Source organism: Clostridium sp. CTA-5 (assembly GCF_054768135.1).
This window is the reverse complement of the sequence record NZ_BAAAAT010000007.1, coordinates 1-57671: the sequence shown is the minus strand read 5'-3', so window position 1 is coordinate 57671 and position 57671 is coordinate 1. Positions and strand designations below refer to the sequence as shown.

Here is a 57671-nt window from a genome sequence, read left to right as displayed (position 1 = left end):
ATGGTCTTGAGGACGTAAAAGATAGAATAATAGAATATTTAGCTGTAAAACAACTTAGTAAAACTCAAAAAGGCCCTATCATTTGTTTAGTAGGCCCTCCAGGAGTAGGTAAAACATCAATAGCAAGATCAATAGCACATGCAACTAATAGAAAATATTCTAGAATATCACTTGGTGGTATGAGTGATGAAGCAGAAATTAGGGGACATAGGAAAACTTATGTTGGAGCAATACCAGGTAGAATTGCTTATGCACTTAAACAAGCAAAAACAATAAATCCATTAATACTATTTGATGAAATAGATAAAATTAATTCAGATTATAAAGGGGATCCAGCTGATGCTTTACTAGAAGTATTAGATAGTGAACAAAATAAAACATTTAGAGATAATTACTTAGAATTAGATATTGACTTATCAAAAGTAATGTTTATAGCTACGGCAAATAGTTTAGATACTATACCAAGGCCACTTTTAGATAGAATGGAAATTATTGAAGTATCAGGGTATACCTATGAAGAAAAATTCAATATAGCTAAGGAACATTTAATTCCTAAAATATTTAAAGATATGGATATTGATAGCGTTAATGTTAGTATTCAAGATGATGCTATTAAAGAGGTTATTGAAGGCTATACTCGTGAATCAGGTGTTCGTGGACTTGAAAGAAAATTAAGTACTCTTATAAGAAAATCTTTAGCAAAAATTTTAAGTCAAAATAAAGAAAATATAATAATTAATAAAGATGATGTAGAAAAATTCTTAGGGAAAAAATCATTTGAATTTGACAAGATTGATAAAGAAGATAAAATAGGGGTTGTAACAGGTATGGCATGGACAGCCTATGGTGGAGATACATTGCCAGTTGAAGTTATGGTTATGAATGGAAGTGGAAAACTAGAACTTACAGGAAAATTAGGAGATGTAATGCAGGAATCTGCTAAAGCAGCTTATAGTTATGTAAGAGCTAATGCGGATAAGTATGGCATCAAGGAGAATTTCTATAAAGAAAAAGATATTCATATTCATGCACCAGAAGGGGCTGTACCCAAAGATGGCCCATCAGCAGGGGTTACTATGGTTACTGCTCTTGTATCTGCATTATCAGGAAGAAAAGTCAAACATAATGTTGCTATGACTGGTGAAGTGACTTTAACTGGACGAGTTTTACCTATAGGTGGTTTAAAAGAAAAGTCTTTAGCAGCTTTTAGAGCAGGTATAGATACAATAATAATTCCAAAAGAAAATGAGAAAGATATAGAAAAGATACCTAATTCAATAAGAAATAAACTAAATGTTATTTCTGCAAGTAAAGTGAATGAAGTATTAAAAAATGCGTTGATTGGAGAGAAAATTGATGAGAATTAAACAGTCAGAATTCATTACTTCAGCAGTGAAAAGAAATCAATATCCTATAGATGATAAAAATGAAGTTGCTTTTGTAGGTAGGTCTAATGTAGGAAAAAGTTCATTAATAAATTCTTTAACTAATAGAAGAAAATTAGCTAAGGTAAGTGGTACACCAGGAAAAACAAGACTTGTGAATTTCTTTTTAATAAATAATGATTTTTATTTAGTTGATTTACCTGGATATGGTTATGCTAAGGTATCTAAGAAAGAGAAGGAGAGTTGGGGAGCAACTATAGAGATGTACCTAACTGATAGACATCAATTAAAAAGAATTGTATTACTTGTAGATTCAAGACATAAACCAACAGAAGACGATATAATGATGTATCAATGGGCAAAGCATTTTGGATATAATGTAGTTGTTGTTGCAACTAAAAGTGATAAACTTAAAAATTCTGAAATTAAAAAGAGTGAGAATCTAATAAAAAGTACTTTAAAATTAAGCGCAGATGATAATTTCTATTTCTATTCATCTTTAAATAAGAAGGGTACAGAACAACTTATAGATAATTTATTTTTAGAATTTGCAACAGATATTGATTAATAAAAAGCAAATATGTCTGATATTATATTTTCAAAAGTTTATCGTATTATTTTAAATATTATAAATTTCAAAGACTCTATCAAAATTAATTTTGATAGAGTTTTTTTATTACAAAAATTGTGTCAAATTATTTGTGGAGGAATAGTATATAGTATCAAGAAGAAAAAAATTTTTTCCAAGGAGGAGTAAATATGGAGATGAATGATATCCTAAATGGTTTAAATTCATGTGGAGATAGCTGTTGCGATCAAGACACAGATTGCGGAGGCTTTAATAATGATACTTCTGGCATGAATTTTGGAAATGGTTGTGGATTTGGACCAGGCTGCGGAGCAGGACCAGGTTTTGGAGTTTCACCAGCTTTTGGTGGATGTGGATTTGGCAGCTGGATTTGGATTCTATTAATACTATTTTATGGAGGATGCGGAAGAAATAGCTTTTTAGGAACAGGCGGATACAATAATGGATACAATAATTCTTATTCATGCTGTTGTAAAAAGAAAGATGATTGTTGCTGCTGTTCAAGAAATAATAATGGAACAGGCGGATGCTCATCATACTTGTTCTTGTTAGTAATTTTATTCCTTTGCAATGGTAACTTCCCAAACAACGGTATTTCACCATTTAATAATGCTGGCAATACTGCTTGTGGATTTGGTTGCTAATTCTAATTTTTTAGAAAGGAGAGAATGATATGTCTAAAAAGAAGGATAAATGTTGTTGTAAAATGATGGAGAATAATTGTTGCTGCTGCAGAAATGATTGTGGTGGAGGATTCAATGGATGTACACCAATTATTTTCTTATTAATTGCATGTGGTTCAGGATTGTTGAATTGTGGTAAATCATATTTAATTATCTTACTATGCCTATTATGTGGCGGAAACTTTTCTAGTTTATTAGGAGGCTGTTCAGGACAATCTAATAATCAATGCTGCTGTTGCTAGTATAGTGGATGGAGGGTACAAAAGTACCCTCCAAAAAAAATTAAAAGTATAATCACATTCACTATATAATACATATATTAAAATTAGGAGAATTATAATTGGAGGATTTTTAATGGCTAAACGTAAACATAGGGAACGTGAACCTCTAGAGAATAATGTGGGAAGCAACAATGCTGGAAATGCAGGAAATCCATTTGGCATAGATCCAGCTCAATTGATGGGAATGTTAGGCGGAAATTTTGATATAAACAGTCTTTTATCCTCAATGAATATAGATGGATTAAATTTAAGTAATTTAGCTCCTTTAGCTAATATGGCAGGGTTAAATTTAGGAAACCTAGGAAACATGGGCAATTTTAATCAGCCTAATAGAAACTCTATGAATCATATGGGGAACAATCAGGGGAACGTAAATAATATTAATAACGATAATATAAATAATAAAAAAATAAATAATATTAAAAATCAAACTACTAATGATAGTAATTTAGATATGCTTATATCTTTAAGAGGTTTTGTTCATCCAAGTAAAATAAGTTTTATAGATAAAATGATAGAGTTATATAAAAGTGGTGCATTTAAAGATATTTAAAATAAAATGTATAATAATAAAAAAAGTTGTTAATAATACTACTGTAACGGAGAAAGTATTCTCCTATAGCTTAATAAAAGGAAATATTAATTTTATTAAGCCCCCCCATCCCCCTTTTAGGCCGCATTTGCGGCCTTTTTATTTGTATTTTAATTTATAGTTTTAAGAAAAAATTAGAATTATATTTTTAAATTTATGATTTTTATTAATAATTGTTATTATAAGTTAAAAGTTTATAATTAAATTTTTTAATATATTATTTTAATTTTTCAATTGATGTTATATTGTAATTAGAATCATTAAGGTGACAATCTAATGATAAAACTAGTTCATTTTTATCATTTTCAGAACCTTTTAGTTTACTCTTTTCAAATGTCAATCTCCACTTTAAAGATGTAGGGTCTCCAGAAGAATCCCATTCATAATCATAAAAAAAAGCATCTTGAAAAGAATAAGAATAATTTTCCTTGTCTAAATTCCATAAAACTGATAATTCGTCATTAGCAATAGAAGAAGAGAATATATTTGGTAAACTATCTAATTCGTATGGAGCTTCAATTAGGTTTATAAAACTTACAGCATTGTTAAAAGAAGGAATATTTTTAGCATCTTTTGTAGTGTCTAATAATTTATTATTAATTAACATGAAGCTATTTAGAGACGAAATCCCTTTAGAAGATAATAGTGAATAGCATTGAGGTGTTTTAGTATTATTTGAATCTAATATACCAAAAATATTTTTATCACTTGAGTATAAATCATAAAATTCTCCTTCATTGAAATTAAAAACATAACACATACTTTTATTATTTTTTGTACCTTGTAAAATTATCTCAGGTCTTAAATCTCTAGAAATATCATATAAATAAATTTTAATTGGCCAAGAATTAGAGATATTAAATAAAATATTATCTTTAATTTTACTTGAAAGAAAAATATTTGTATTATGATAATCAATATTTATATCAAAGGTATTATCTCTTTTTATAAGTTTTACAGTATCATTTTTACCATCGCCAGTTAAATCAAAATCAATATTTTTTGACGAAGTTAATGGAGAGATAGTTTGTAAACATTTATTTTTGTTTATTGATAAAGTAAATATTATTGATCCTACAATTACTAATGTTAAAATCGAAAGATAAATAATATATTTTTTTTCTTTTAAAATTAATTTCATCATAATCACCTCAATTAAATTATATGTACATAATTATAATTAATTCGAATTTTAAATAAATAAAACATCCCTAGTTTTAAATAAATAAAACTAGGGATGTTTATAATTGATCTAATTAGTTTTTAGATGATTTTTGACATTCTTTACAGTATCCATAGAAATAAACTTTATTAAAAGATACTTTAAAATCAGAACTATTTTCTGCTAGATTGTTAAGATGATCTAAATTTAAATTTTCAAAATCGCATATTTTTCCACAAGTCAAGCATTGGATATGAGGATGAGATAATGCATTTCTATCATAACGGAAATTACCTTCTCCTACATTTATTTCTTGAATAAGCCCAACTTCAACTAGCGTTTTTAATGTTTTATATACAGTAGCTAAACTCATAGTTGGATATTGTTCATGAATAGCATTATATATAACTTCAGCTGATGGATGGCATGAAGTACTTAGTAAATAGTTATAAACTGCAAGTCTTTGTGGTGTTAATTTAAGCTTTTTCTCTTTGAAAATTATAGCAATATCATTGATAATAAACACCTCCCAAGATAATATAATATAGTATATTATATTATAATGATAATTAAAAGTCAATAATTATTACTTAATAATATATTATATAATAATTATTATTGATTAAATTAAATAATATATTATAATAGTGCATTATTATATAATAAAATAAAAAAAACATTGTATAGTTAATAAAAATTTGATAGAATATAAATAGGACAAGTTGTTAATTAATTAACAAACTATAATGAAGAAGTAATATAAGATTATGACTAATGGAAAGTATATAATCTATTATAGTTAAGGAGGCGTATTTTATGGGTAAATATAAAGTTGGAGATGAACTAGTAATAGTTAATGATCCAAATAAGGAAATGAAGAAATTGAAGGATTTAACTTGTCTAAAAGTTGAAGGGGATTTTGCTAAAATATCATGGGGGATTAGAATAGTAGATGTAGAATATGACAAACCGAATGTAACTTTAACTTATATAAATTTTAAAGGCGAAAAAAATAAAGTATTTTCAGTTTGTAAAGATATAGAAAATTTTGATAAGCAAAAAGTGTTAGAAAAAGCATTATTAAAAGCATTCCAAAATGAAATAATAAATATATCAGTTGATAAAAACAGCTAAATAAAGTATATGGTATTTAAGGAGGTGAGTTAAATAAACTAACCTCTTTTTTGCTATAAATAATTTAAATATTATGATATAATACTATAGTAGAGTAAATGATATCTCTATAATAAACTAAACATAATTAATCTCGTTGTTAATTAATTAACGAGAAATTATGGTAATGATAAAATACGTAATATTTAAATACTTAAGGAGGCATATTTATGGATAAATATAAAGTTGGGGATGAATTAATAACTATTAATAATCCAAGTAAAGAAAGCCAAAAATTAAAAGATTTAACTTGTTTAAAGGTAGATGGAGAATTTGCTCAAATATCTTGGGGAATAAGAATTGTAGATATAGAATATGATAAGCCAAATGTAACTTTAACTTATATAAATTTTAAAGGTGAAAAAAATAAAGTATTTTCAGTATGTAAAGATATAAAAAACTTTGATCAACAAAAAGTACTAGAAAAAGCATTATTAAGAGCATTTCAAAATGAAGTAATTAATATATCTGTTAATAAGAATAGTTAAAAAGTAATACAGAGAAAGAGTTTAGTATTTAAATATTAAACTCTTTCTTTGTATTTATAAATAAAATTATAATTTTAAAATTTTTATAATGGAGAATAGAAATATAAAACATGGTTTATATTTCTAGGTTTTAAGGAATAAATTTAAGATTATTTGGAAAATGGCTTTATTTTCCTGTATTTTTATAATATAATAAATTCGAGAGGAACAATTTTTTACAAAAAAAGGGTGGGTTTTTATGAGTAAATGTCCGTTTTGGTCAACAAGGAAAGAATATCATGAGTGCTATGATTCGTGTCCAATGTTAAAAAACGATTTAGGTATGGAAGAACAATGTGTATTTAAGGAGTATTTGTTATTAAATAGAATTAATTTTAAAGATGTGGTAAAGGAAGACTATAATTTTTTAAAAAAGTCTATTTATGATAATAGTGGTATTGAATATTAAAATATATAATAATATTTTAATTAATCCTATAACTAATAAAATATTTAGTTATAGGATTAATTAATTTAAAAATAAATTCTTTTGGTCTAATCTGATAATTCATATGAATTTGTATATTTATGAAGTAAAGATTGTTTTAATGACCATAAGTTATTAGATAAATCTACATAATAATTATGAGGATTTTCAAATCTCAATACTTCAGACCATAATTTATTTGTTTCCTTCTCAGAAAACTCTTTTATTTCTAGAACAGTAGGAGATGTATAAACACATTTTCCTTTATCAAAAATTTGAACTTGAAGTTCTTTAGTATAGTAATTAGTAAGTTTTTTTCTTTTCCAAGTATGAATTGGATCGAAAATAGTTAATGGTTGACTTTCATCTATAAGTTCATGTTTTAGTGCTATTAAATCAGCTAATGCTTTATGAGAATTTTTATCAAATATTCTTATTATTTTCTTAAAACCAGGATTAGTTATTTTTTCATCGTTTTCACTTATTTTAATTTTTGGAACTAGTTCATTATTATTTTCTATTGCAACCAATTTATAAACTCCACCAAAAACAGGTTCGGATTTTGCAGTTATTAATCTTTCACCAACACCGAATGAATCAATACAAGCACCTTGGTCTAAAACATCTTTTATTATGTGTTCATCAAGAGAATTAGATATAACTATTTTACAATCCTCATATCCAGCTTCATCTAACATTTTTCTACAACGTTTTGTAAGATAAGTTATATCTCCTGAATCTATTCTAATACCAGTAGGTCTCTTACCAAGTGGTTTTAAGATTTCATCAAAAACTTTAATTGCATTAGGTATTCCAGATTTTATAACATTATAAGTATCAATTAATAATAAGCAATTATCAGGATAAAGTTCAGCCCAAGATTTAAATGCCTCATATTCTGTGTCAAATAATTGTACCCAACTATGAGCCATTGTACCTACAGCAGGTATGTTAAACATTTTATCTGATATAGTACATGCAGTTGAATCACACCCACCGATTATAGCAGCTCTAGCTCCATAAATAGCTCCATCGTATCCTTGAGCTCTTCTTGAACCGAATTCCATTACAGGACGTTCTCCAGCAGCTCTACAAATCCTGTTAGCTTTTGTTGCTATTAGAGTTTGATGATTTATAGTTAAAAGTATCATTGTTTCTATGAATTGTGATTGTATAACAGGTCCTCTAACTGTGACTAAAGGTTCATTTGGAAATACAGGATTTCCTTCTGGTACTGCCCAAACATCACATGTAAATTTAAAGTCTTTTAAAAATTGTAAAAATTCTTCTGAAAAAGTGTTTTTACTTTTTAAATATTCGATATCTTCATTTGTAAATTTTAAATTATTTAAATAATGTATAAGTTGGTCAACACCAGCCATTATACAATATCCTCCACCATCAGGAACCCTTCTAAAAAACATATCAAAATAAGCAATTTTATCTTTAAGTCCTTTTTCAAAATATCCATTTCCCATAGTTAATTCATAAAAATCAACTAACATTGTTAGATTTCTTTCATCTCTAACATCAAAATTAAATTTAGTATTCATTAGTAGTCTCCTTTAAAACAAACTTCTATTTAGACACATTCAAAAAATAATAGACAGTATGTTTGAATATTTTGTTTTATACTTAGTATTTTTTAATGTGTTCTAGTAATTATATATTCATAGTTTGTGCAATTTTTTATAAATGTAATATAATAAAATTATTGTACCTCGATAACATAATTATTACAATATGCTTATTATATAGCAATATTATAGTAAGCTAATATTACTATTAAGAATAAAGGGGAAGTTTAATGAAATATAATCTAGATAAGTTTCAGAATGAAGCAGTGGTTACAAAGGATAAAAATGCTTTAGTAGTTGCAGCACCAGGTTCAGGAAAAACTACAGTTATAATTAATAGAGTAAATCATCTAGTAATTAATAAAAAGATTAATAATGGAAATATTATAGTAATTACATTTACAAAAGCAGCTGCAAAAAATATGAAAAATAGATATGAAAGTACTTTTAATAGAGATAGTTCTCCTTTCTTTGGAACATTTCATGGATTGTTTTATAAAATACTTTTAAGAATAGGAAGAAAAATAGAAATATTAGAAAGCAAGATAGCACATAAATTAATAAAACATGTGTTAACAAAATATTTTGATGATATTAATGAAGATAAGATTAAAGAAGTTATAAATAATATTTCATTATATAAAACATCTAGGGCTACAATAAATGAATTTAAACCTTCGATATCAAGAGAAATATTTGAAGATGCATTAGAAATATATGAAACCTATAAAAAAGAGAATGGTAAAATGGATTTTGATGATTTAGCTATTGAAACATTGAATTTATTAGAACAAAATAAAAATGCCATCTTATATTATAGAAAATTATTTAAATATATATTAGTAGATGAATTTCAAGACTGTGATGAATTGCAAATTAATTTTTTAAAGTTAATAAATGAAGGGGAAGAAAATTCACTTTTTGCAGTTGGAGATGAAGATCAATGTATATATTCATTTAGAGGATCAAAACCAATGTATATGGTGACTTTTGATAAAATGTTTAAGGAAGGGAAAAAACATTACTTATCAATTAACTATAGAAGCAAAAAGAATATAGTTGATAAGTCAAAGGAATTAATAAAATTTAATAAGGAAAGAAACAATAAAGAAATTTTATTTAATAAGAAAGATGAAGGAATAATTAAATTTTTTACGCCGTATAATGAAAAATTTCAGGGAGATATATTGGCTGAACTAATTAAAAATGAAAAAAAATATAATATAGATTATGAAGAAAATGCTGTTTTATACAGAACTAATATGGAATCTATGAGCATAATAGATGCACTTACTAAGAATCATATTCCATTTAGACTATTAGATAGGCAATATAATTTTTTTGAACACTTTATATGTAAGGATTTAATAGCATATTTAAAATTATCAATGAATCAATTTGATAGAGAAAGTTTTTTAAAAGTTATAAATAAACCATTTAGATATATAAGCAAAAGTAATTTAGATTATATAAGACAATATAAATTTGAAGAAAATCCATTTGATATATTAATAAATAAAGATGATACTCCACCTTTTCAAAAAAAGAAGCTTGATGATTTAAAGAAGGAGTTTAATTATTTAAATAAGGTATCTCTAGGATCTGCTATTTCATATATAGTAACAGATTTAGAATATATAGATTATTTAAAAAACTATAGTGAGAAGTTTAGTCAAAGTTTAGATGATTTAGAGGATGTAGTTGAAGAATTTAAATTATCTGCGGAAGGTTTTAAAAATATATTTGAGTTTTTAATGCATATTGAAGAAGTCAAGGAAGAAATAGAATCAAGTAAAAATAAACATGAACAAGATGGGGTAATCCTTAGTACTATACACGGTGTAAAGGGAATGGAATTTAAAAATGTTTATATAATAAATTGTAATGAAGATACTTTGCCACATTCTTCAAGTAAAAATGAAAATATAGAAGAAGAAAGAAGATTATTCTATGTTGGAATAACAAGAGCAATAGATAATCTATGTTTATTTTCGCCAAGAAATAGAAGAGGTAATTTAAAAGATGTTTCAAGATTTATAAGTGAAGCAGGATTTGATAGATTACCTAAGGATACTTATGGATATGAAACTGGAAATGAAATAATTCATAAAACTTATGGAAAAGGTAAAATAGATGAGATTAATGATGATAAAATAACTATAAAATTTAATGATGGACTTGATAGAAGTTTTTCTTTAAAAGTATTAGTTGAAAATAATTTGATACAAAAGCAATAAGGAATAATAAAATAAAGATGTTTTTTATAGATAGAAATTTTCTATATTATTACTTAAAAGGTTTTTATTCGATTTTTATAGAATTATTAATATGGACTCTATATTCTATAGAAAGAAGGGATATACTTTGAAAACAATAATAATTGTATTGTTAATAGCTATGGTTATGCTATATGGTGTTGGAAAAATTATAAATCCTAAAGATAAAAATAAAAGATTTAAATAAGACATATTAAGGCATAATCAAAAAATAACAAGTCCATTTTCCAAGCTTGTTTTCCATTATACTGCGTCAGCAGATTTGCTTAATAGACTCACTATGAGACTAACCTACTACCTTGCCTAATTAAAAATAATCAGGACATTTTGGGCTTGCTATTTTGGTTCATATTCCTAAAGAAAATAATAGATGAAAGATGTGATATATTTTGTTTTATATGAAAAGCACAAATATATAATCATAATGGTTTATTATTTCTTAAATGTGTCTAAAATAAAGAACTATCTCAAATTTATAAAATGTTTTTTGAGATAGTTCATTTTTGTTTTTCAAAGTTTTAAAAATATATATTAGTATAATTATGTATAATAAAGTAAAAAGATAAAATATCACTGATTGAATGTAGAGAAATTATAATATATAATTTAGAGTAGATTTGTATAATTATTAGAAAATATAAGATAAAACATAAAGGTTGTGTTTAGATGGAGTTAAGAAATTTTAATCCTAAAGATATAATTTTTTCATTAGATATAGGAACTAGGTCTATAATAGGAACTGTTGGATTAATAAGAGATAAAAAATTTGAAGTTGTATGTGAAGAGTATATGGAACATGAAGAAAGAGCTATGGTAGATGGACAGATTCATGATATAAACTTAGTAGCATCTGTTGTTGAAAAGATTAAAAGAAAAATTGAAGAAAAAATAGAAATTACTTTAAAAGAAGTTTCAATAGCAGCAGCAGGAAGATTTTTAAGAACTGTAAATTCCAAAGCAGAAATTGAAATAGATGAAGAACAAGAAATAGATAATGAAATTGTAAGAAGTCTTGAATTAAGTGCAGTTAAAAATGCTGAAGAAGAAATAAATAATTCAACAGAAGGCAAATTATATTGTGTTGGGTATTCAGTTAAAAGTTATTATTTAAATGGTTTTATTATATCAAATTTAATAGGTCATAAGGGACAAAAACTTCAAGCAGATGTAATTGCGACATTTTTACCAAGATCTGTTGTAGATTCACTTTATGCGGTAATGAATAAGGTTAATTTAAAAGTTACCAATTTAACTTTAGAACCTATTGCTGCAATAGAGGCAGCAATTCCTAAGAATTTAAGATTGTTAAATATAGCTTTAGTGGATATCGGTGCAGGAACTTCAGATATAGCAATAAGTTATAAGGAAACAATATCTGCATATGGAATGGTTCCTATGGCTGGTGATGAAGTTACTGAGGTTATTGCACAAGAGTATTTAGTAGATTTTAATACAGCAGAATCTATAAAAAGAGCAATAAATGAATCAGAAGAAATCAAATATGTAGATGTATTAGGACTTGAAAATGTAGTATTATCAGAAAGCGTAACTAAATTAGTTAAACCTATAGTAAAAAAAATATCAGAAGAAATTTCAAGTAAGATATTAGAACTTAATGGTAATAAACCACCAAGTGCAGTATTTTTGGTTGGCGGAGGAGCACATACTCCTGAACTTTTAAATAGTATTTCTACTAATTTAAACTTACCGTCTCAAAGAATAGCAATTAAAGATAGAAAATCTATTCCAGAGTGTGTAGCTGATAATAATTTAGGTTCAGCGGGAGTTACGGTAATTGGAATAGGATTAATAGCTTTAAGAAATTTAGGTACAGATTTTATAGATGTTATATTAAATGATACTCCTATTAGTTTATTCAATTCACATAAACATACTGTTATGGATGCATTACTTCAAGCGAGGATAGATCCAAGTTTGCTTATAGCTAGAAATGGTAAGAGTATAAGATTTAAATATAATGGACGAAAGAGAATAGTTTTTGGAGAATATGGAACTAATGCAAAAATCTTTATAAATGAAGAAGAAGCTACTTTAGAAACAGAAGTTAAAGTTAATGATAATATAGTTATTGAGTATGCTAAAAATGGAAATGATGCAAAACCAAAAATATCAGAACATATTAATAATATAAATTCAATTTCAATTTATATTGATGATGAGCTTATAAATCTTGATCCAATAATCTTAGTCAATGGTGAAGAAAAAGATATAGATGATTTTTTAAATAATAATGATGAACTTAATGTATTTATACCTAATAAAGTTAAAGATATTAAAAAATATATATTAAATGAAATGGATATAGATGTATTAAAAGATAATATAGTATTAGATGATGACTATGAAGTTCAAGAAGGAGATTGCCTTAATAAGTTAAAAAATTCTGATTTGAAAGATAACATAGATAATAATATTGATGAAGCTGATAATCTAAAAGAAAAAGAATTAGATAATAAAGATATTAATGAGGATATTATTCCATCAGAAGAATTAGAAGATACAGAAAGACTTAAAAGTAATGATAATGAATTCGAGGTTGAATTTGATAGAGATAAAGAAATAAATTCTGAAAAAATTGAAAAACCTCATTTTAAAGAGGAATTTAATGAGGTTAAGGTTATTGTTAATAATCAAGAAATAGTATTAAAAGGTAAGAATGAATATATATTTGTAGATATATTTGATTATATTGATTTTGATTTAACAGTTTCAAAAGGAAATATAAATGCAAAATTAAATGGTGAAAATTCATCTTATACAGCGAGATTAAAAGAAGGCGATGTTGTAGAACTATTTTGGTCAAAATAATTGTGGAGGACGATATTAATGATAGATTTTAATAAAGAAGCTAATGAAATAAAAGAAGAATTAATATCTATAAGAAGAGATTTACATGAACATCCAGAAGTGGGTTTTGAAGAGATTAGAACTTCAGGAATTATTAAAGATTTTTTAACTAAGGAAGGGATTCCATATATAGAATTATCTAAAACAGGTGTTTGTGGAATTATAACTGGAGAAAAAGATGGAAGCAAAAAAACAATAGCATTAAGAGCAGATATGGATGCACTTCCTATTCAAGATATGAAATCATGTTCATATAGTTCAAAAGTTAAAGGTAAAATGCATGCTTGTGGTCATGATTCACATACAACAATACTTCTTGGGGTAGCTAAAATATTAAATAAACATAAAAATTTATTTAGTGGAAATATAAAATTAATATTTGAACCTGCTGAAGAAACAGTTGGTGGGGCTAGATATATGATAAAAGAGAATGTTTTAGAAAATCCTAAAGTAGATTGTATATTAGGTCTTCATGTTGATGAAAATGTAAAAATAGGAAATATAGAGATAAAAAAAGGTGTTGTTAATGCTGCATCAAATCCATTTAATATAACCATAATAGGGCAAGGAGGACATGGAGCAGCACCACATACAACAGTTGATCCAGTTGTTGTAGCAAGTCATATTGTTGTAGCACTTCAAAGTATTGTGAGTAGGGAGATATCACCTGTAAATCCGGCTGTTATTACAATTGGAACTATTCATGGAGGGACAGCACAAAATATTATTCCAGGAGAAGTTAAATTAAGTGGAATAATAAGAACAATGACTAAAGAAGATAGAGAATTTGTAATAAAGAGATTAAAAGAGATTGTAAATGGAATTGCTTTATCATCAAGAGCTAAAGCAGAGATAGAGATAGAAGAAAGTTATCCTTGTCTTTATAATGATGATGATATGGTTGATTTAATAAGAAATTCTTCAAGTAGTATTCTAGGAGTAGAAAATGTAGTAGAACAAAAAGCTCCTCATATGGGAGTAGAAAGTTTTGCATATTTTGCTATGGAAAAACCAGCAGCATTTTACTTTTTAGGCTCAGGAAATAAGGAGAAAAAAACTACAGAACCTGCACATAGTGATTTATTTGATATAGATGAAGATTGTATTCCAATTGGAGTAGCAATTCAAAGCTTGTCAGCATTTAATTACTTGACAAAGTAACAAAATAATATTAAGCTAACGAATGATATATAAGGCATAATTGGGTAAAATTAACCAAGGCATATTCAAAAAAATAATAAGTCAATCTTTAGGTCTATTTTATGTCATACTTCGTCAGCGAAACCCCGCAATAGCTGGGCTATTCCGAGGCTTCACTTCCTTGTCTGACGCAAAATATCCTCAAAACCTTTGACTTATTATTTTCTTTCAGATGCCCAAAAGAAAAAACTAGGAGTGATAATATTTGAAAATCGAAATAGGTTCAAATGAAGCTGGCCAAAGATTAGATAAATTTTTAAGAAAATTATTAAAGGATGTACCTTTAAGTGCAATTTTTAAAGCTTTAAGAAAAAAAGATATAAGAGTAAATGGAAAAAAACAAAATGAAAAGTATTTTTTAGAAGAAGGAGATATAGTTGAAATAAAATATATCCAAAGTAAACAAGATAAAAAAGAAAAATTTATTAAGGTAGATTCTTCTGGTATAAAAATTACATATGAGGATGAAAACTTGTTAGTAATTGAAAAATGGCCAGGAGTATTGGTTCATCCAGATCAAAATGGAAACGAAGCAACATTAACAGACTATGCACTTTCATATTTAAATGAAAAAGGAGCCTATATACCAGAAAATGAAATAACATTTACCCCAGCTCCATGTAACAGATTAGATAGAAATACATCAGGAATAGTTATGTTTGGAAAGACATTTGAGGGATTAAAAGCAGTAAATGAAGCTATTAGAGAAGATAGAGTGAAAAAATACTATATGGCATTAGCTAAAGGAAAGATAAAGGATGGTTTATATACTGGATATATTTTAAAAAATCAAGAAACTAATATATCAAAAGTATATAAAAAAGAAGTACCAAATTCAAAAAAGATAGCAATGGAAGTAACTACAGTGCAAACAAATGGTGCTTATTCATTATTAGAAATAAACTTAATAACTGGAAGAAGCCATCAAATAAGAGCACACTTAGCTTATTTAGGGAATCCAATTATTGGTGATAATAAATATGGAGATAAGAAGATAAATTCATTCTTTGACAATAAGTATGGATTGAATTATCAATTTTTATATGCTTATAAATTAAATTTTAAAGAAATGAATGGAAAATTAGAATATTTAAGAAATAAAATAATAGTGGAAGCATTGCCTCCAATGTTAAAAAAGATAAAACAGGATGCGTTTAAATTTTCACTTAGATAGGGGTCAAATATGGAAGAACAATCATCTACCAAAGGATTTGTAATTCTTTCAGCAGCAGGAATTTTAGCTAAGTTAATGTCTGTTTTTTATGTACCTTTGCTTAGAAGAACAATAGGACTTGAAGGCCTAGGAATATATCAGATTTGCTATGAAGTATTTATTTTTGCATATGCTGTTACTACGTTAGGGGCACAACCAGCAGTTGCAAAAGTTGTTGCAGAGCTTACAGCAGTAGATAATAAGATAGATGCTATAAAGGCATTAAAGATATCACGTGTACTTTATGCCGGAATAGGAGCACTATTAAGTATATTCATAATGATTTTTGCAAATCCAATAAGCAGAATTATAGGAAAGCCAGAAGCAGCATATGGACTATTATTTTTAGCACCTAGTATTTTTATTACATCGATATTGTCTGCTTATAGAGGATATTTCCAAGGTAAAAATAGTATGACAGCTATAGCTATATCGCAAGTATTAGAACAAATTATAAATGTTGTAGTAAGTTTAATATTTGCCTATATATTAGTAAAGATAAGTATTCCTTATGGAAGTGCTGGAGGAACAGTAGGAACTACATTAGGAGCAGTTATAGCATGTCTTTATATGATATATGTTTATTATAAAAAAGATTTTGAAGAAGAAGCATTAGATGGAGAATATTCTGTAAAAAGGATTAGTAATAAAAGAATAGTTAGAAGATTAATTAAGTATGGGGTACCAATTACATTAAGTTCAGGACTTCAAAATTTAGGAAGTTTAGTTGATATGGTTAATGTAAACAATAGACTTATTTTTGCTGGATTTCTTTCTAAAGAGGCTACTGAACTTTATGGGATATTAGGAACATATAAAACTTTATTATCTGTACCGTTAGTAATAGTAACAGCTCTTGCTACAACTGTTTTACCTGCAATAGTAAGTGCTGTTGCTTTAAAAGATAAGAAAGAAGTTAGAAAAAAAGTTAACTTTGCATTTAGAATAACCTATTCAATAACGATACCTGCAGCAGTTGGACTTGCAATTTTGAGTAAAGAAATTTATCAGTTATTATATGGATCAACTGAAGGTTTTGAACTTATGATATATGGTTCTGTAGTAGTTATATTTATGGCAGTAGTTCAAATACAAAATGTTATATTACAAAGTATGAACAAACTATATTTTGTTTTAGTAACTTTTTCGATTGGAATAATTGCTAAAATAATGGCAAATTACATATTAGTTGGTATAAAAGAAATAAATGTTTTAGGTGCTGTATTTGGAAATTTTTTATGGTTCTTTATACCATTTATATTAAATCACAGAAAACTTAGTAAGACATTAAGAATGAGAATTCCAGTTATAAAACATACATTAAAACCGATTATATCATCTTTAGGAATGATTGTAGTGGTATATTTAATGAAACAACCAGTTAAAGTAGTACTTATCTTATGTAATGAGCAGAGTATAGTAGTTGCAATTACAACTATAATCATGATTTCAGTAGCAGGATTTATTTATTTGTATTTAATGATATTATTAGGTGGTATTAGAAAAAATGATATTATGTCATTTTCAACTAAAGTATATAATATGTTGCCAAGGTTTTTAAGAAAAAAACTTAAATAGATTGATAGAAGACTAAAGTTCTGTTTGCTAAAAGGCTGTATCAACATACAAATTTAAAATTGTATGTTGATACAGCCTATTTTAAAATTTTCTTATGTTTTAAGTTTATATTGATATTACAATATAAACTGTTTTTTAATTATAGTTTAAATTTAAATATCACCTTCTCCAAAAGTACCTAGGTATATGAAGATTATAAAAGTAAGACCTATTATAATGAAATTATTTAAAATAGGCATATTTATAAATACATTTTTTGCAAATATATTTACGACTAAAAATGTTAAAATGGCAAGTAAGATATATATTATAACATTTGATTTATTTAATTTTATATTTATATGTTTATTAACTTCATGCATGTTAAGACAAAGCCCTGTTCCGCAAGCTATAAATAGTGTTATGCTATTACCAAATATATTAATTGATGGTATTGCAGTGAATATATATAAGCATATTAGTTCAATTAATGCCTCAATTAAAGAATTTCTAAGAATTATACCTTGTCTATTTAGTCCATTTAATATACCGAACATAGTTGTTGCAGTAAAAAAAACAGGAGCAGCAAGTGAAGCAACTCTAATATATTTACCTAAATCATCTCTTCCAAAAAACATTTTACCTAAACCATCTGGTACAACATTACAAACTATTGCAGTCGAAAGTCCAAGTAAAAATGCCATTTTAATAACTTTTCTAATTCTAATTGAAGCTTTATATTGTTTTCCCTCACTTAATGTTTTAGAGAGGTCTGGAATAAGTAAGGTATTGATAGTTGAAACAACAATTAAGGGTATTGTTATTAAAGTCATTGCCATACCATTATATTTACCTATTAAACTTAATGCTTCTGAATAATTAAAACCAGCATGTACAAGTCTTCTTGGAACAATTAATGTGCAGAGAGTCCAAAGAATGTTAGTTAAAAATCCATTCAAACATAATGGTATTGATATTATAATAACATCAAACAATAGTTGAAATTTACTTTCAGGTTTTTCAGAAGATGGAGGCATCTTATTTATAGAATATTTATAATAGATAAATAGACAAAATAAACTTTGAAATTCACCTATGCATAAGGCAACTGTGGCTAATGTAACCATATTTTGTAGAGTTTTTGCTTTTAAAAAGAATATAAGTATACTTACAGTTAAAATTCTCATAGCTTTTTCACAAATATCAATAATAGCTGGTACTGTAATTTTGGAAGTTCCATAAAAATATCCTTTAAATATATTAGAAATTGCGATACATACCATGGCAGGACAAATTACTCTAATTGCATCTATAGTTCTTACATCATTAACTCCGTATTTACCGATTAATGGAGCAGAAAAAAATACCATAATGCCTATTAAAAGTGCCCAAGATATGTTAAATAAAGCAACAACTCTAATGGTTCTAACTATATTATTATGTTCTCCTTTTTGATTATATATGGCAGCAATTTTAGAGATAGACGCAACAACTCCAGCTGTCATAAGACATATAAATAAATTGTAAATAGGCATAACTAAGTTATATAATCCCATACCTTCAGGCCCTAAAATTTTAGAAAGATATATTGTAAAGATAAATCCTAAAATACCCGTTGTTACGTTTGATGCAGTTAGTAGAAAAGAATTTTTAAAAAAATTGTCTTTACTCAAGTCTCATTCACTCCTTTAAGGCATATTCAAAAAATAATATATTAGTATGTCTTGTCTGTATATTTTACTTTATATATTGTCAGTAAATTGAATTAGAAAATTACTATTAATTGATCTTGCCTCCTTGTCTGCAACAAAATATACAGCATATATTTGATTTATTATTTTTGCATGGCCTAAATTACTATAAATAATATTCAAATACTTAAGTAAATATGAACATTTTAAATTTAAAGTTAAGAATAGAAAATTATTATATTTTTGAATTTATAATGCAACTAAAATATAAATTTTACAGTATAAAAAATATTTTAAGATAAAAGGTTAATACAAAATGCATATTTTATTATATTAAAAATATAAATTTAGTAATGCGTTATTATGAAAAATATTGTTAATAAATAAGATTGAATAAAAGATTAGTAATTAATTAAATATGCTAAGTATAAGTAGAGTGATTATTTAAGATAAGGGGGGAGAATAGGGTGAAAAGATTTCTGAAATTTTTAATTATTTCTGTAATAATAGTAAGTGCATCATTTTTAGTATTTAAATTTTCAGGAGTATATAGAGTTAACATTTTAAAAGATGACATAAATTGGAGTATTGTAGCTAAAAATTGTAAAGAATCTGTGGCATTTGATAAAGATGAGGAGGACAATACATATGTCGCTTATAAGAATTTGATAAAGGTATTAAAAAAAGATGGACGTGAAGAAGTATTAGTAGAAGAGAATGATTTGTGTATAGAAGAGTTGGTTTATTATAAGAAAAGTTTATATTTTCTTTCAAAAGACAAAATTTATAACTATAATTTAGAAAATAAACTTTTAAAAACTATAATGAATAATATATCAACAGAAGGAAAATATTTAGATAGACACTTAATAATAAAAGATTCAAAATTACTTTTATCTATTGGTGCGGCTACTAATTCTGGTATTGCAGAAAATTATGAAAAATGTGATTTCATGAATATACCATATGACAAGAGTCCTATAAATATTATATTAAATGGAGAAAACTATGGGGAGAAAAAGACAGGAGCTTTTATGCCTTATAGCAATTCTAGTATAAAAGGTCAAAAAATAAATGCAGAAGAACTTGGGAATGCTTCTGTAGTTAAAATTGATTTAGATAATAATAAAAAATCACTATATGCATGTGGTATAAGAAATATAGCAGGGTGGGATTTAGATAGCAATAATAACTTAATAGCTATAGTTGGTGGCATTGAAAACATTGGAGTAAGAGGAGTAGAGAGAGATTTTGATTATATATATAAATTAGATGATGGAACATGGTATGGTTGGCCAGATTTTAGTGGTGGAGATCCTATAACTTCTCCAAGATTTCAAGGGGAACATAAGGTGAATCCTATTATTTCTAATCCTCCTAATAAAGTTGTTCCAGCGCCACTATATCAATTCTCTAAACTTGGAAGTATTAGATACTTAGCTGTAGATAAGGAAGGAACTGTATTAGGAAAAGACTCTAGAATATTTTATGATAAAGAACTAAATACAATATGTTCTATAGATAAAAATGGAATTTTATATAAATTATTAAAACTTAGAGATGAAAGTAGGGTTGGGGGAATTAAATATTTAAATGGGTCAATATATATATTAGATTCAGGTATAGGTTGCATATATAACTTACAATTAGATAATTCTAGTTTAAAATTTAATTTACCAAAATCAGTTTCTATATTTATAATTGTATTATTATTTATTTTAGTTATATTAAATATAATTAGATTCAATAAGAGTAAAAAATAATTCTTTGAAATTCTAAATTTCTAAAGTATGTTTAAAAGTTTAAAAAGTTTAAAAAGATAAAATTATGATAATATCAATTATAAAAGCTCGATTTTTAAGTGAAAATTGGGCTTTTATATTGGTAAAAAAGATTTTATATAGTAAAATGTCTATGAAATGTTTTATTAATTCCATAGAAAACCCTATTGTAAGTAAGTTTTTTATTTAATAATTATGTATAATATATAGTACACTAGGTAAATAGAAAATGATGGGGGAGAGAAAATATGGGGAAAACATTAATAATTAATTTAGAGGATATTGATTTAAATGGAGATATCCTAGATGTTGGTCAAGAGAACTTTGGTATTATATACAGCATTTCAAAGGAGATTGAGGATGAATTATCTCTAGACTATGTTTCTAGTAGTAATAAAACTCAACTTAAAAATGATGAATATGATGCTTGTACTCTTTTTTTTAATTTGAATAAGTTTTGGAGTAATTTAGAAAAAGAAAAATTAATTAAGGAAGTTAATTCCTATATCAGAAATAATGGTCAAATATTGATTTGGGATATTAATAAAGAAAGAGGAAAAGTATTTAATAATAAGATAAAAGTTATATTACCTAAAGGTAAAGTAAAGGAGTTTACCTTTAAGAATTTAAATCCAATTTTAAATTCTAGTGTAGATGAAGTTAAAAAGATGGTTTCTAAATATTTCCGATTGGAAGAAGTGAAAACTTGGGAAGATATGTTTTTTATAAGAGCTAGAAAGTTAGAAAATGAAGTTTAAATAACTTAAAAAAGTAGAGGAGAAAATACGAATGAAAATATTACTTACAGCAATAAACTCTAAATTTATTCACAGCAATTTAGCAGTTAGGTATTTAAGAAATTTCACTAAGGATATGGATTATGAACCAGTAATAAGAGAATTTTCTATAAATGATAGAGAAGAAAAGATTCTAGAGGAAATCATTAAGGAAAAGCCAGATGTTGTGGCTTTTTCAGTTTATATTTGGAATGTAGAGATGATTTCAAGAATTTCTAATTTAATTAAAAGAGTAGATGAAAATATTGAAATTTTATATGGGGGACCTGAAGTATCATTTGATTCAGTAAGATTTCTTCAAGAAAATATAGGAGATTATGTTATTGAGGGAGAAGGAGAAAAGACATTTAGAGATTTTGTATCCTTTAAACTAGGATTAATGGATTTAAATGAAGTTAGAGGATTACATTATAAATCAGAAAATGTGGTACACACTAATGTGAAAAGACCTCTTATGTCTATGGATGAACTTGTTTTCCCATATGAAGATGATGAAAATTTAAATAATAAAATAGTTTATTATGAGGCATCAAGAGGGTGTCCATTCAATTGTAAATATTGTCTTTCATCAACTATTCATGGAGTAAGATTTTTAAATATTGACAGAGTTTTAAAAGAACTTCAGTATTTTATAGATAAAAAAGTTAGATTAGTTAAATTTGTAGATCGTACTTTCAATTGTAATCATAAATTTTCAATGGCAATTTGGGAATTTTTAATAAATGCAGATACTGAAACAAGTTTTCACTTTGAGATATCAGCAGATATACTGAAGGATGAAGAGATAAAACTTTTATCTAAAGCACCAGAAGGAAGATTTCAATTTGAAGTTGGAGTTCAAACAACTAATGATGATGTTTTAAGAAATATAAATAGATTTGTCAATTTTAGTGATATAAAAGAAAAAGTTGAAGAGCTTATGTCTATAAAGAATATAAAACAACATTTGGACTTAATAGCTGGTCTTCCAGAAGAAAATTATGAATCATTTATTAGGTCTTTTAATGATGTTTATAAAATTAAACCAGAAGAAATACAACTGGGATTTTTAAAATTATTAAAAGGTTCTTCAATGAGAGAGGAAGCAGAAAAATATGGTATGAAATTTTCTCCATATCCTCCTTATGAAATTTTGGAAACGAGCAGTATTAGTTATAATGAGCTAATCAAGTTAAAGAAAGTCGAAGAAATGGTCGATAAGTATTATAACTCAGGAAAATTTAACATTATAATAAATTATTTTGAAAATAAGTTTAAAACACCATTTGATTTTTATTATGCATTAGGAAATTTTTTTGAAAATAAAGGATATTTCAATAAAAATATAGGAAATATAGAATATTACAAAGTATTTTTAGATTTTAATAAGGAAGTATTAAATGAAGATAATAGTTTTTTAATTGAAATAATAAGATTTAATTATTTAATATTTAATAAAAAACGTGGATTGCCTGAATTTTTAAGAAATGGAATTACAAAAGAGGAAGAGAAAAAGCTTAAAGAAGAGCTTAGAGAAGAGTACTCATTTAAAGAATATTATCTTGAAAAATTTTCAATTGATATAGAGACGTATATTTTAAAGGGTGAAATTTTAAAAGAAGAAAGTTTTTATTTATTTGATAATTCTGGAAATTATATAAGTATAAAAACTAGCAATATAGAATAAGAATAAGTTTAATGAAATAAAATTAAGATAACATTTATATTAGACTATATAGAGTTTTAGTTGACGAAAATTGTCTATTTTAAGTAAAAACGAATTAAAAATAGGTTAAAATTCTTGAAAAAATATGAAAAAAGTGTATAATAAAATGAGGACAAAGTAATTAATACTATATAAAGTATTAATATATATATTATTTTTATATCTAAGGGCATAAAGGTGGTGATATTTTGGCATTAGAAGCAATAGAAGAAATTAAAAAATCAGAAGCTAAAGCAGATGAAATTGTTAAGAATGCTACAGATGAAGCTAAAGAGATAGTTCAAAAAGCAATGGAAGAAGCTCAGAAGCAATATTCTGATACTTTAGCATTAGCAAAGGATAAGTCAAATAAGCTTATTCATGATACTATTGAAAAAGCTAATAAGAAAGCAGAGCCTATATTAAAAAAGGGCAAACAAGAATCAGAGGATATATTAAATATGTCTAAAGATAAAAAAGATAATGCGGTTAAATTAGTGATTGAGAGGATAGTGAAGATTCATGGCAATAGTTAAGATGAATAAATTCACCTTGTTAGCTTTTGAATCAAAAAAAGAAGAACTTCTTGAAAAATTACAAACTTTTTCAGAAGTTGAGTTTATCAATCTACAAGATGAGAATGTTCAAGAAGAAAATGAACTTCTTAGCGATTTAGATAAAGATGAAATTGATTCAAATATATCAAGGTGGGAAGAAAAATTATCAAAAGCTAAATTTGCCCTACAGTTCTTACAAGAGTATGTCCCTAAACAATCATTAATAAAGTCTTTACGTACAGAAAAACTTTCACTAACAGCTAAAGAACTTAAAGAGAAAGTTTTAAACAGCAATTGGGAAAGTGTATATGACAAAGTTAAAGAAAAAGAACATGCTTTAGCTATGTTAGATAATGAAAAGACAAAGTTACAGGGAAATGTTCAAAGTTTAAAACCTTACGAAGGGTTTAATGCTCCATTAGGATCTTTAGATGAACTTAAAGAAACTGTACATTTCTTAGGAAGCATTGCTAATCAATATGAAGATGCGTTGCAAAATGATTTAGGTGATTGTCATTTAGAGATTATATCAAAAGACAATCAAGATATTTATTTCTTTATTTTAGCTCATAAAGATAATAAAGAAGAAATAGAGGAGATACTAAGAGGGTTTGGATTTAGTGCATTTAAAACTGATGAAAAAGAACTGCCTTTAAAGCTTATTCAAGACTATAATGAAAGAATCTCTCTTATTGAATCAGAAAACTTTTTAGTAAAAGAAGAATTAGCAGGATATGAAGAGAATTTAGATAGTTTAAAATTAGCTTATGAGTATTATTATAATTTGGTAAATAGAAAATCAGTTAGTAATAATTTCTTAAAGACAGATAAAACTGTTTTATTACAAGGTTGGGTTCCTAGTGATAAAAATGATACCCTAACTAAAATTATAAAAGAAGTTTTAGATGATGACTTTTACTTAAATTTTGAAGAGGTAAAAGAAGAAGAAATTGATGATGTACCTATTAAATTAGAAAATAATGATTTAAATACATCATTTGAAGCAGTAACTGAAATGTATAGTTTGCCAAAGTATACAGATATTGACCCTACACCATTTGTTACACCATTTTATTTGGTATTCTTTGGAATGATGGTTGCAGATGCAGGATACGGTTTAGTAATGCTATTAGCAACATTAGGAGCATTAAAGTTTTTTAACTTTGATAATTCAACAAAAAAAATGGTTAAATTCTTTATGTATTTAAGTATACCAACAATTATATTTGGATTAATTTATGGTTCATTCTTTGGTGACTTAATTAAATTTAAAGGATTAATTGATACAAACAAAGATGTTATGACAATACTTGCATTATCAGTTGTATTTGGTGCAATTCAAATATTCTTTGGATTAGCCATAAAAGCTGTTGTATTGATAAAAATGGGAAAACCAATGGAAGCATTTATGGACGTAGGATCATGGGTTATTACTTTAGTTTCTATTGGAGGACTTGCAGCCGGTAATGTTTTAAATATGCCAACACTAAAAACAATAGGTACAGCAGGTGCAATTATTGGTTCAATAATTATTGTATTAACTCAAGGAAGACAAATGAAATCAAGTGTTGGAAAAGTAAGTCAAGGGCTTTATGAATTGTATGGTATTACAAGTTATATAAGTGATTTAGTATCTTATACAAGACTTATGGCAATAGGATTATCAGGAGCATCTATTGCAGGTGCTATAAATATGATTATGCATATGATACCTGGTATAGGATTCTTTATTTTTGCGCCATTAATCTTTGTGTTAGGACAAGTAGTAAACTTATTATTATCACTATTAAGTGGATATGTTCATACATTAAGACTTACTTATGTAGAATATTTCTCAAAATTTTATGATGGTGGTGGAAGAGCATTTAAGCCATTTGAAACAAAAAATGAATATATTAATTTAAGAAGAGATTAGGAGGAAATTTTAAAATGGATATGACTTGGATTAAGTTTTTTTTAGAAAATAACGGTGGATTTGTTATGGGAGCACTAGGTGTTGCTTTAGCAGTAGGAATGTCAGGTATTGGATCAGCAAAAGGTGTTGGTATAGTGGGTGAAGCAGCAGCAGGATTATTATCAGAACAACCAGAAAAATTTGGTAAAGCGTTAATTCTTCAATTATTACCAGGTACACAAGGTCTTTATGGATTCGTTATAGGATTACTTGTATTTTTACAATTAAAACCAGAAACAACATTATCACAAGGTTTATACTTATTATTTGCTTGTTTACCAATAGCTATAGCAGGTTTATGGTCAGGTATTGCTCAAGGTAAAGCAGCAGCAGCAGGTATTCAAATACTAGCTAAAAAACCAGAACACAATACTAAAGGTATGATTCTTGCAGCAATGGTTGAAACATATGCATTATTAGGATTCGTTGTATCATTCTTATTAGTAAATGGTGTATTTAAATAAGAGCTTAATATAGGATTAGGATGTGAAGATTATGTCTAACATAAACAATTTAACTTCTAAAATCATAAAAGATGCAGAAGATAAAAAAGTAATAATCTTATCAGAGGCAGAAGATAAAAAGAAGAAGATTATTGCTAAAAAGCAAGAAGAAGCTACTTCAGAAGAAAAGATTATTATAGAAAAAGCTGAAAGAGAAGCTATATCAAGACAAGAAAGAATCATTTCTAGTGCAGAATTACAAGCAAGAAACGAAAAATTAAAATCAAAACAAACTATTTTAAATGAAGTTTTTGAAACTAGTATTAAAGAGCTTTGTAATATATCAAATGATGATTTTAAAGAATTTGTTAAATCAGCTATATTAAATACAAATATATGTGGTGACCAAAATCTAATATTAAATGATCAAGGCAAAAAAATAGTTGATGAAGATTTTGTATCAGAAATAAATAAAGAGCTTGGATCAAAAGGAAAAATAATTCTAAGTAAAGAAACTAGAAATTTTAAAGGTGGATTTATATTAGAAAAAGATGGCATAGAAATAAATAATACTTTTGAGGATTTAGTTAATTCATTAAGAGACGAATTAGGTCTTGAAGTGGCAAGAGTGTTATTTAGTTAAGGAGGTTAACTAATGGATGGAATGCAATTTAGTCAAGTTATACCAAGAATAAGGGTATATGAGACAAAACTCCTTGATAAATCAAAAATTGACAGAATGATTGATTCCAATTCTGCAAATGAAGCTTTAAAAGTGCTTCAAGAAACAGAGTATGCCAATGTTATGACAAATGTTAAGAGAGCAGAGGATTATGAATTAATATTAAGTGAAGAATTAAAAAGATTATTTCACGTAATGTATGATATAAGCCCAGTAAAGTCTCTTATAGACTTAATGAGTATTAAATATGATTATCAAAATATAAAAGTAATTTTAAAGGGTATGTTTCTTAAACAAGATCTATCGTATTTATTAATACATGTTGGAACTATAGAAGTTTCCAAATTAAAATATTTAATAGAAAATAACGACATAAGAGATTTATCTTTAGTTATGAGAGAAGGAATCGAAGAAGCAATAAATAACTTTAGTAATACTAAAGACCCTCAAATGCTTGATATTATTTTAGATAAATATATGTTTAAACAATTAGTACAAATTAAGAATGAAATAAAAGATGGCTTTGTTGATAAATATGTAGAAGCACTTATTGATTCTACAAATTTAAAAACTCTTTTAAGAGTAAAAAAACAAAACAAAGGTAGGGAATTCTTTGCTTCAGTTATTATTGAAGGAGGTTCTTTAGATAAGGATAAGCTATTAGGAATGCTAAATGATGTAGTAGAAAATATATCTACTAAACTTTCTTATACAGACTATGCAGAGTTTATTAAAAATGGTGTAGAATATTATACTAAAACAGGTTCAGTAAGTTTATTAGAAAAATTAGTTGATAACTACATCATGAGTATGATGAAGGATGCTAAGATAATACCTTTCGGTGTTGAACCTGTATTAGCTTATATTTATGCTAAAGAAACAGAAATTAAGATCATAAGAATTATAATGGTTGGCAAACTCAATAATATTTCTGCGGAAGTAGTAAGAGAAAGGCTGCGTGATATTTATGTATAAAAAAATAGGAGTAGTTGGAGATAAGGATTCAGTTTTAGCATTTAAAGCTTTAGGAATAGACGTTTTCCCAGTAGTTGAAGATAACGAAGCTAGAAAAACTATCGATAACTTAGCTAAAAATGATTACGCAGTTATCTTTGTAACAGAGCAAGTAGCTCAAGGTATCGAAGAAACAATAGAGCGATACAATAGAGAAGTACTTCCTGCTGTAATATTAATTCCAAGCAATCAAGGAACATTAAATATAGGTATGCAAAGAATTAGCGATAACGTAGAAAAAGCTGTAGGTGTTAATATTTTATAGGAAGGTAGGTTGGTAAGGTGAAGACCGGAAAGATAATTAAAGTTTCAGGACCTTTAGTAGTTGCTGAAGGTATGGATGAAGCTAATATATACGACGTATGTAAGGTTGGACAAAAAGGACTTATCGGAGAAATCATCGAAATGAGAGGCGATAAGGCATCAATTCAAGTATATGAAGAAACATCAGGAATAGGACCTGGAGATCCAGTTGTTACTACTGGAGAACCTCTAAGTGTTGAACTTGGACCAGGACTTATAGAATCAATGTTTGATGGAATACAAAGACCGCTAGATGCATTTATGGAAGCAGCTAAGTCAAACTTCTTAACTAAAGGGGTATCAGTTCCATCATTAAATAGAACAAGAAAATGGGAATTCAAACCAACAGCTAAAGTTGGAGATGAAGTTGCTTCAGGATATGTTATAGGAACAGTCCAAGAAACACCTGTTGTTGAACAAAGAATAATGATACCAGTAGGTATAGAAGGAAAAATTAAAGAAATCAAAGGTGGAGAATTTACAGTTACTGAAACAGTTGCTGTTGTTGAAACTGCTGATGGAGATAAAGAAGTGCATTTAATGCAAAAATGGCCAGTAAGAAAAGGTAGACCATATGCATCAAAAATTAATCCAGTTGAACCGATGCTTACAGGACAAAGAGTTATAGATACATTTTTCCCAGTTGCTAAAGGTGGTGCAGCTGCAATTCCAGGTCCATTCGGAGCAGGAAAAACAGTTACTCAACATCAAATTGCTAAATGGGGAGATGCTGAAATAGTTGTTTATGTTGGTTGTGGAGAACGTGGTAACGAAATGACTGACGTTTTAAATGAGTTCCCAGAACTTATTGACCCTAAAACTGGAGAAAGCTTAATGAAGAGAACAGTTCTTATAGCTAATACTTCAAACATGCCAGTTGCAGCTAGAGAGGCTTCAATATATACAGGTATTACAATTGCTGAATACTTCAGAGATATGGGATACTCAGTATCAATCATGGCTGACTCAACTTCAAGATGGGCAGAGGCTCTAAGAGAAATGTCTGGTAGACTTGAAGAAATGCCTGGTGATGAAGGATACCCTGCTTATCTTGGATCAAGACTTGCTGATTATTATGAAAGAGCTGGTAAAGTTGAGTGTTTGGGTAATGATGGAAGAGTAGGATCAATCACTGCAATAGGAGCAGTATCACCTCCAGGAGGAGATATTTCAGAACCAGTTACACAATCAACACTTAGAATTGTTAAAGTGTTCTGGGGTCTAGATGCTCAACTTGCATATCAAAGACATTTCCCATCAATTAACTGGTTAAGTTCATATTCATTATATGGAGATAAAGTTGATAACTGGATGAATGAAAATGTTGCAGAAGATTGGGGACAATTAAGATTAGAAGCTATGACTATACTTCAAGAAGAATCTAGTTTACAAGAAATAGTAAGACTTGTTGGTATTGATGCACTTTCAGAACAAGATAGATTAAAACTTGATGTAGCTAAGTCAATAAGAGAAGACTATCTGCAACAAAATAGTTTCCATGAAATAGATACTTACACTTCTCTTAAGAAACAATACAAGATGTTAAAACTTGTTATTGGATATAAGAGAGAAGCTGAAAGAGCATTAGAAGCTGGAGTTTACTTAAATGAAATTTTAGCTCTTGAAGATTTAAAAGATAGAATTGCAAGAAGTAAATATATCCATGAAAATGACTTAGATAAAATGGATGAAATTTTTACTGATTTAACAGCTGCAATTAATGATTTAATAAGCAAAGGAGGGGTAGCAAATGCTTAAAGAGTATAGAACAGTTACTGAAGTTGTTGGCCCTTTGATGGTTGTTGAAGGTGTTGAAGGCGTTAAATATGATGAATTGGTTGAAATAGAACTTCAAACTGGTGAAAAAAGAAGAGGTAAGGTTCTTGAAGTTAATGGATCAAAAGCAATGGTTCAAATTTTCGAAGGATCTACAGGAATAAACTTAAAAGGAACTAAAGCTAAGTTCTTAGGTAGACCACTTGAAATTGGTGTATCTGAAGATATGTTAGGTAGAGTTTTTGATGGTATGGGTAGAGCTAATGATAATGGTCCAGATATAATACCAGAAAAAAGATTAGACATAAATGGTGAAGCTATTAACCCAATGGCAAGAGATTTTCCATCAGAATTTATTCAAACTGGAGTTTCTGCTATTGATGGACTTAATACATTAGTTAGAGGACAAAAATTACCTGTTTTCTCAGCATCAGGACTTCCACATGCTGAATTAGCAGCACAAATCGCAAGACAAGCGAAAGTTTTAAATTCAGATTCTAAGTTTGCCGTTGTATTTGCTGCAATAGGTATAACATTTGAAGAAGCTCAATTCTTCGTTGATGAATTTAAATCTACAGGTGCGATTGATAGATCAGTTCTATTCATGAATCTTGCATCTGATCCAGCTATCGAAAGAATAGCTACTCCAAGAATGGCACTTACTACAGCTGAATATTTAGCTTATGAAAAAGGAATGCACGTTCTTGTTATAATGACTGATATTACTAATTATGCAGAAGCATTAAGAGAAATTTCAGCAGCTAGAAAAGAAGTCCCAGGTAGAAGAGGATATCCAGGATATCTTTATACTGACCTTTCTACATTATATGAAAGAGCAGGAAGATTAAGAGGAAAAGAGGGTTCAATCACTCAAATTCCAATACTTACAATGCCAGAAGATGATAAAACTCATCCAATTCCAGACTTAACAGGATATATTACAGAGGGTCAAATTATCCTTTCAAGAGAATTATATAAGAAAGGTTTAATGCCACCTATAGATGTTTTACCATCACTTTCAAGACTTAAAGATAAGGGTATTGGTAAAGGAAAGACTAGAGAAGACCATGCAGATACTATGAATCAATTATTTGCGGCATATTCACAAGGTAAGCAAGCAAAAGAATTATCAGCAATCTTAGGAGAATCTGCTTTATCAGAAACTGATAAGAAACTTGCTAAATTTGCAGAAGCGTTTGAAGCAGAATATGTATCACAAGGCTTTAATACAAATAGAACAATCGAAGAAACTCTAAACTTAGGATGGAAATTATTAAAAATGATTCCAAGAACTGAGCTTAAGAGAATTAGAGATGAATACCTTGAGAAATACATGCCAAGAGAGGAAGAATAGTCTATGGCAATTTTAAACGTCAATCCTACTAGAATGGAACTCTCTAGACTTAAGAAAAGATTAGCAACATCAACTAGAAGTCATAAGCTTTTAAAAGATAAACAAGATGAGTTAATGAGACAATTCATTAATCTTGTTAAATATAACAATAACTTAAGAAAAGAAGTTGAAGAACAACTACAAGGTTCTTTAAAAGATTTTGTTATGGCAAGAGCTGTAATGAGTTCTGAATTCTTAGAAGAAGCTATAGTATATCCTAAAGAGCATATTTCAGTTGAAGTTGGTGAAAAGAATGTAATGAGTGTATCTGTTCCTGTAATGAACTTCAAGAGAGAACTTGAAGGAGATGAAGGAAGCATATATCCTTACGGATTTGCAAATACCTCTTCAGAACTTGACGATACACTTTCTAAACTTTATGGAATTCTTCCAAAGCTATTAGAACTTGCAGAAGTAGAAAAGTCATGCCAACTTATGGCTGATGAAATAGAAAAGACTAGAAGAAGAGTTAATGCTCTTGAGTATAGAACAATTCCTCAACTTCAAGAGACAATAAAGTATATTAGAATGAGATTAGACGAAAATGAAAGATCTGCTACAACTAGATTAATGAAAGTTAAGAGCATGATTGAACAAAGAGCTTAAAATAGAAAGGACTTTTGGTTATATTACCAAAAGTCCTTTTAAATATATCAGTATTTTAAAGTTAAAAATAATTGTTAATTAGTATATAACAATTATTTTTTTATAAACAAAGATATTTACAAGAAAAGTTAATAGTTCTAAATAGAAATGTTAAATGGCTGTTTTGGTATTTTTACTTAAGTAATTAGAGCAAAGCAAAAATACTAATTATGGAATAATTTAAAAGCTTAATAATTTTGTAATTGCTATGATATACCTTTAATAGTATAATCAAATATGGGTAACTTCAACTAAGATTAGAATTACTTAGAAATTTTATTTAAAATAGAAATTATATAATACTTTCATACAACTAAGGAGTAGAGAAACATGCAATATATATTAGCAATGATAGTTCCATTTATATTGGGAATTATTATTATGCCACTTATTATGAAGTTGGCTATTAAGTTAAAATTTACAGATAAACCTACTAAGAGAAAGCAACATAAAAAAGAGACTCCATTATGTGGTGGACTTACTTTATATATAGTTTTTTTTATGGCTTATTTTTTATTTGTAAAAAATGATTTTAAGCAGCAAATAGTAATATTTTTATCATCAACACTTATATTATTAATAGGTCTTGTTGATGACTATTATAAAACGAGGCTAAAAGAATTTCCGATATTCCCAAGGTTGATAGTTCAGTTATTAGCTGCAATTCTTGTTTTTAATGCTGGCATTGCATTTAGAGGATTTACTAATCCATTTACTGGAGAGTTTGTATGGTTGAGTACAACTATTCAATTCTTTTTAACCATTACTTGGATTTTTGGGGTTACAACTGTAATAAACTGGTCTGATGGAATGGATGGTTTAGCTGGTGGCATTTCATTTATTTCAGCAATAACATTTTTTATTGCTGCGATAATATTAAAACAAGACATATCAGCTTCTATTTCAATAGTTTTAGCTGGATCTATATTGGGATTCTTATATTATAATAGATATCCTGCAAAAGTCTTTATGGGAGATTCAGGAGCAAATCTTTTAGGGTTTATATTAAGTATTACAGCTTTAGATGGTGCTTTTAAGCAGGCAACAGTGCTAAGCTTATTTATTCCTATTTTAGCTTTAGCTGTTCCTATTTTCGATAATCTTTTTGTAATATTTAAAAGATTTTCAGAGGGAAAACCTGTTTATCAAGCAGATAGAAGTCAAATACATTTTAGACTAGAAGAAAAGGGTTTTACACCTAAACAAGTAGTTAATTACATAATGATAATAAGTTTTATATTTAGTGCTATATCTATAACACTTTTACTTATTAAAATATAATATATTTTATATGACTTCTAGATTATAATTATGTTATTTCAAACAAAACTTTACAAACATTATAAAGTAATATATAATTAGAAATAATTTCTTATCAAGAGTGGTGGAGGGACTGGCCCTGTGAAACCCAGCAACCAATATATTTATTAATATATAAGGTGCTAAATCCTGCAGTGATTTGACTGATAGATAAGGGGAATTTTATTTTAGTATAAGTTTATTATGCCTAAAGGAAAAACCCTTTAGGCATTTTTTTTATTTAAAAAGGGGGCGAAAAAATGAAAATTAAAGATTTATTTAAAAATAAAAGGGTGGTTTTTTCTTTTGAAATTTTTCCACCAAAAGTAGATTCATCCATACAAACTATTTATAATACGTTAGAAGAGTTAAAAGGATTGAATCCAGATTATATAAGTGTTACCTATGGGGCAGGTGGCAGTATTAAAAATAATAGAACAATAGAATTATCTTCTCTTGTAAAAAATAAATATGGAATAGAATCAGTAGCACATTTAACTTGTATTGGTTCAACTAAAAATGATATAACCTATTATTTAAATGAATTGAAAAAGAATAATATAGAAAACATACTTGCATTAAGAGGAGATATACCAAAAGAGAAACAGGTCATAGGTGAATTAGTTCATGCTAATCAATTAATTAAACACATAAGTAATAATGGAGATTTTAATATAGCGGCAGCATGTTATCCGGAAGGCCATATTGAGCATAAAGGATTATATAGAGAAATTGAAAGTATAAAGAGAAAGGAAGACGCAGGAGCATCTTATTTTATATCTCAGTTGTTTTTTGATAACAATTTGTATTATAATTTTCAAGAAGAGGTTCATGCTGCTAATGTAAGGTTACCAATTCAAGCAGGGATTATGCCAGTAACTAATAAAAAACAAATAGAAAGAATTATATCTTTAAGTGGGGCATCACTTCCAGATAAATTTAAAAGAATAATGGAAAGATATGAACATAATCCTGAAGCATTAAGAGATGCAGGTATTGCTTATGCTGTAGAACAAATAGTAGATCTTATTTCTACAGGAGTGGATGGAATACATGTATATATTATGAATAATGCATATTTAGCAAAAAAAATAAGTAGTAGCATAGAAAACATTTTATCAACAGTTAACAAAATTGAGTTAGTTTAGGAGGATACACAATGAAAAAAGTAGAAAGTTTTGAATTAGATCACAGAAAGGTTAAAGCACCATATATAAGAAAATGTTGTTTGCTTAATGGAGAACTTGGTGATAAGGTAACAAAGTTCGATATAAGATTTCTTCAACCAAACAAAGAAGAGTTTGGAACAGCAGCAATGCATGGTCTTGAACATTTATTAGCACATGAACTTAGAGAAAAATTAGAAGGTATAATCGATTTATCACCTATGGGATGTAGAACAGGTTTTTATTTAAGTATATGGGGTGATAGAGAAGCCGCAGAAATAAAAGAAGCTTTAGAATGGGCATTAAAAAAAGTTGTAGAAGCAACAGAAATACCAGCAGCTAATGATATTCAATGTGGAAATTATAGAGATTTATCTTTATTTGGTGCAAAAGAATATGCTAAGGAAGCACTAGAAAGAGGTTTTTCACTTAACATATACGGAGAATAAAATGTTTAATATTAAACAACTAAAAATACCTAAGGATGAAGTCCTTAGGTATTTAGGTTATAAACAGCAAGAATTAAATGAATCAATGGATGAATTGATCAATAAATCTATAGAAGAATGTAAAGATTTAATAGTACCTAAATATGTTTATGCTCAGTATAAAAACCATAATGAAAAGGATGGTGTGCATATAGATAGAACTAATTTAATATTAAACGGTGAGGATATTAAAAATCATCTTCTTTATGCAGAGAAAACTTTTATCATAGCAGCAACTATAGGTAATAAAATAGAACAAAAAATTAAATTATATGAAACAACAAAATTAACAAAAGCTTTAATTTTAGATGCTTGTGCAACAACGGCAATAGAAGAAGTTTTAGATCAAATAGAAGAGAAAATAAGGTTAGATGCAAGAAAAGAAGGTCTTGCTATAACATTTAGATATAGTCCAGGGTATGGAGATTTATCACTAGATATTCAAAAGAATATAGTAAATACATTAAATGCAGATAAAACAATAGGACTTACAGTATCTTCACATCATTTATTATTTCCAAGGAAATCAGTAACTGCAATAATAGGACTTATTCCAAAGGAGAAAGAGGAAAAACAAAGAGGATGTGAAGTTTGTAAGAATTATAATAACTGTAATTTTAGGAGAGAGGGGACTAATTGTGGGGCTTAAAGAATTTATAAAAGATAATATACTTGTATTTGATGGAGCTATGGGGACAATGCTTCAAAAAGAGGGATTAAGGCTTGGCGAAAATCCTGAAATATTTAATATAAATGAAAAAGAAATTATAAGGAAAGTCCATGAAGAGTATATTAAAAGTGGAGCAATGGTTATAACCACTAATACTTTTGGGGCAAATGAATTAAAATTAAAGAATACTGGATTTACAGTTGAAGAAATTATAGATGCATCAGTAAATATAGCCAAAGAAGCGAGAAAAAATAATAATGTTTATATTGCTTTAGATGTAGGACCTATAGGTGAACTTTTAGAGCCTATGGGTACATTAAGCTTTGATAGAGCCTATGATATATTCAAAAGACAATTTATACAAGGAGAAAAGTCAGGCGCAGATTTAATCTTAATTGAGACTATGACAGACCTTTATGAAGCGAAGATAGCTTTATTAGCAGCAAAAGAAAATACTAATCTACCAATATTTTGTACAATGTCATTTGATGAAACAGGTAGAACCTTTACAGGGTGTACTCCAGAAAGTATGGCAGTTACTTTAGAAGGATTAAGAGCTGATGCTATAGGTGTAAATTGTTCTCTAGGACCAAAGGAATTACTCCCAATAGTAAAAAAAATAAAAGAATCAACTAATCTACCTATAATGACACAACCTAATGCGGGATTACCTAAATTATCTTTTGGCGAAGCAATATATGATATTACAGCTAAGGAATTTGCTTATTGGGTAAATGAATTTGTTAAAGAAGGTGTAAGTATAATCGGTGGATGTTGTGGAACTACACCAGAATTTATTAATGAATTAAGAATAATTGCAGATAATAATAAAAAACTAAAAAGAAACAAAATTGAGTTTTCATCTGTATGTACACCATCAAAATTAGTTAAAATTGAAGGGGTAAAGGTGATTGGTGAGAGAATAAACCCTACAGGAAAGAGGGTATTTAAAGAAGCACTTAAAAATAATGATATAGATTATATATTAAAGCAGGCTATAGATCAAGTTGAGGCAGGAGCAGAAATACTTGATGTAAATGTAGGACTACCTGAAATAAATGAAAAAGAAATGATGAAAAAGGTTATTAAAGAAATTCAGGGCATTATAGATACACCTCTACAAATAGATTCATCAAATATAGAAGCTATTGAAGAGGGATTAAGGATTTATAATGGTAAACCTATTATTAATTCTGTAAATGGAGAAGATGAGGTATTAGAAAAAATATTACCTTTAGTAAAAAAGTATGGAGCAAGTGTTGTTGGTCTTACTTTAGATAAAAAGGGGATACCTCCTACAGCAGAGGATAGATTTAAGATTGCTGAAAAGATAGTAAATAAGGCTAAAGAATATGGTATAGATAAAAATAATGTATTTATTGATTGTTTAGTGTTAACTGCATCTGCACAGCAAGCAGAGGTAAAAGAAACGTTAAAGGCTTTAAGAAGAGTAAAGGAAGAATTAGGTGTAAAAACTTTACTTGGAGTGTCTAATATATCTTTTGGATTACCATGTAGGGAACTTATAAATGAAACATTTTTAGCATTAGCATTAGCTAATGGTCTTGATCTTCCAATAATGAACCCTAATAGCATAGGAATGATGGATGTAATAAATTCATACAATGTATTAGCTAATATAGATAAAGGCTCAAAAAAATATATTTCTATATATGGAGATAGAAAAGTTGAAAGAAGCTTGAAATCTAATTCAGAAAAGGATATTGAACCAATTAAAAGTGAAAATATAGACTTAAAATATATAGTTATAAAAGGATTAAAAGATGAGGCTAAACAAGCTACGATAAATATTTTAAAAACAATGAATGAACTAGATGTAGTAAATAAAATACTTATACCTGCACTAGATTATGTTGGATTAAAATATGAAAAAGGAGAGTTATTTTTACCACAATTAATACAATCAGCTGAAACAGTTAAACAAGCATTTGGTATTATAAAAGAAAGATTAATTCTTAATAAGTCTAATAATATATCAAAAGGTAAAATAATATTAGCAACTGTAAAAGGTGATATTCATGATATAGGTAAAAATATAGTTAAAGTAATTCTTGAAAACTATGGATATCAAATCATTGATTTAGGCAAAGATGTGCCAATAGAAACAGTTGTAGAAGTTGCTTTAAATGAAAATATTAAATTGATAGGTTTAAGTGCATTAATGACTACAACATTAAAGAGTATGGAAGAGACAATTAAAGCATTAAAAGAGAGTGGATATTCTGGAAAAGTATTTGTAGGTGGAGCAGTATTAAATAAAGAATACGCAGATATGATAAAGGCAGATTATTATGCAAAAGATGCAAAAGAATCAGTAGAAATAGCTAAAAAAATATTTAAATAATTTTAAAAATAGTATTATACTATAATATTAATACTTAATTAAAAAAATATAAATTTTAATTATAAAAAGTATTGACAACATGGAAAATTATAATTATAATGTAAATTATTAAATACCTAGTTATTTAAAGGGAAAACATAAAATTAAATATTTTTTATCTTATCAAGAGAAACTGAGGGACTGGCCCTATGACGTTTCAGCAACCACATGCAGCGAGCATGTAAAGGTGCTAATTCCAGCAGAACGTTGTTCTGGAAGATGAGAGTGCTATAAGAAATTAATGTATTTTAGTACAGTTTTTTATAAATCCTCTTCTTCGAAGAGGATTTTTTTTATTCTTTAAAAAATTTATTATTAAAAAGTTGTGGATAACTCAAATTATATTTTATTTAAAGGTTAAGAAATAAAAACTAAAGAACAAAAAGGAAATATATTCCTTTAAGAACTTATATTTCTAAAGAAGATGTGGATAATTCAGATTATATTTTTATTTCTCAAATAACTAAGTAAGTATAAATTAAGGAGGGACAAGAATGATATGGCTAAAGAATATTAAAAAAATTTATACAAATGGAGATAGCAAGGTGGAAGCCTTAAAAGGAATTAATCTCCAGATTAAAGATGGTGAGATTTATGGAATTATAGGATATAGTGGAGCTGGTAAAAGTACTTTGATTAGATGTATAAATTTATTGGAAAAGCCTACTTCAGGAGATGTAATTGTAAATGGTAAAAACTTAACGCAACTATCAACAAAAGGACTTAGAAAAAGCAGAGAAAAAATTGGAATGATATTTCAAAATTTTAATCTTATGAGTAGTAGAACTGTATTTGAAAATGTAGCTTATCCTTTAAAAGGAAAAGGATTGAGTAAGCAAGAGATAAAAGACAAAGTACTAACTCTTTTAAAACTAGTAGAACTTGAACAAAAAGTTGATGTTTATCCTTCACAGTTAAGTGGTGGACAAAAGCAAAGAGTGGGTATTGCAAGAGCTTTAACTAATGATCCTGAAGTACTTTTATGTGATGAAGCAACCTCAGCTTTAGATCCACAAACTACTAGGTCAATTTTAAAATTGCTTAAGGATATTAATGAAAAACTAAAATTAACTATAGTAATCATAACACATCAAATGGAGGTCGTTAAGGAAATTTGTCAAAAGGCAGCAGTAATTGATGGAGGAGGGATAGTAGAACAAGGATCTGTAATAGATATATTTACAAATCCAAAAGCGGATATAACAAAAAGGTTTATAGGTTCACTATTTCAATATGAAAAGATTTATGATTTTCTTAAAAAAGAAAATTTTGCTTTTAATGAAATTACAGAAGAAGAGAAGATAGTAAGAATAGCATTTACAGGAGAAAAAACAGGTCATGCGTTCATTTCTAAAATTTCAAGGAAGTTTAGAGTGGAAGCTAGTATATTATTTGGAAATATAGAAATCATTCAGAACATTCCAATTGGTAATTTGATAGTAAAAATTAATGGATCTAATGAGGGCATAGAAAATTCAATAAAATATTTAGAAGAAAACAATATTTCTATAGACATAATAGATGTTGAAAAAGATGATAGAAAATTAAAAGTTAGTATTAATTAAATGTCAAAAACTTTGTGGGGGCGATAAAAATGATTAAATATTTAAACAATATAGCACCAAATTTAGTAGAACTTTATCCTGATATGATAAAAGCATTATTTGAAACTTTTTATATGGTAGCTATTTCAGGAATTATATCAGGGATTATTGGAGTTATTTTAGGAATTACATTGGTGGTTACCAAAGAAGGAAATATATTAGAAAATAAGATTATTAATAATATCCTTGCAAAAATAATAAATGTTTTTAGGTCTATACCATTTGTTATTCTTCTTGCAGCTATTATTCCGGTTACAAGACTTTTGGTAGGTACTACTATAGGCACAAATGGAGCTATTGTTCCACTTATATTTGGATGTACTCCTTTCTTTGCAAGACAAATTGAATCAGTTCTACTTGATATAGATAAAGGAGTAATTGAAGCGGCACAAGCTATGGGTTCAAGTTCTTTAGAAATTATTTTTAGAGTAATGCTAAAAGAAGGACTACCAGGTATTATCCATGCTGTGACTATAACAATTATCAGTCTTATTGGATCATCAGCTATGGCAGGTACTGTTGGAGGGGGTGGACTTGGAGATTTTGCAATACGCTATGGATATCAATATTTTGAAACTGATATTATGGTGGCTACAATAATTGTACTTTTAATTATTGTTAATATTATCCAATTTTTTGGAGATAATTTATCAAAATTAGTAACACATTAATTTTTAGGGGGAATAATCATGAAAAAACTTACAGGTATATTTTTAGCAATAACATTATCTTTAGGACTTTTATCAGGTTGTGGAGTAAACAGTGGTTCACAGCAAACTAGTTCTAATGAAAAACAGGTAGTGAAAATAGGGATAATAGGTGATGATCATAAGGTATGGGAAAAAGTCAAAGAAAAGGTTGAAAAAGACAATGTTGATTTACAGATAGTTAGTTTTTCAGACTATATACGTCCTAACTTAGCACTTGACCAAGGAGAAATTGATTTAAATGCATTCCAACATCATGCTTATTTAGATAAATTTAAAGAAGAACATAATTTACAAATTACTTCTATAGGAGATACTGTACTTGCACCTCTTGCCGTTTATTCAAAAACTTTAAAATCTGTTAAGGATATTAAAAATAGTGACAAAATAGCTATTCCAAATGATGCAACTAATGAAGGTAGAGGATTAAACTTGTTACAGACTGCAGGATTAATAAAATTAAAAGATGGAGTTGGAAATTTACCAACAATTAAGGATATAGTAGAAAATCCAAAAAACATTCAATTTGTAGAGCTTGCCTCAACTCAAATTCCAAGATCACTTCAAGATGTTGATGCAGCTATAATAAACAGTGGAGTTGCAATAGATGCTAAACTTAATCCAGTTAAAGATTCAATACTTATAGAAGATGTTTCTAATGACAAGGCTAAACCTTATATAAATGTAATAGTTGCTAGAGAAAAGGATAAGGATAATGAAGTTTATAAAAAAGTAGTTAAAGCTTATCAAAGTGATGGTATAAAGCAGTTTATACAAGAAGTATATAAGGGTGTTCAAGTACCCGTATTTTAAAGAAAAAGGTTTTAAGAAGGAGCTTTTGATATGGCATTAAGAAAATATAGACAGAATTAGTTTACATTACAAGGGGGCATTTATATATGAATATACAAAATATTAAAAAAAATCAACAAGATATAATTGATGAAATAGAAAATAAAAAAAAGAATTATATAGACATAAGTCATAAAATACATGAGCATCCTGAAATAGGAAATCAAGAAGTTTATGCTTCTGGATTGCTTATAAATACTTTAGAAAAAGAAGGGTTTACAGTAGAAAAAGCATTGGCAGGACATCCAACTTCTTTTATAGCTAGAAAGAAATCCAATAAAAATTCCGGACCAACTATAGGCTTTTTAGCGGAATATGATGCTCTTCCCAATTTAGGGCATGGCTGTGGTCATAATATTATAGGAACTGCAAGTACAGCAGCAGCTATTACTTTATCTAAATTTATAGATGAAGTTGGTGGAGAAATTTTGGTGTTTGGAACACCTGCTGAAGAAGGTGGAGAAAATGGAAGTGCAAAGGCAAGCTTTGTTAAGCATGGATTATTTAACGGTGTAGATGCTTGCTTAATGGTTCACCCTGGAGCAGAGAATTCTGTAACTCCATGTTCTTTAGCTAATAATCCTATACAATTTGAATTTATAGGGAAAGCTTCTCATGCTGCATCTGCTCCAGAAAGCGGTATAAATGCATTAGAGGGGGTAATTCAGCTTTTTAATGGAATAAATGCTTTAAGGCAGCATGTAGCAGATGATGTTAGAATACACGGGATTATAACTGATGGAGGAAGTGCGCCAAATATTGTTCCAGATTATGCAAAGGCTAAGTTTTTTATACGTGCATTTACAAAAGAAAATTGTGCTTTAGTTACAGAAAAGGTTAAAAATATTGCTAAAGGATCAGCTTTAAGTACTGGAACCAAAGTTAATATAAGTTTTTTTCAAAATGAAGTAGACAACTTTATTATAAATAAAAAATTCGATGAGGTATTTGTAGAACATCTAAAATTACTTGGAATAAATATAGATAATGTTCCTAAAAAAGGTATAGGTTCTACAGATGCAGGCAATGTAAGTCAAGTAGTTCCAACTATTCAGCCTATTATAAAAATAGGAAATGAAGGTTTGTGCACTCATACACCAGAATTTTGTGAAGCTGCCAAATCAAAAAAAGGAGATAGAGCTTTGATAATTGCAATAAAGGCTTTAGCACTTACAGGGCTTACTCTTTTAACAGATGAATATAAGTTATTTGAGATTAAAGGAGAATTTAACAAATGCTGTTTTGGAAAAAGATAAGTTAAAAACCAGGGATTTCTAGTGAAAAATCATTAGAAGTTCCTGGTTTTTAATATATAATTTTCTGTGACTATAATAAAACATTATAAGCAGGTTAGATTTAAGCTTGAAGAAATGAGAGAGTTTTTAAATAAGATAACATAGAATTTCTTTGATAAAAGATTTAGAAAGAAAATCGATAAATTAAACGAACTTGAAAAAATAAATTTTAAAATTTTTAAATTATAAGTTTACATAAGTAATATAAGATGATATACTTCTGTATATACACAGGTATAAAAGGGGGACTATATTATGAATAATAAGATTAAACAAATGGTATATGCATCATTGTTAACTGCATTAGCAATAATAATACCAATACAATTTGGTTTTTTAAAAATAGTAATTCCACCATTTACAGCAACATTGGCTGCACATGTGCCTATGATGCTTTCAATGTTAATTTCACCGGCAGTAGCTGTTATAGTGGGAGTAGGGTCTACGATAGGATTTTTAATCTCAGGAATGCCAATGCCTGTAGTTTTTAGAGCAGCAACTCATATATTAGTTGGCTATATTGGGGCTAAAATTATTATTAAAAACAAAAGTTATGTTAAAGCAGCAGCAATTACAGCTCCTATTCATGGATTAGCGGAAATGTTAGTTGTAATTCCATTTATAGGATTAAATCTTTATCAAATGTTAATAGTTACAGCATTAGGATCAATAATTCATCATTGTGTAGATAGTGGAATTGCATACGTATTAATGAAAGCTATGTCAAAATCTAGAAAAACAGATATATATCATGTGTTTGGAAATTTTTTAGATAAAGAAAAAATTCAAGCGAAGATTTAAATTGTTTTTAAAACATATAAGGCACATTCAAAAAAATAATAGACAAGTATGCTAGTCTATTTAATCCATTATTTTATTTCATGTACCTAATAACAAATATATTACTCTTGATTAGTTTAAGATAAAAAAGAACTTCTAAATTAAATAGAGGTTCTTTTCTTTTATATATAAAAGTATGTAATTTCTGAAATATAAAATATTGATAAAAGTTATTATTAGAGATTTTTAAAATTAATATTTGAGAATAAGGTCTACTTATTTGTCATATGAACAATCAACTGTCAATTAAAACGTGGTGTAAACGCTGGCTTCTTTTAAAAGTAGATTTATAATTAAAAAAATAATTTACTATTATCAATTATGTAATATTAGGATATAATTGATAGAGTAAATTATGAATAAGAAAATATTGTCTTTAAGCACATAGAAATAAATAACAGGTTCAAAGTTGCAATGGATATATTTTCTTTTATGTATATAAGCTCCAATAAAGTTTGTTCATTAATATAAAAGTTATAATATTTATAAATATTATAATTCACCAGAATGGTGAGGAACTTATATGGAAAATTTATTTTGGCTAAGAGGTATTATAATGATAGATGAAATTTTATATGAAGAGAAAAAAATATTAGAAGAAAAAAGAGAACTAATATTAGAAGAGTTAGATGAGAAAAAAAGTAATAGAGAGAAAATTGAAAATAAAGTTAAATTCCTAGCTAAAGAATCTAAAGGAAATTATAATGAAGAAAAAGAAACTACAGAAAAAATATCTGATGTATTAAAGAAAGATATAGAGGGATATGAAGAAGCTTTACTTGCTCCATATTTCGGAAGAGTTGATTTTAGAGAAAAAAGAGGGTTGGAAGAAAATATATATATTGGAAAAAAAGGTATTACTAATAATATAAGAGGAGAAGAGGTTGTTGTAGATTGGAGAGCTCCTGTTGCTGATCTATATTATAGTGGTACTGGTGGAGAGGCTTATTATAAAGCACCTATAGGAGTTATTGATGGAACACTTTCGTTAAAGAGAAAGTTTTTATTTGAAGATGGAGAAATTAAAGATATATTTGATGATGGATTAAATGAATTAATGATAAATGGAGAAGAAGGTACAGAATTAGTTGATGAGTTTCTAAAAATTAATCTAGAAGAAAGTAGAGGAAAAAAATTAAAAGAAGTTGTTGCAACAATTCAAAAAGAACAAAATGAAATTATAAGATGGCCAAGAACTTTTCCAATAATAGTTCAGGGGTCAGCAGGTTCTGGAAAAACAACAATAGCGCTTCATAGATTAGCATATTTAATTTATAGATATAAAGAAAATATGATGGGAGAAGAAATTCTTGTATTAGCACCTAATAAATTATTTTTAGATTATATATCAGAAATTTTGCCTAATTTAGGAGCAGAAGAAGTAAAACAAAGCACATTTGAGGAGTTGGTTAAATCTAAATTTAAGCTTAAAGCTAAGATATATAATAAAGATGATAAATTAAAAAATATAATGGAAGAAGAGGATTTAGTTAAGAAAAATCTTATTATTGAGTCTGCTAAATTTAGAGGTTCCATGGTATTTAAAGAAATGATAGATAAATATATAGCTTTAGTAGATAGTAGTGCTAGAGAAATACAGGATATAAAAATATATGATTATGTTATTTTTGATAAAAAAGAAATAATAAAGCTATATTTAAAAGATTTAAAATCATATCCAATAAACAAAAGAAAAGATGAAATTAAGAGATATTTATCTTTAAAATTAAAAGAAAAAATTGAACTTTTAGTGTATTTAATTGATAATAAATGGGAAAAAAATATAAAAGATATTAAAATAAATTGTGAAGATACAGAAGAAAGAAGAAAGTTGTTAATCAATGAATATAATAAGCGAGATGAAATTAAAGGTAATATATTAAAAAATTCAAAAAAGGAATTTAATAATTACTTTAAACATTGGAAAGGTATAGGAGTTAATCATATTTATTATAATTTTTTTACAGATGAGATTTTTAATATGATAGCTTCAAAAGATATTTCACAAGAATTAATAGATTTTATGAAAGAAGAATTTTTAAAGAATTATGAAAATGGTTTTGTAGATGAAGATGACTTAGCTCCACTGCTATATATAAGAAATCTATTAGAGGGTGTTGAGGAAAAAGAAAAATTTAAGCATATAGTAGTTGATGAAGCTCAAGACTACAGTCCATTTCAAATTTATTTAGTAAATTCATTTGCTAAGGGAAATTCATTAACTTTAGTTGGAGATTTAGCTCAAGGAATTTATTATTATAAAGGTTTAAGAGTGTGGGAAGATATAACTCAAAAACTTTTTAAAAGTGAAGCAACTTATGTACAATTAACACAAAGCTATAGATCAACTGTAGAAATAATTGATTTTGCAAAAGAAGCTTTAGAAGCTCAAAATTTAGGGCTTAAAAATGCAAAACCAGTGTTAAGGCATGGAGAAGAACCTAAGATTATTGAAGTAGAAGAAGAAAAGGGAATTTATAAAAATATTGATGAAATAATTAGTAAAATTAGAGAATTAGGAAAAACAAGTGTAGCAATAATAACTAAAGATGCAAAAGAAGCAGAAAAAGTTGAAAAACTTTTAAAAAAGAAAAGTAGATATAAATTTCAACGTATAAAGGGAAAAGAAAATAGTTTTATAGAAGATAATGTTATAATTCCATCGTATTTAACAAAAGGTTTGGAATTTGATTGTACTATAATTTATGATCCAAGTAAGAATAAATATGAAAGAAAAATTTTAGATGAAAGATTATTATATGTTATGTTAACAAGAGCTCTTCATTATGAATATATTTTAAAAGTAAATTCTTTAACAGAATTGATAAGAGAAAATTGTTAAAATATAAGTTTAAATACATTCATAAAATAAATAAATAGCATATAATAAATAATCAGACACTTAATTATTAATGTTTATTAAACTATTTAAGTCGTTAATTTAAAATATTTATTTTTTTATTTAACATTACTAGTTGATGATATTTGTAGTATTGTATAGAATAGATACTGATTTGAAATTTTTTTATAATAAATTAAGAGGTGAACAACATGGAAGAAAAAGAAATAATGTCATTTAAAGATGAAGAAGGAAATAAAGTTGATTTTGAAGCTATCGCAAGAATATTTTTAGAAAAGCAAGAGTACTTATTATTATCACCATTAGATAATAATGAAGAAGAAAGTGATATTTTTGCATTTAGAATAGATAAGAATGAAGATGGTAATGAAGAATTAAATCTTGTGGAAGATGATAAAGAATTTGAGGACATAAAAAAAGAATATAAAAAATTATTATACTAGGAGAGTGTAAATTATGAAAACTTCAGAAATAATAGATTATTTAGAGGAAAATGGTTTATCTGAAATTGAAGAAATAAAACAAACTGATAATTATGTAGTAATTAAATTCTTTTATGATTTTGATAAAGAAGAAATACAAGCTGCTGAAAGTTATGCAAAGGAAGAAAGCGATTTTGAAGCTGAAAGTGAAGAATGGTATAGTGAATTTTATGTTCCTTATTTAAAGGATATTGCAATGGACAATGTCGAAGGAATAATAGAAGATTTAATAGAAGACTTAGAACTTGAAGGAAAATATAAATATGCTGAAAATGAAATAGGTAACTATGGTTATTTAAAATTTATAGCTGTATTTGCATCAGATGAAAATGAAATAGAATTAGAAGAAATATTGAATGATTATGAATAATAATTTAAAGAGTAAGAAATACTATTGAATAAAATAAATCTTATGATATAATAAAGTTATAGTTTTCCTAAGGTGTTCGCCTAGCTTACTATATTCAACCTACATTATATTTTCGGGATTTGTGATATGCTTATGGCTGTCGGGCTTTATTAATATCAGAAGAAGGCAAAAATAAGTTGAACTTAACCCACCTGCGAGAGGCAGGTATGAATATATAAGCAAACGGCATGTTGGGGACTATTATTATGTATTAAACACCTCATTTTGAGGTGTTTTTTTGTTGTTTAAATTAATAAGCGATAATTAAATAATATATAAGTTTAAATTATTAAAGAGAATAAGTAATAAAATATACTAAATAATTATGCAACTGCATATTTAGATGAATTTAATGTACATTTCTTTTTGTTATGTTGTAATGATAAAATCTTTTGATATTTTGCAATATGCTTGTCTAAATTTTTAGATAAAAAAACCATAATACTATTTGTTGGAGAAAACCATAATAGAAATAAGTTTAAGATCTTTTTTCTAACAAGGATTTTCTTTTCAAGGCTAGTTAACTTTCTTTTTTTCAATTATATCACCCCTTATAATTTACTATTTTTATAAATAGTCTTGCTTATAACTTAAACAATAAATTGTACGACAATTAACTGTAAAATATTACCTTTTTAGGATTATTTAGTTATATACTTTAAGTTAATTATAAACAATATGAGGGGTTTTGTAAAAAGATTTCGAAATACAATTACCGACATTAAGCATCAAAATTATATAATAAGTATTAATAATATTCCAAAAAAGTAATAAAATTGAATAAAATATAAAAAATGTAAAAAGGTTTTAAAGTAATCAATATGAATAAAAAGAAAGAAAATGTATATTTATTAAATAAATTGAAACAGGGCTTAAAAAGTATTTAAATGTAGAAATAAAGCTAAATAAAAATGTTAGAGTTTTTATGTTGATTATATTTTTAAAAATAGGTAAAATTATTCTTATAGAAAAAGAAAGGATGAATGTTAGAGTGAATATAGAACATATGAAAATAGAGGAAGTAATAGAGCAAATAAATTTATTATATAAAAAGAGTAAAGAAGAAGGATTAAGCGCACAAGAGAAAGAATTACAACAAAAATTGAGAAGAAGGTATATAGAGAATGTGAAGAAAAATTTTAGGGTTCAATTAGAGGGAATAGAACCGAAAAAATAGAAAAAAAGGATGATGAAGAGTGGCGGTTTCAGTAAAAAAGCTAATAAATGATTTTGATTTAGAAGTATTAGTTGAAGGAAAAGATGATATAGATATTACGGTAAATGATATAAACAGGCCAGGATTACAGCTAGCAGGCTTTTATAATTATTTTGCACCAGAGAGAATTCAGGTTATAGGAAAAGCTGAATGGAGCTTTTTAGAGGACATGCAAATTGAATTAAGAAAAAAAAGAGTAAAGAAATATTTTAGTTTTAATATAAACTGTCTAGTTATAACTAGAGGTCTTGAACCACATAAAGAATTTATAAAAGAAGCTAAAAAAAATAATGTATGGGTTTTAAGAACTAAATTAGTTACAACAAAATTTATAAGTAAAACAACGATATATTTAGCTGATAAGCTTGCACCAGAAACAAGACTGCATGGAGTTTTGGTTGATGTTTCAGGTATCGGAATATTAATAACCGGAGAAAGTGGTATTGGTAAAAGTGAAACTGCATTAGAACTTATAAAAAGAGGACACAGACTTGTAACAGATGATGCTGTTGACATAAGGGAAACAGATGGAACATTAATAGGAAGGTCCCCTAAAATAACAATAGGTATGTTAGAGGTTAGAGGAATAGGAATTATTGATATTACTCAATTATACGGATTAAGTTCAGTGTTACAGGAAAAAGAAATTAACTTAATAATGCATTTTGAACATTGGAAAAATGACAATGATTATGATAGACTAGGTATTGATAATGAATGTATGGATATACTTGGTGTAAAGGTAAGAAAATTAACTGTTCCGGTAAGACCAGGAAGAAATATCGCTGTTATTATAGAAGCTGCTGCTGTAAATTATAGATATTCATTAATGTCAAAGATTACTCCAGTAGATATAATAGAAACAAGAATGAATTCTGTAAATGATGAGCAATAAGGCATATTCAAAAAATAATAGACCAGTAAAGCTCGTTTATTTTGCGTCATACTGCATCAGCAAATTCAGTTAATAGCTTACTATTAACTGAACTTGCTTCCTTGCCTGATACAAAATATACAACGCCTCTTTGGTCTATTATTCTATTTCATGTGCCTAATATAATAATAAAAAGGAATGAGGATTAAAATGAAAACAGAAAAAAAAATTAAAAATGCATGGAACAAATATGATGAAAAAGGAATAGAAGAAATATTTGATTTTTGCGAAGGTTATAAAAATTTTATGTCAACTTGCAAAACAGAAAGAGAATGTGTTAAAGAAGCCATTAAAATGGCAGAACTTAATGGGTATAAAGATATAGAAGACATAATTAAAAATGGGGAAACTTTAAAAGCTGGAGATAAAGTATATGCAAATAATAAAGGGAAAACTATTGCATTATTCATTATTGGAAAAGAATCTATGGAAAAAGGACTTAAAATTTTAGGAGCACATATAGATTCTCCAAGATTAGATGCAAAACAAAATCCACTTTACGAAGATAGTGAACTTGTATTACTTGATACGCACTATTATGGTGGAATTAAAAAATATCAATGGGTTACTTTACCATTAGCTTTACATGGAGTAGTAGTAAAGAAAGATGGAACTGTAATTGATATTTGTATTGGTGAAGATGAAAATGATCCAGTAGTAGGAGTATCAGATTTACTAGTACATTTATCAGGAGATCAATTAACTAAAAAAGGTAATAAAGTGGTTGAAGGTGAAGATTTAAATGTTTTAGTTGGAAGTATGCCTTTAAAAGACAAAGAAAAAGATGCAGTAAAAGAAAATATTTTAAAAATATTAAAAGAAAAATATGATTTCGAAGAGGAAGATTTTGTATCAGCTGAAATAGAAATAGTACCAGCTGGAAATGCTAGAGATTACGGTTTAGATAGAAGTATGGTAATGGCTTATGGACACGATGATAGAGTATGTTCTTATACTTCACTAATGGCTATGTTTGATATGAAAGAATGTGACAAAACTTGTTGCTGTCTTCTAGTAGATAAAGAAGAAGTAGGAAGTATTGGAGCAACTGGAATGCAATCAAGATTTTTTGAAAATATTGTTGCAGAAGTTATGGATAAAGTTGAGGGTACAACAGATCTTAAGTTAAGAAGATGTCTTAGCAATTCTAAAATGTTATCTTCAGATGTTAGTGCAGCTTTTGATCCTAATTATCCTTCAGTAATGGAAAAGAATAATTCAGCGTTCTTTGGAAAAGGAATGGTATTTAATAAATATACTGGTGCTAGAGGAAAATCAGGATGTAATGATGCTAATGCAGAATACATGGCAGAACTTAGAAACATAATGGAAAAACATGATGTATCAATACAAACAGCAGAACTTGGAAAAGTAGATGTTGGTGGTGGTGGAACTATAGCTTACATTTTAGCACAATATAATATGGAAGTTATAGATTGTGGAGTTGCTCTTCAAAATATGCATGCACCATGGGAAATAGCTAGTAAAGTAGATATATATGAAACTATGAAAGGCTATAGAGCATTTTTAATAGAAGCATAGATATAAGTTAGATTAAAGTTATTAATTTTATATTAGAATATAGTAAAAGACCTTTTTGTGACTAAAAGTATTCTTACAGAATATTATATATTAAGATAGTTAAGTACACTATCTTGACATAAAGGAGGTCTTTTTATGTTAGATAAATCTAGATTTAAAAATTATGGACTTTGGATAGCTATTGCTTCTTTAATCCCATTAGTTCTTAAATGTTTTGGAGTTGAGGTAATACAAGGAGATTATGAACAAATAGTAGAAGTTATATTATCAATTCTTGTAATGCTAGGAATAGTAAGTAATCCAACTACAGAATCAAAATGGTTTAAGGATGATAAAGTTTTAATTGATTCTAAAAATGTAGAAATAGATAATAAAAATAATGACAAATAGAAAAAATTATAATTAAGATAAGGAGTCTTTCTCAAATATATTTTTAAGATAGACTCCTTTTTAATGATTATGTTTTAAGGCACATTCAAAAAAATGATAGACCAGTATTCTCGTCTATTTGATCTATTATTTTATTTCATGTGCAAAAATTAAGGTTAATATTTCATGATAGAGTTTTGTAAATAAAAATTAAGAATTTAATGCATTTAGGAATTTATTTAAGTGTTTATCAGATAAAGTCATAGTGCCAACATCACCATGGCGTTTATCATCTTCTATGTTTCCATGAAAATCAGATCCACTTGATACTAATAAATTATTTTTTTCAGCAATATCTAAAAAATAAGCTTCTTCATCACGGGTGTTTTGAAAATAAATTGCTTCTATTCCATCTAAATCCATTTCTAAAAATGTATTTATGCTTGTATTATTAATTAGTTTAGGATGTGCTAAAAATACTAGTGCATTATATGATTTTAAAAGTGATATTCCATCTTGTGTAGATATTTTTAAAGTAGGAACATAGGCTTTGCAATTTTTACCTATAAAATTAGCAAATATATATTCTAAATCATAAGGATAACCAGCTTTAATTATTTCTCTTGCAATATGTGGTCTAGCTATAGTGTCTTTTCCTTGTGATATCACATCATCAAAATTAATTATTATGTTAAATTCACTTTTAAGTTTTTTTATAATTTCCTTTGCTCTAGTTAATCTATGATTTTTAATTTTATCTAATTCTTTAATTAATTCTTTATTCATAAAATTATTATCTTTAAAGAAACCTAAAAGGTGTATACTTTCATCATTATATTGTGTTGAAAGCTCTATTCCGGGTATTACTGCAATTCCTAATTGTTTACTTGATTCTATTGCTTCTTCTAGGCCAGAGAGTGTATCATGATCTGTAATTGCTAAATGAGAAACTTTATTTTTTTTAGCTCTTTTAACTATATCACTAGGGGATAGTAATCCATCTGAACATGAAGTATGTACATGAAAATCTACTATATTCATATATTAAAAACTCCTTTCTTTAATTATTAAAAGTTATATATTATCTTTTCATATATCTAAATATCTAATTATATAAAAAAATTAATAAATTTAGTGTTAATAATATATTATATTTAATGGTATTAAAGATATAATACCATTAAATAAGTTTAATATATAGTAAATTTTTAATTACTTTCCTGCTCAATTGGTCTAGAAGCTATATGAGTACAAAAATCATACAGATTATATCCTATTGGTAAGCTGTCCATTGAAATAATATCTTCTTTAAATTTACCATCCCAAGGTGAAAGTGTTATAACATTTGAATTAAATACTTTAATTAAAAATGTTTCATCTTTAAATACAATCTTAATTCTAAATGATTCACTAGTATTTAGAATTTCACTTTCATTTAAATAATTATTGTCAATTAAAGAGTTAATAAAATTTTCTATTATAGTAATTTCATCATCGTTTGTAACTTTAATTTCTTTATATAAGTTTTTATCAAATACATAAAGAGAAAAATTTTCATTATTTAATATTTTTTTGTGAAGTTGGTCAGTATAGTAATGATTATTAGGTTTTTCTGAAAAGTTTATGTATTTAGGTCCAAATAAATCACATCCGCTTAATAAAATTGATATTAGAATAATTAATAAACTTAATCTTAATTTTCTCAACAAAGAAGACCTCCTAAAACAAGCTTTTATTTAATAAATTTATTCATAATAATTAACTTTAGAACTTTAAAAGTAATCTTATAGAGATCAATTTAGATTATTAAATAGAGTAATATTTTAAAATTCTAAGAGTATGAATAAGTAGGAATACTAATTTTAGGAGGAATACATGTACATTATTGCTACAATGGGACCTAACATAAAAGATAAAAAAGTATTAAAAGAAATACTTTTTAGTGGAGTTAATACCTTAAGGTTTAATTTTTCACATGGAAATTGTACAGAATTCTTAGAAGATTTAAAAACTGCTAGATCAATAAAAAAGGATGTAAGTATACTTTTAGATTTAAGTGGCAGCAAAATAAGGGTATCTAACAGTTTGATGAGTGTATATAAAATATATGATAATGAGGAAGTATATTTTTGTGGAGAAGATAAATATAAATATATAAAACATAAAGTAAGTAGAACTAATAAAATAATACCATTAAATATAGAAAATAGAATTTTAATGGAAAACAGTTACGAACAAATAAGTATAAAAGATAATACAATGATATTTGATATATTAAAAAAAGAAGACAATTTAATTAAAGCCAAGACATTAACAGGAGGAATAATTAGAGGTGGCAAAGGGTGTAATATAAAAAGTTTGAATAGGAAATATATGAATTTAAGTGAAAAAGATAAATTAGACATTAAATTTGGAATTCAAAACAAAGTAGATATAATATGTCAATCATTTGTTGAAACTCCTAAAGATATAGACGAAATAACAGAGTTTATCAATATGTATAAAGAGGAAAATTATAAACCTAAAATTTGGGCTAAAATAGAAACACAGAAAGGGGTAGATAATATAGAAGATATTTCATCTAAAGTAGATGGGATTGTAATAGGAAGAGGGGATTTGATTCCAGAGACATCTATAGAAGATACTCCAATATATGAAGAAATCATTATTAAATATTTAACTCAATATAAAGAAAAAGATATTATCATAGCAACTCATTTATTAAATAATATGAAAAATGGAAGAATGCCTACTATATGTGAGGTAGAGAGTATTTACAATTTTATCAATAAAGGAGTTACTGGATTTTTATTGGCTGGTGAAACTTCAATAGGAAGAGCACCAATAAAAACAGTAAAATTTTTAAGTAAATTGGTGAAAAAATATGATAAATTTAAAGAAGTATAATATATTAAAAGATGGATTAATATCTATAACATGGCTAATTATAATGATATTTACTTTTAAATTATTAAAAATGATTTACAGAATATTTATTTAATATGATTAAGGCATATGAAAATAAATAACAAGTCCAAAGTTACAATGAATATTTTCATTATGCAAGAAAATGGATTACCATTATAGCGGGACTATTAGGGTAATTTGACGACGCAGTGTGACGGAAAATAGGCTGGGAAATGGACTTGTTATTTTTTATTGTGCCTAAATTTTTTCTTTAGAGAATAATATAGTAAATGAAGAATGTTTTATAGGATATTAAATAGTTAAAGATTTAGGACAATCAATTGGAATAAAATTTTATAGAAAAGAATTAATATTTATTTGAAATATAGTAAAGAATAGATTATCTCGAAGAAACTTCTTTATATCTTTGAGATAATCCTATTAGTTAATTATATAGATGCATAAAAATTAACATCTTTAAAGCAATAAAGTAATCATTGAAGTTTTTTATTAAATATGTTTATGAATTCTGTTTAAGTAAAAACTTATAACAAGAGTTAGTGCATAATCAAAGATTAAAAAGACAAGCTGTGCTAATATTATAAGAGTAAATAATGAAATATTAATATTATTTAGCCCTAATAATGTTTTTATTAATAAATACGAGAATGCTAATAGTATATTAAAAGAAATAAGCTTTAATATCAATTCTAAAAATAAAGAATTTAATTTTTCTATTAAATATTTAATTATCCCATAAATTCCAAAGAATGTTCCATAATAAATTGAAAATTTTATAGGAAGTAATAGAAGACTAAGAATTGTTGATGAAATATAGACTAATATAGCATTCCTTAATGAAATTTTTATAATACATATAGGTATTAAACAGGATGCAACCGTAAGAATAGATAATGTGTTAATTGGCAAAATAGAGGAAAAATAAAGTATTATTAATGTTAAAGTAACAAAGATAGCACTTTGAGTTAAGTTATTAACTTTCATAATTAAATACCTCTTATTCTATATATTTTAACAACAACCTATTAAGTCTCCTCCCATACAATCACAAATAGTATCTAAACACCAAAGTTTTATACAGCAATCACAAGCATCCATAGAATTTCTATTAGTTGTTCTATAATAATTATCAGAAAATCCAGTACTTCGTTGTTTTAATGCATTTAAACCTTGTCTATATTCAAAATTATTAGGATCCATTCTAACAGCAGTATTTATGTGATCTAAAGCTGCATCAAACCAATTTTTATTTAAACATATAACGCCATATAAATAATGCCATTCTGCATCTTTATTAGATATAGAATTTAACTTTAATTCAGCAGCAGAGAAGTTTCTAGATTGAATTAATTGTCTTATTTCTTGATAAATATAAGCACTATTAGAAGTATTATAGTTATTATTACTGTATTGAGTACTGCTATTGTATTGTGTATTGTTAGTCCCTTTATTTTTTGTTAATTCATCATAAGCAGCATTAATTTCTCTCATTTTTTCTTCTGCTAAATCTTTTAAAGGGTTATTAGTATATTGATCAGGATGATATTGTTTTGATAATTTTCTATAAGCACTTTTTATTTCATCTTGGGTTGCATTAGGATTAACACCTAACACTTCATATGGATTCATCATTAAAGTCACTTCCTTTATTTTCATTAGCTTTATTTAATATGTTTAAATATTTATCCATTAAACCTAGTTCTATTATATTAAATAATATATCATTATTTCGAATTAACTTTAAGTTGGATAAATTTTCTTTACATGTATAAGCACAGTTTAATATAGTAAATTCTAATCTTGGTTTTATTAAACTTATAAAATCATTATATTTTAAATTTTTTTCATTATATAAAAAATTTATAGGATTAAATTTATTTTTTTCCATATCTGATTTTAAATCATCTAGGGCATCTATTAAATAAATCCATTTACCTATAGAATATCCCAAAGAATATAAAGTATTTCTTAAATTATCATTATCATCATTAAGAGGATAAGGATAATATTTTAAAATATCTCCAACTAATTTACTAAAAGGATCACATATTTCATCTAAACAAGAAAAATTTTTATTTTGTTCTAATAAAGATAATTTTTCTAAATGTCTTTGAATTTTAATATTAATTGAAGCTATAGGTTTAGAAAACTTTTTTTTATATGGAAAAAGTAGAATTGATTCTATTTTACTTTTAAATTTGTTATCATCTTGTACATCATCAAGTAGTTTATAATAAACAAGAGATAAATTCATTGAAGCTGCATAAGACAAAGCTTTATTATTTATTATTATAGGCCTTTTCTGTGTTGGATGAATCATACATCTACATGATTTAACTTGAATTTTTTCTGGAATTAATGCATCCAATAATAATGCTAAAAAAGTCATATCATAATTTAAAATTATTCGTGGAAAGTTTCCAAATTCTTTTTTTATCTGAAAGCATAATCCACAATAATAACTTCTAAATCTATTAAAATCTTTTACTTTCATCTCTGCTTTTAATGGAGTAACATATCCAAACAATAAAAAAACACTCCTTATAAATATATATAAATTCATTATACAGAAAGTAATTTTTTTAAACAATAAAGTTTTTGTTTAATTAAAGAAATATTAAGAAACATATAATTAATATTTCTCTAATAGTAGTATTATAGGGTTAAAACAAATAGGAGTTTATAAGAATTTCATTTGTTTTAATTTTTTTTACAAAAAAGTATTTACAAATAATAATAATTATTATATAATAAAAACTGTCAAGAGAAACAAAATAAAATTAAAACAAAAGAGAATGAAAATAAAAATGAAATTAAAAAATAAGTAAAATTAATTAATAGAATATAGGGGGAACAAGATTATGAAAAAATTTGTATGTACAGTATGTGGTTATGTGTATGAAGGAGAAGCAGCACCGGAAAAGTGTCCATTATGTGGAGTTGGACCAGAAAAGTTTATAGAAAAAAGTGGAGACTTAGCATTTGCAGATGAACATGTAGTAGGAATAGCTAAGGATGTAGATCCAAGAATAATAGAAGGATTACAAGCAAACTTCATGGGAGAATGYACAGAAGTAGGAATGTATTTAGCAATGTCAAGACAAGCAGATAGAGAAGGATTCCCAGAARTAGCAGAAGCATATAAGAGAATAGCATTTGAAGAAGCAGAACATGCAGCAAAATTTGCAGAATTACTAGGAGAAGTAGTAAATGCAGATACAAAGAAAAACTTAGAATTAAGAGTAGAAGCAGAACATGGAGCATGTCAAGGAAAGAAAGATTTAGCTACATTAGCTAAACAATTAAACTTAGATGCAATTCATGACACAGTACATGAAATGTGCAAAGATGAAGCAAGACATGGAAAAGCATTTAA

Annotated in this window: 54 protein-coding genes, 1 other RNA gene and 2 riboswitches (1 of these 57 running past the window's edge); of the genes, 45 read left to right on the top strand and 10 right to left on the bottom strand. The window is 26.9% G+C overall.

What is annotated here, in order from left to right; genetic code table 11:
• The 5 genes from lon to ACYUET_RS13490 form a co-directional block, all read left to right on the top strand.
• Window positions 1–1367, top strand: the 3' portion of a protein-coding gene (gene lon, locus ACYUET_RS13510) for an endopeptidase La (RefSeq protein WP_460280422.1). Its footprint begins 970 nt before the window's first position; the window shows 1367 of its 2337 coding nt (coding positions 971–2337); the start codon falls outside the window, past its left edge; its stop codon occupies window positions 1365–1367.
• A complete protein-coding gene (gene yihA, locus ACYUET_RS13505; RefSeq protein ID WP_460280420.1) occupies window positions 1357–1953 on the top strand; it encodes a ribosome biogenesis GTP-binding protein YihA/YsxC in 597 nt (198 codons plus the stop codon). Before lon ends, yihA begins: the two co-directional genes overlap by 11 nt.
• A gap of 191 nt (window positions 1954–2144) precedes the next feature.
• A complete protein-coding gene (locus ACYUET_RS13500; protein ID WP_460280418.1) occupies window positions 2145–2618 on the top strand; it encodes a hypothetical protein in 474 nt (157 codons plus the stop codon).
• Window positions 2619–2647: 29 nt separating this feature from the next.
• Entirely contained in the window at window positions 2648–2899 is a 252-nt protein-coding gene (locus ACYUET_RS13495) for a hypothetical protein (RefSeq protein ID WP_460280416.1), read from the top strand.
• Window positions 2900–3011: 112 nt separating this feature from the next.
• Window positions 3012–3491, top strand: a complete 480-nt coding sequence (locus ACYUET_RS13490) for a hypothetical protein (protein WP_460280414.1) — start codon at window positions 3012–3014, stop codon at window positions 3489–3491.
• Window positions 3492–3747: 256 nt separating this feature from the next.
• Here ACYUET_RS13490 and ACYUET_RS13485 read toward each other — a convergent pair whose 3' ends face one another.
• A complete protein-coding gene (locus tag ACYUET_RS13485) occupies window positions 3748–4671 on the bottom strand; it encodes a hypothetical protein (RefSeq protein ID WP_460280606.1) in 924 nt (307 codons plus the stop codon).
• Between the two features lie 115 nt (window positions 4672–4786).
• Complete coding sequence (gene perR, locus ACYUET_RS13480; protein ID WP_460280604.1) at window positions 4787–5209, bottom strand: transcriptional regulator PerR; 423 nt, start codon at window positions 5207–5209, stop codon at window positions 4787–4789.
• Window positions 5210–5508: 299 nt separating this feature from the next.
• On the opposite strand from perR, the gene ACYUET_RS13475 reads away from it, so the two are divergent.
• The 3 genes from ACYUET_RS13475 to ACYUET_RS13465 all read left to right on the top strand — a co-directional run bounded on the left by ACYUET_RS13475 (window position 5509) and on the right by ACYUET_RS13465 (window position 6801).
• On the top strand, window positions 5509–5826 hold the full coding sequence (locus ACYUET_RS13475; RefSeq protein WP_460280412.1) for a hypothetical protein: 318 nt from the start codon (window positions 5509–5511) through the stop codon (window positions 5824–5826).
• 209 nt (window positions 5827–6035) lie between these two features.
• Complete coding sequence (locus ACYUET_RS13470; RefSeq protein ID WP_460280410.1) at window positions 6036–6353, top strand: hypothetical protein; 318 nt, start codon at window positions 6036–6038, stop codon at window positions 6351–6353.
• A gap of 238 nt (window positions 6354–6591) precedes the next feature.
• Window positions 6592–6801, top strand: coding sequence for a hypothetical protein (locus tag ACYUET_RS13465; RefSeq protein ID WP_460280409.1), 210 nt, complete (start codon window positions 6592–6594; stop codon window positions 6799–6801).
• An 86-nt stretch (window positions 6802–6887) separates the two neighbouring features.
• Here ACYUET_RS13465 and ACYUET_RS13460 read toward each other — a convergent pair whose 3' ends face one another.
• Window positions 6888–8372, bottom strand: coding sequence for a nicotinate phosphoribosyltransferase (locus ACYUET_RS13460; RefSeq protein WP_460280407.1), 1485 nt, complete (start codon window positions 8370–8372; stop codon window positions 6888–6890).
• A 254-nt stretch (window positions 8373–8626) separates the two neighbouring features.
• On the opposite strand from ACYUET_RS13460, the gene ACYUET_RS13455 reads away from it, so the two are divergent.
• The 5 genes from ACYUET_RS13455 to ACYUET_RS13435 all read left to right on the top strand — a co-directional run bounded on the left by ACYUET_RS13455 (window position 8627) and on the right by ACYUET_RS13435 (window position 17531).
• Window positions 8627–10633 (top strand): ATP-dependent helicase, encoded by a 2007-nt coding sequence (locus tag ACYUET_RS13455; RefSeq protein ID WP_460280406.1) that lies wholly within the window; start codon window positions 8627–8629, stop codon window positions 10631–10633.
• Window positions 10634–11338: 705 nt separating this feature from the next.
• Complete coding sequence (locus ACYUET_RS13450) at window positions 11339–13501, top strand: cell division protein FtsA (protein ID WP_460280404.1); 2163 nt, start codon at window positions 11339–11341, stop codon at window positions 13499–13501.
• A gap of 18 nt (window positions 13502–13519) precedes the next feature.
• The gene (locus tag ACYUET_RS13445) at window positions 13520–14701 is read left to right on the top strand and encodes a M20 metallopeptidase family protein (RefSeq protein ID WP_460280402.1); all 1182 of its coding nucleotides are present in this window, start codon (window positions 13520–13522) and stop codon (window positions 14699–14701) included.
• Between the two features lie 244 nt (window positions 14702–14945).
• Complete coding sequence (locus ACYUET_RS13440) at window positions 14946–15914, top strand: RluA family pseudouridine synthase (RefSeq protein ID WP_460280400.1); 969 nt, start codon at window positions 14946–14948, stop codon at window positions 15912–15914.
• Between the two features lie 9 nt (window positions 15915–15923).
• Window positions 15924–17531 (top strand): putative polysaccharide biosynthesis protein, encoded by a 1608-nt coding sequence (locus ACYUET_RS13435; protein WP_460280398.1) that lies wholly within the window; start codon window positions 15924–15926, stop codon window positions 17529–17531.
• Between the two features lie 152 nt (window positions 17532–17683).
• Here ACYUET_RS13435 and spoVB read toward each other — a convergent pair whose 3' ends face one another.
• On the bottom strand, window positions 17684–19183 hold the full coding sequence (gene spoVB, locus ACYUET_RS13430) for a stage V sporulation protein B (protein WP_460280397.1): 1500 nt from the start codon (window positions 19181–19183) through the stop codon (window positions 17684–17686).
• 485 nt (window positions 19184–19668) lie between these two features.
• Between spoVB and ACYUET_RS13425 the strand changes: the two genes are divergently transcribed.
• From ACYUET_RS13425 to ssrS, 26 genes are all read left to right on the top strand, one after another.
• Complete coding sequence (locus ACYUET_RS13425; RefSeq protein WP_460280395.1) at window positions 19669–20964, top strand: hypothetical protein; 1296 nt, start codon at window positions 19669–19671, stop codon at window positions 20962–20964.
• Window positions 20965–21230: 266 nt separating this feature from the next.
• Entirely contained in the window at window positions 21231–21740 is a 510-nt protein-coding gene (locus ACYUET_RS13420) for a hypothetical protein (protein ID WP_460280394.1), read from the top strand.
• Window positions 21741–21771: 31 nt separating this feature from the next.
• Window positions 21772–23445 (top strand): B12-binding domain-containing radical SAM protein, encoded by a 1674-nt coding sequence (locus tag ACYUET_RS13415; protein WP_460280392.1) that lies wholly within the window; start codon window positions 21772–21774, stop codon window positions 23443–23445.
• A gap of 227 nt (window positions 23446–23672) precedes the next feature.
• A complete protein-coding gene (locus ACYUET_RS13410) occupies window positions 23673–23999 on the top strand; it encodes an ATPase (RefSeq protein ID WP_460280390.1) in 327 nt (108 codons plus the stop codon).
• Entirely contained in the window at window positions 23986–25935 is a 1950-nt protein-coding gene (locus tag ACYUET_RS13405) for a V-type ATP synthase subunit I (RefSeq protein WP_460280388.1), read from the top strand. Before ACYUET_RS13410 ends, ACYUET_RS13405 begins: the two co-directional genes overlap by 14 nt.
• Before the next feature lie 14 nt (window positions 25936–25949).
• The gene (locus ACYUET_RS13400) at window positions 25950–26438 is read left to right on the top strand and encodes a V-type ATP synthase subunit K (RefSeq protein WP_460280386.1); all 489 of its coding nucleotides are present in this window, start codon (window positions 25950–25952) and stop codon (window positions 26436–26438) included.
• Window positions 26439–26469: 31 nt separating this feature from the next.
• Entirely contained in the window at window positions 26470–27060 is a 591-nt protein-coding gene (locus tag ACYUET_RS13395; protein WP_460280384.1) for a V-type ATP synthase subunit E, read from the top strand.
• Window positions 27061–27072: 12 nt separating this feature from the next.
• The gene (locus tag ACYUET_RS13390) at window positions 27073–28074 is read left to right on the top strand and encodes a V-type ATP synthase subunit C (protein WP_460280382.1); all 1002 of its coding nucleotides are present in this window, start codon (window positions 27073–27075) and stop codon (window positions 28072–28074) included.
• Complete coding sequence (locus tag ACYUET_RS13385; protein WP_460280380.1) at window positions 28067–28378, top strand: V-type ATP synthase subunit F; 312 nt, start codon at window positions 28067–28069, stop codon at window positions 28376–28378. Before ACYUET_RS13390 ends, ACYUET_RS13385 begins: the two co-directional genes overlap by 8 nt.
• 17 nt (window positions 28379–28395) lie before the next feature.
• Window positions 28396–30174 carry a V-type ATP synthase subunit A gene (locus ACYUET_RS13380; protein ID WP_460280379.1) on the top strand — a complete coding sequence of 593 codons (1779 nt, stop codon included), beginning with the start codon at window positions 28396–28398 and terminating at the stop codon, window positions 30172–30174.
• On the top strand, window positions 30167–31546 hold the full coding sequence (locus ACYUET_RS13375; protein WP_460280377.1) for a V-type ATP synthase subunit B: 1380 nt from the start codon (window positions 30167–30169) through the stop codon (window positions 31544–31546). Before ACYUET_RS13380 ends, ACYUET_RS13375 begins: the two co-directional genes overlap by 8 nt.
• Window positions 31547–31549: 3 nt before the next feature.
• Window positions 31550–32191 (top strand): V-type ATP synthase subunit D, encoded by a 642-nt coding sequence (locus ACYUET_RS13370; protein ID WP_460280375.1) that lies wholly within the window; start codon window positions 31550–31552, stop codon window positions 32189–32191.
• A gap of 369 nt (window positions 32192–32560) precedes the next feature.
• The gene (locus ACYUET_RS13365) at window positions 32561–33511 is read left to right on the top strand and encodes an MraY family glycosyltransferase (protein WP_460280373.1); all 951 of its coding nucleotides are present in this window, start codon (window positions 32561–32563) and stop codon (window positions 33509–33511) included.
• Between the two features lie 88 nt (window positions 33512–33599).
• A riboswitch (SAM riboswitch) is annotated at window positions 33600–33707 on the top strand.
• 82 nt (window positions 33708–33789) lie between these two features.
• Window positions 33790–34677, top strand: coding sequence for a methylenetetrahydrofolate reductase [NAD(P)H] (metF, locus tag ACYUET_RS13360; protein WP_460280371.1), 888 nt, complete (start codon window positions 33790–33792; stop codon window positions 34675–34677).
• Between the two features lie 11 nt (window positions 34678–34688).
• A complete protein-coding gene (locus ACYUET_RS13355) occupies window positions 34689–35144 on the top strand; it encodes an S-ribosylhomocysteine lyase (protein ID WP_219778189.1) in 456 nt (151 codons plus the stop codon).
• Between the two features lies 1 nt (window position 35145).
• Window positions 35146–35832: a methionine synthase gene (locus ACYUET_RS13350; RefSeq protein ID WP_460280369.1), complete on the top strand. Its 687-nt coding sequence runs from the start codon at window positions 35146–35148 to the stop codon at window positions 35830–35832.
• On the top strand, window positions 35822–38218 hold the full coding sequence (locus ACYUET_RS13345) for a homocysteine S-methyltransferase family protein (protein WP_460280367.1): 2397 nt from the start codon (window positions 35822–35824) through the stop codon (window positions 38216–38218). Before ACYUET_RS13350 ends, ACYUET_RS13345 begins: the two co-directional genes overlap by 11 nt.
• 156 nt (window positions 38219–38374) lie before the next feature.
• Window positions 38375–38483: riboswitch (SAM riboswitch) on the top strand.
• Window positions 38484–38751: 268 nt separating this feature from the next.
• A complete protein-coding gene (locus tag ACYUET_RS13340; protein WP_460280365.1) occupies window positions 38752–39822 on the top strand; it encodes a methionine ABC transporter ATP-binding protein in 1071 nt (356 codons plus the stop codon).
• A 29-nt stretch (window positions 39823–39851) separates the two neighbouring features.
• Window positions 39852–40532: a methionine ABC transporter permease gene (locus ACYUET_RS13335; protein ID WP_460280363.1), complete on the top strand. Its 681-nt coding sequence runs from the start codon at window positions 39852–39854 to the stop codon at window positions 40530–40532.
• Between the two features lie 18 nt (window positions 40533–40550).
• A complete protein-coding gene (locus ACYUET_RS13330) occupies window positions 40551–41381 on the top strand; it encodes a MetQ/NlpA family ABC transporter substrate-binding protein (RefSeq protein WP_460280362.1) in 831 nt (276 codons plus the stop codon).
• 86 nt (window positions 41382–41467) lie between these two features.
• Window positions 41468–42676 (top strand): M20 family metallopeptidase, encoded by a 1209-nt coding sequence (locus tag ACYUET_RS13325; RefSeq protein ID WP_460280360.1) that lies wholly within the window; start codon window positions 41468–41470, stop codon window positions 42674–42676.
• A gap of 294 nt (window positions 42677–42970) precedes the next feature.
• Window positions 42971–43516: an ECF transporter S component gene (locus tag ACYUET_RS13320; protein WP_460280358.1), complete on the top strand. Its 546-nt coding sequence runs from the start codon at window positions 42971–42973 to the stop codon at window positions 43514–43516.
• A 595-nt stretch (window positions 43517–44111) separates the two neighbouring features.
• Window positions 44112–46397, top strand: a complete 2286-nt coding sequence (gene helD / locus ACYUET_RS13315; RefSeq protein WP_460280602.1) for an RNA polymerase recycling motor HelD — start codon at window positions 44112–44114, stop codon at window positions 46395–46397.
• Between the two features lie 209 nt (window positions 46398–46606).
• Entirely contained in the window at window positions 46607–46858 is a 252-nt protein-coding gene (locus ACYUET_RS13310) for a DUF1292 domain-containing protein (RefSeq protein ID WP_460280356.1), read from the top strand.
• 13 nt (window positions 46859–46871) lie between these two features.
• The gene (locus ACYUET_RS13305; RefSeq protein WP_460280354.1) at window positions 46872–47267 is read left to right on the top strand and encodes a hypothetical protein; all 396 of its coding nucleotides are present in this window, start codon (window positions 46872–46874) and stop codon (window positions 47265–47267) included.
• A gap of 61 nt (window positions 47268–47328) precedes the next feature.
• Window positions 47329–47508, top strand: a non-coding RNA gene (gene ssrS / locus ACYUET_RS13300) — 6S RNA.
• A 121-nt stretch (window positions 47509–47629) separates the two neighbouring features.
• Here the strand turns inward: ssrS and ACYUET_RS13295 are convergent.
• Window positions 47630–47845, bottom strand: coding sequence for a hypothetical protein (locus tag ACYUET_RS13295; protein WP_460280353.1), 216 nt, complete (start codon window positions 47843–47845; stop codon window positions 47630–47632).
• Window positions 47846–48297: 452 nt separating this feature from the next.
• On the opposite strand from ACYUET_RS13295, the gene ACYUET_RS13290 reads away from it, so the two are divergent.
• The 4 genes from ACYUET_RS13290 (at window position 48298) to ACYUET_RS13275 (ending at window position 51388) form a co-directional block, all read left to right on the top strand.
• Window positions 48298–48483, top strand: a complete 186-nt coding sequence (locus ACYUET_RS13290) for a DUF896 domain-containing protein (RefSeq protein ID WP_460280600.1) — start codon at window positions 48298–48300, stop codon at window positions 48481–48483.
• Between the two features lie 19 nt (window positions 48484–48502).
• On the top strand, window positions 48503–49417 hold the full coding sequence (gene hprK / locus ACYUET_RS13285) for an HPr(Ser) kinase/phosphatase (protein WP_219778180.1): 915 nt from the start codon (window positions 48503–48505) through the stop codon (window positions 49415–49417).
• Window positions 49418–49606: 189 nt separating this feature from the next.
• Entirely contained in the window at window positions 49607–50998 is a 1392-nt protein-coding gene (locus ACYUET_RS13280; protein ID WP_460280352.1) for an aminopeptidase, read from the top strand.
• A 135-nt stretch (window positions 50999–51133) separates the two neighbouring features.
• Window positions 51134–51388, top strand: coding sequence for a phage holin (locus ACYUET_RS13275; RefSeq protein WP_460280350.1), 255 nt, complete (start codon window positions 51134–51136; stop codon window positions 51386–51388).
• A 189-nt stretch (window positions 51389–51577) separates the two neighbouring features.
• Here the strand turns inward: ACYUET_RS13275 and ACYUET_RS13270 are convergent, their stop codons facing one another.
• Entirely contained in the window at window positions 51578–52408 is an 831-nt protein-coding gene (locus ACYUET_RS13270; protein ID WP_460280348.1) for a PHP domain-containing protein, read from the bottom strand.
• Between the two features lie 167 nt (window positions 52409–52575).
• Window positions 52576–53073, bottom strand: coding sequence for a DUF4883 family protein (locus ACYUET_RS13265; protein ID WP_460280346.1), 498 nt, complete (start codon window positions 53071–53073; stop codon window positions 52576–52578).
• Between the two features lie 169 nt (window positions 53074–53242).
• Between ACYUET_RS13265 and ACYUET_RS13260 the strand changes: the two genes are divergently transcribed.
• Window positions 53243–54274, top strand: a complete 1032-nt coding sequence (locus ACYUET_RS13260; protein ID WP_460280345.1) for a pyruvate kinase — start codon at window positions 53243–53245, stop codon at window positions 54272–54274.
• Window positions 54275–54784: 510 nt separating this feature from the next.
• Here the strand turns inward: ACYUET_RS13260 and ACYUET_RS13255 are convergent.
• The 3 genes from ACYUET_RS13255 to ACYUET_RS13245 are packed head-to-tail and all read right to left on the bottom strand — an operon-like array spanning window position 54785 to window position 56822.
• A complete protein-coding gene (locus ACYUET_RS13255) occupies window positions 54785–55279 on the bottom strand; it encodes a hypothetical protein (RefSeq protein ID WP_460280343.1) in 495 nt (164 codons plus the stop codon).
• Window positions 55280–55306: 27 nt separating this feature from the next.
• Complete coding sequence (locus tag ACYUET_RS13250; RefSeq protein WP_460280598.1) at window positions 55307–55924, bottom strand: J domain-containing protein; 618 nt, start codon at window positions 55922–55924, stop codon at window positions 55307–55309.
• Window positions 55911–56822, bottom strand: a complete 912-nt coding sequence (locus ACYUET_RS13245; RefSeq protein ID WP_460280341.1) for a DUF5685 family protein — start codon at window positions 56820–56822, stop codon at window positions 55911–55913. The genes ACYUET_RS13250 and ACYUET_RS13245 overlap by 14 nt, the downstream gene beginning before the upstream one ends.
• 334 nt (window positions 56823–57156) lie before the next feature.
• On the opposite strand from ACYUET_RS13245, the gene ACYUET_RS13240 reads away from it, so the two are divergent.
• A partial coding sequence (locus ACYUET_RS13240; RefSeq protein WP_460280339.1) for an NADH peroxidase occupies window positions 57157–57671 on the top strand: 515 nt, incomplete at its 3' end.

Excerpts from the sequence above, each read along its gene's own strand:
- ACYUET_RS13320 (WP_460280358.1), top strand. The coding sequence starts at position 42,971 with ATGAATAATAAGATTAAACAAATGGTATATGCATCATTGTTAACTGCA.
- ACYUET_RS13355 (WP_219778189.1), top strand. The coding sequence starts at position 34,689 with ATGAAAAAAGTAGAAAGTTTTGAATTAGATCACAGAAAGGTTAAAGCA.
- ACYUET_RS13465 (WP_460280409.1), top strand. The coding sequence starts at position 6,592 with ATGAGTAAATGTCCGTTTTGGTCAACAAGGAAAGAATATCATGAGTGC.
- ACYUET_RS13250 (WP_460280598.1), bottom strand. The coding sequence starts at position 55,924 with ATGAATCCATATGAAGTGTTAGGTGTTAATCCTAATGCAACCCAAGAT.
- ACYUET_RS13455 (WP_460280406.1), top strand. The coding sequence starts at position 8,627 with ATGAAATATAATCTAGATAAGTTTCAGAATGAAGCAGTGGTTACAAAG.
- ACYUET_RS13370 (WP_460280375.1), top strand. The coding sequence starts at position 31,550 with ATGGCAATTTTAAACGTCAATCCTACTAGAATGGAACTCTCTAGACTT.
- ACYUET_RS13495 (WP_460280416.1), top strand. The coding sequence starts at position 2,648 with ATGTCTAAAAAGAAGGATAAATGTTGTTGTAAAATGATGGAGAATAAT.
- ACYUET_RS13255 (WP_460280343.1), bottom strand. The coding sequence starts at position 55,279 with ATGAAAGTTAATAACTTAACTCAAAGTGCTATCTTTGTTACTTTAACA.
- ACYUET_RS13330 (WP_460280362.1), top strand. The coding sequence starts at position 40,551 with ATGAAAAAACTTACAGGTATATTTTTAGCAATAACATTATCTTTAGGA.
- ACYUET_RS13415 (WP_460280392.1), top strand. The coding sequence starts at position 21,772 with ATGAAAATATTACTTACAGCAATAAACTCTAAATTTATTCACAGCAAT.
- ACYUET_RS13450 (WP_460280404.1), top strand. The coding sequence starts at position 11,339 with ATGGAGTTAAGAAATTTTAATCCTAAAGATATAATTTTTTCATTAGAT.
- ACYUET_RS13340 (WP_460280365.1), top strand. The coding sequence starts at position 38,752 with ATGATATGGCTAAAGAATATTAAAAAAATTTATACAAATGGAGATAGC.
- ACYUET_RS13260 (WP_460280345.1), top strand. The coding sequence starts at position 53,243 with ATGTACATTATTGCTACAATGGGACCTAACATAAAAGATAAAAAAGTA.
- helD (WP_460280602.1), top strand. The coding sequence starts at position 44,112 with ATGATAGATGAAATTTTATATGAAGAGAAAAAAATATTAGAAGAAAAA.
- ACYUET_RS13375 (WP_460280377.1), top strand. The coding sequence starts at position 30,167 with ATGCTTAAAGAGTATAGAACAGTTACTGAAGTTGTTGGCCCTTTGATG.
- ACYUET_RS13400 (WP_460280386.1), top strand. The coding sequence starts at position 25,950 with ATGGATATGACTTGGATTAAGTTTTTTTTAGAAAATAACGGTGGATTT.
- ACYUET_RS13420 (WP_460280394.1), top strand. The coding sequence starts at position 21,231 with ATGGGGAAAACATTAATAATTAATTTAGAGGATATTGATTTAAATGGA.
- yihA (WP_460280420.1), top strand. The coding sequence starts at position 1,357 with ATGAGAATTAAACAGTCAGAATTCATTACTTCAGCAGTGAAAAGAAAT.
- ACYUET_RS13385 (WP_460280380.1), top strand. The coding sequence starts at position 28,067 with ATGTATAAAAAAATAGGAGTAGTTGGAGATAAGGATTCAGTTTTAGCA.
- ACYUET_RS13275 (WP_460280350.1), top strand. The coding sequence starts at position 51,134 with ATGTTAGATAAATCTAGATTTAAAAATTATGGACTTTGGATAGCTATT.
- ACYUET_RS13500 (WP_460280418.1), top strand. The coding sequence starts at position 2,145 with ATGGAGATGAATGATATCCTAAATGGTTTAAATTCATGTGGAGATAGC.
- metF (WP_460280371.1), top strand. The coding sequence starts at position 33,790 with ATGAAAATTAAAGATTTATTTAAAAATAAAAGGGTGGTTTTTTCTTTT.
- ACYUET_RS13475 (WP_460280412.1), top strand. The coding sequence starts at position 5,509 with ATGGGTAAATATAAAGTTGGAGATGAACTAGTAATAGTTAATGATCCA.
- ACYUET_RS13405 (WP_460280388.1), top strand. The coding sequence starts at position 23,986 with ATGGCAATAGTTAAGATGAATAAATTCACCTTGTTAGCTTTTGAATCA.
- ACYUET_RS13305 (WP_460280354.1), top strand. The coding sequence starts at position 46,872 with ATGAAAACTTCAGAAATAATAGATTATTTAGAGGAAAATGGTTTATCT.
- ACYUET_RS13310 (WP_460280356.1), top strand. The coding sequence starts at position 46,607 with ATGGAAGAAAAAGAAATAATGTCATTTAAAGATGAAGAAGGAAATAAA.
- ACYUET_RS13470 (WP_460280410.1), top strand. The coding sequence starts at position 6,036 with ATGGATAAATATAAAGTTGGGGATGAATTAATAACTATTAATAATCCA.
- ACYUET_RS13335 (WP_460280363.1), top strand. The coding sequence starts at position 39,852 with ATGATTAAATATTTAAACAATATAGCACCAAATTTAGTAGAACTTTAT.
- ACYUET_RS13460 (WP_460280407.1), bottom strand. The coding sequence starts at position 8,372 with ATGAATACTAAATTTAATTTTGATGTTAGAGATGAAAGAAATCTAACA.
- ACYUET_RS13350 (WP_460280369.1), top strand. The coding sequence starts at position 35,146 with ATGTTTAATATTAAACAACTAAAAATACCTAAGGATGAAGTCCTTAGG.
- ACYUET_RS13270 (WP_460280348.1), bottom strand. The coding sequence starts at position 52,408 with ATGAATATAGTAGATTTTCATGTACATACTTCATGTTCAGATGGATTA.
- ACYUET_RS13485 (WP_460280606.1), bottom strand. The coding sequence starts at position 4,671 with ATGAAATTAATTTTAAAAGAAAAAAAATATATTATTTATCTTTCGATT.
- ACYUET_RS13490 (WP_460280414.1), top strand. The coding sequence starts at position 3,012 with ATGGCTAAACGTAAACATAGGGAACGTGAACCTCTAGAGAATAATGTG.
- ACYUET_RS13280 (WP_460280352.1), top strand. The coding sequence starts at position 49,607 with ATGAAAACAGAAAAAAAAATTAAAAATGCATGGAACAAATATGATGAA.
- ACYUET_RS13365 (WP_460280373.1), top strand. The coding sequence starts at position 32,561 with ATGCAATATATATTAGCAATGATAGTTCCATTTATATTGGGAATTATT.
- ACYUET_RS13390 (WP_460280382.1), top strand. The coding sequence starts at position 27,073 with ATGGATGGAATGCAATTTAGTCAAGTTATACCAAGAATAAGGGTATAT.
- ACYUET_RS13445 (WP_460280402.1), top strand. The coding sequence starts at position 13,520 with ATGATAGATTTTAATAAAGAAGCTAATGAAATAAAAGAAGAATTAATA.
- ACYUET_RS13395 (WP_460280384.1), top strand. The coding sequence starts at position 26,470 with ATGTCTAACATAAACAATTTAACTTCTAAAATCATAAAAGATGCAGAA.
- ACYUET_RS13435 (WP_460280398.1), top strand. The coding sequence starts at position 15,924 with ATGGAAGAACAATCATCTACCAAAGGATTTGTAATTCTTTCAGCAGCA.
- ACYUET_RS13325 (WP_460280360.1), top strand. The coding sequence starts at position 41,468 with ATGAATATACAAAATATTAAAAAAAATCAACAAGATATAATTGATGAA.